The organism is Providencia sp. PROV189, from assembly GCF_028480065.1.
In the GTDB taxonomy this organism is placed as follows: domain Bacteria; phylum Pseudomonadota; class Gammaproteobacteria; order Enterobacterales; family Enterobacteriaceae; genus Providencia; species Providencia stuartii.
Genome location: NZ_JAMPOG010000045.1, coordinates 1 through 42,497 on the forward strand (window position 1 = coordinate 1; position 42,497 = coordinate 42,497).

Annotated in this window: 36 protein-coding genes, 2 pseudogenes and 1 riboswitch; of the genes and pseudogenes, 12 read left to right on the forward strand and 26 right to left on the reverse strand. The window is 42.0% G+C overall.

Annotated elements, in window-relative coordinates:
* From PR833_RS18290 to nudF, 14 genes and pseudogenes are all read right to left on the reverse strand, one after another.
* Positions 1 to 456 (reverse strand): annotated as a pseudogene (locus PR833_RS18290) (hypothetical protein); the annotation flags it as partial.
* Entirely contained in the window at positions 453 to 818 is a 366-nt protein-coding gene (locus tag PR833_RS18295) for a hypothetical protein (protein WP_272526403.1), read from the reverse strand. The pseudogene PR833_RS18290 and the gene PR833_RS18295, both read right to left, overlap by 4 nt.
* An 82-nt stretch (positions 819 to 900) precedes the next feature.
* Positions 901 to 1,197 carry a PAAR domain-containing protein gene (locus PR833_RS18300; protein ID WP_272526404.1) on the reverse strand — a complete coding sequence of 99 codons (297 nt, stop codon included), beginning with the start codon at positions 1,195 to 1,197 and terminating at the stop codon, positions 901 to 903.
* The gene (locus PR833_RS18305; RefSeq protein ID WP_004925096.1) at positions 1,190 to 2,137 is read right to left on the reverse strand and encodes a hypothetical protein; all 948 of its coding nucleotides are present in this window, start codon (positions 2,135 to 2,137) and stop codon (positions 1,190 to 1,192) included. Before PR833_RS18305 ends, PR833_RS18300 begins: the two co-directional genes overlap by 8 nt.
* A gap of 236 nt (positions 2,138 to 2,373) precedes the next feature.
* The gene (locus tag PR833_RS18310) at positions 2,374 to 2,451 is read right to left on the reverse strand and encodes a hypothetical protein (protein ID WP_376738355.1); all 78 of its coding nucleotides are present in this window, start codon (positions 2,449 to 2,451) and stop codon (positions 2,374 to 2,376) included.
* Positions 2,452 to 2,695: 244 nt separating this feature from the next.
* Entirely contained in the window at positions 2,696 to 3,637 is a 942-nt protein-coding gene (locus PR833_RS18315; RefSeq protein ID WP_072502821.1) for a hypothetical protein, read from the reverse strand.
* 253 nt (positions 3,638 to 3,890) lie between these two features.
* Positions 3,891 to 4,314: pseudogene (locus tag PR833_RS20480) on the reverse strand (transposase); the annotation flags it as partial.
* 65 nt (positions 4,315 to 4,379) lie between these two features.
* On the reverse strand, positions 4,380 to 5,792 hold the full coding sequence (gene ftsP, locus PR833_RS18325; RefSeq protein WP_040132433.1) for a cell division protein FtsP: 1,413 nt from the start codon (positions 5,790 to 5,792) through the stop codon (positions 4,380 to 4,382).
* A gap of 337 nt (positions 5,793 to 6,129) precedes the next feature.
* A complete protein-coding gene (locus PR833_RS18330) occupies positions 6,130 to 6,864 on the reverse strand; it encodes a 1-acylglycerol-3-phosphate O-acyltransferase (protein WP_040132434.1) in 735 nt (244 codons plus the stop codon).
* A gap of 145 nt (positions 6,865 to 7,009) precedes the next feature.
* Positions 7,010 to 9,268: a DNA topoisomerase IV subunit A gene (parC, locus tag PR833_RS18335; protein WP_272526405.1), complete on the reverse strand. Its 2,259-nt coding sequence runs from the start codon at positions 9,266 to 9,268 to the stop codon at positions 7,010 to 7,012.
* Between the two features lie 39 nt (positions 9,269 to 9,307).
* Positions 9,308 to 11,203 (reverse strand): DNA topoisomerase IV subunit B, encoded by a 1,896-nt coding sequence (gene parE / locus PR833_RS18340; protein WP_004925119.1) that lies wholly within the window; start codon positions 11,201 to 11,203, stop codon positions 9,308 to 9,310.
* Between the two features lie 96 nt (positions 11,204 to 11,299).
* Positions 11,300 to 11,881, reverse strand: a complete 582-nt coding sequence (yqiA, locus tag PR833_RS18345) for an esterase YqiA (protein WP_040132435.1) — start codon at positions 11,879 to 11,881, stop codon at positions 11,300 to 11,302.
* A complete protein-coding gene (gene cpdA / locus PR833_RS18350; protein ID WP_014657637.1) occupies positions 11,881 to 12,720 on the reverse strand; it encodes a 3',5'-cyclic-AMP phosphodiesterase in 840 nt (279 codons plus the stop codon). The genes yqiA and cpdA overlap by 1 nt, the downstream gene beginning before the upstream one ends.
* A gap of 108 nt (positions 12,721 to 12,828) precedes the next feature.
* On the reverse strand, positions 12,829 to 13,467 hold the full coding sequence (gene nudF / locus PR833_RS18355) for an ADP-ribose diphosphatase (RefSeq protein ID WP_004925129.1): 639 nt from the start codon (positions 13,465 to 13,467) through the stop codon (positions 12,829 to 12,831).
* A 343-nt stretch (positions 13,468 to 13,810) separates the two neighbouring features.
* Between nudF and tolC the strand changes: the two genes are divergently transcribed.
* From tolC to PR833_RS18375, 4 genes are all read left to right on the forward strand, one after another.
* On the forward strand, positions 13,811 to 15,187 hold the full coding sequence (gene tolC / locus PR833_RS18360) for an outer membrane channel protein TolC (RefSeq protein ID WP_004925132.1): 1,377 nt from the start codon (positions 13,811 to 13,813) through the stop codon (positions 15,185 to 15,187).
* Positions 15,188 to 15,506: 319 nt separating this feature from the next.
* Complete coding sequence (locus tag PR833_RS18365; protein ID WP_127891330.1) at positions 15,507 to 15,710, forward strand: hypothetical protein; 204 nt, start codon at positions 15,507 to 15,509, stop codon at positions 15,708 to 15,710.
* 489 nt (positions 15,711 to 16,199) lie between these two features.
* Positions 16,200 to 16,898 carry a DUF1190 family protein gene (locus tag PR833_RS18370; RefSeq protein ID WP_004925139.1) on the forward strand — a complete coding sequence of 233 codons (699 nt, stop codon included), beginning with the start codon at positions 16,200 to 16,202 and terminating at the stop codon, positions 16,896 to 16,898.
* 6 nt (positions 16,899 to 16,904) lie between these two features.
* Positions 16,905 to 18,065, forward strand: a complete 1,161-nt coding sequence (locus PR833_RS18375) for a glutathionylspermidine synthase family protein (RefSeq protein WP_004925143.1) — start codon at positions 16,905 to 16,907, stop codon at positions 18,063 to 18,065.
* Positions 18,066 to 18,171: 106 nt separating this feature from the next.
* Here the strand turns inward: PR833_RS18375 and ygiD are convergent, their stop codons facing one another.
* Both ygiD and ribB read right to left on the reverse strand, forming a co-directional pair.
* Positions 18,172 to 18,960 carry a 4,5-DOPA dioxygenase extradiol gene (ygiD, locus tag PR833_RS18380; protein WP_036944116.1) on the reverse strand — a complete coding sequence of 263 codons (789 nt, stop codon included), beginning with the start codon at positions 18,958 to 18,960 and terminating at the stop codon, positions 18,172 to 18,174.
* 165 nt (positions 18,961 to 19,125) lie between these two features.
* Complete coding sequence (ribB, locus tag PR833_RS18385) at positions 19,126 to 19,779, reverse strand: 3,4-dihydroxy-2-butanone-4-phosphate synthase (protein ID WP_004925150.1); 654 nt, start codon at positions 19,777 to 19,779, stop codon at positions 19,126 to 19,128.
* A gap of 156 nt (positions 19,780 to 19,935) precedes the next feature.
* Positions 19,936 to 20,086: riboswitch (FMN riboswitch) on the reverse strand.
* Between the two features lie 281 nt (positions 20,087 to 20,367).
* Here ribB and ubiK point away from each other — a divergent pair.
* On the forward strand, positions 20,368 to 20,652 hold the full coding sequence (gene ubiK / locus PR833_RS18390) for a ubiquinone biosynthesis accessory factor UbiK (RefSeq protein WP_272526406.1): 285 nt from the start codon (positions 20,368 to 20,370) through the stop codon (positions 20,650 to 20,652).
* Positions 20,653 to 20,746: 94 nt separating this feature from the next.
* Here ubiK and hldE read toward each other — a convergent pair whose 3' ends face one another.
* The 3 genes from hldE to PR833_RS18405 all read right to left on the reverse strand — a co-directional run bounded on the left by hldE (position 20,747) and on the right by PR833_RS18405 (position 26,082).
* A complete protein-coding gene (gene hldE / locus PR833_RS18395; protein ID WP_004925155.1) occupies positions 20,747 to 22,177 on the reverse strand; it encodes a bifunctional D-glycero-beta-D-manno-heptose-7-phosphate kinase/D-glycero-beta-D-manno-heptose 1-phosphate adenylyltransferase HldE in 1,431 nt (476 codons plus the stop codon).
* A 71-nt stretch (positions 22,178 to 22,248) separates the two neighbouring features.
* On the reverse strand, positions 22,249 to 25,110 hold the full coding sequence (glnE, locus tag PR833_RS18400; protein WP_040132437.1) for a bifunctional [glutamate--ammonia ligase]-adenylyl-L-tyrosine phosphorylase/[glutamate--ammonia-ligase] adenylyltransferase: 2,862 nt from the start codon (positions 25,108 to 25,110) through the stop codon (positions 22,249 to 22,251).
* A 9-nt stretch (positions 25,111 to 25,119) separates the two neighbouring features.
* A complete protein-coding gene (locus PR833_RS18405; protein WP_004925160.1) occupies positions 25,120 to 26,082 on the reverse strand; it encodes a CYTH domain-containing protein in 963 nt (320 codons plus the stop codon).
* A gap of 391 nt (positions 26,083 to 26,473) precedes the next feature.
* Between PR833_RS18405 and PR833_RS18410 the strand changes: the two genes are divergently transcribed.
* Both PR833_RS18410 and PR833_RS18415 read left to right on the forward strand, forming a co-directional pair.
* Entirely contained in the window at positions 26,474 to 27,091 is a 618-nt protein-coding gene (locus tag PR833_RS18410; RefSeq protein ID WP_014657632.1) for a TIGR04211 family SH3 domain-containing protein, read from the forward strand.
* A gap of 9 nt (positions 27,092 to 27,100) precedes the next feature.
* The gene (locus PR833_RS18415) at positions 27,101 to 28,345 is read left to right on the forward strand and encodes a multifunctional CCA addition/repair protein (RefSeq protein WP_014657631.1); all 1,245 of its coding nucleotides are present in this window, start codon (positions 27,101 to 27,103) and stop codon (positions 28,343 to 28,345) included.
* 44 nt (positions 28,346 to 28,389) lie between these two features.
* Here PR833_RS18415 and folB read toward each other — a convergent pair whose 3' ends face one another.
* On the reverse strand, positions 28,390 to 28,749 hold the full coding sequence (folB, locus tag PR833_RS18420; protein ID WP_004925173.1) for a bifunctional dihydroneopterin aldolase/7,8-dihydroneopterin epimerase: 360 nt from the start codon (positions 28,747 to 28,749) through the stop codon (positions 28,390 to 28,392).
* A gap of 114 nt (positions 28,750 to 28,863) precedes the next feature.
* Here folB and plsY point away from each other — a divergent pair, with 114 nt between their 5' ends.
* Positions 28,864 to 29,520: a glycerol-3-phosphate 1-O-acyltransferase PlsY gene (gene plsY / locus PR833_RS18425; RefSeq protein WP_014657630.1), complete on the forward strand. Its 657-nt coding sequence runs from the start codon at positions 28,864 to 28,866 to the stop codon at positions 29,518 to 29,520.
* A gap of 199 nt (positions 29,521 to 29,719) precedes the next feature.
* Positions 29,720 to 31,252, forward strand: a complete 1,533-nt coding sequence (locus PR833_RS18430) for a methyl-accepting chemotaxis protein (protein WP_053109745.1) — start codon at positions 29,720 to 29,722, stop codon at positions 31,250 to 31,252.
* 106 nt (positions 31,253 to 31,358) lie between these two features.
* Here the strand turns inward: PR833_RS18430 and tsaD are convergent, their stop codons facing one another.
* Positions 31,359 to 32,387 (reverse strand): tRNA (adenosine(37)-N6)-threonylcarbamoyltransferase complex transferase subunit TsaD, encoded by a 1,029-nt coding sequence (tsaD, locus tag PR833_RS18435; protein ID WP_004925183.1) that lies wholly within the window; start codon positions 32,385 to 32,387, stop codon positions 31,359 to 31,361.
* A gap of 326 nt (positions 32,388 to 32,713) precedes the next feature.
* Here tsaD and rpsU point away from each other — a divergent pair, with 326 nt between their 5' ends.
* From rpsU to rpoD, 3 genes are all read left to right on the forward strand, one after another.
* Positions 32,714 to 32,929 (forward strand): 30S ribosomal protein S21, encoded by a 216-nt coding sequence (gene rpsU, locus PR833_RS18440; protein WP_001144069.1) that lies wholly within the window; start codon positions 32,714 to 32,716, stop codon positions 32,927 to 32,929.
* 115 nt (positions 32,930 to 33,044) lie between these two features.
* Positions 33,045 to 34,790 carry a DNA primase gene (dnaG, locus tag PR833_RS18445; protein ID WP_104873245.1) on the forward strand — a complete coding sequence of 582 codons (1,746 nt, stop codon included), beginning with the start codon at positions 33,045 to 33,047 and terminating at the stop codon, positions 34,788 to 34,790.
* A gap of 117 nt (positions 34,791 to 34,907) precedes the next feature.
* The gene (rpoD, locus tag PR833_RS18450) at positions 34,908 to 36,815 is read left to right on the forward strand and encodes an RNA polymerase sigma factor RpoD (RefSeq protein ID WP_120752680.1); all 1,908 of its coding nucleotides are present in this window, start codon (positions 34,908 to 34,910) and stop codon (positions 36,813 to 36,815) included.
* 56 nt (positions 36,816 to 36,871) lie between these two features.
* On the opposite strand, the gene PR833_RS18455 is transcribed toward rpoD, so the two are convergent.
* From PR833_RS18455 to PR833_RS18475, 5 genes are all read right to left on the reverse strand, one after another.
* On the reverse strand, positions 36,872 to 38,335 hold the full coding sequence (locus PR833_RS18455; protein ID WP_272526407.1) for an MFS transporter: 1,464 nt from the start codon (positions 38,333 to 38,335) through the stop codon (positions 36,872 to 36,874).
* A gap of 254 nt (positions 38,336 to 38,589) precedes the next feature.
* Entirely contained in the window at positions 38,590 to 38,862 is a 273-nt protein-coding gene (locus tag PR833_RS18460; RefSeq protein WP_004925202.1) for a YkgJ family cysteine cluster protein, read from the reverse strand.
* A complete protein-coding gene (locus tag PR833_RS18465) occupies positions 38,859 to 40,430 on the reverse strand; it encodes an ATP--cob(I)alamin adenosyltransferase (protein WP_014657627.1) in 1,572 nt (523 codons plus the stop codon). Before PR833_RS18465 ends, PR833_RS18460 begins: the two co-directional genes overlap by 4 nt.
* 55 nt (positions 40,431 to 40,485) lie before the next feature.
* Positions 40,486 to 41,562, reverse strand: coding sequence for a hypothetical protein (locus PR833_RS18470; protein ID WP_004925206.1), 1,077 nt, complete (start codon positions 41,560 to 41,562; stop codon positions 40,486 to 40,488).
* A gap of 37 nt (positions 41,563 to 41,599) precedes the next feature.
* Positions 41,600 to 42,460, reverse strand: a complete 861-nt coding sequence (locus PR833_RS18475; RefSeq protein ID WP_072502814.1) for a helix-turn-helix transcriptional regulator — start codon at positions 42,458 to 42,460, stop codon at positions 41,600 to 41,602.
* Positions 42,461 to 42,497: the final 37 nt, after the last annotated feature.

Sequence of the window (42,497 nt, forward strand, 5' to 3'; positions counted from 1 at the left end):
GTACATAGGGAGTGATTCTGCCATTTTACCCGATTGAATACTTTCAATAACTTTATCGTAGCAAAAGTGCCCTATTCGAAAATCATTACAAGCAAAATCCATGAGTAAAATTTCACCTTGCTTGGCAAGATCTAAGAAATGTTCTCTGTTCTTATCGACATCATTATAATTCAAAATAAAGAGTAAATTATAATGGTAGTAAAGTTTTTCTAGTTCATATGGTGAATTGTTATCTTTTTTGTATATTTGCCGCATGTATATTGTATCTGTAGCTGTTAACAAATAACTCAATAAAATTTGATAGTCAATATAACGCTCTGAGTTATTTAACCCCTGTAATTTATTTAAACTATCTAACCTTGAGTTAGATATAAACTCATTAATTTTATCGACATCATTCGTTGAATCTTTCATTATTTTTTCTATATACTGAATAACTTTTTGGGTTCGATTCATTTTTTTAAATCCTCTGCGACGGACATAGTATCATATTTATTATTAGATGCAGGATTGAAACTATTATCTAACCCCACTGTTACTTTATAACCAGCTATTTGATTTTTTACTAGGCTACTATTTATTTCCTTCAGTAAAGTAGCTTCTTTAATAGTTAAAGAATAACTATTTTTATCATTAAAAAAAGAGTTTATAGAGGTATCAAGATGTAGCTTCATATTACCTATGTAATCTTTCCGAATTTCACTTAACTTCCCTCCGTTTGGTGTTAAATTTGGACCAAACTTATCCTTCATCGTCGTTTTGATTTCAAACGAGACCCCACTCAGGTGACGGTGACTCAATTTTGCAAATGAAATCATCTTTATAATCATTCATTATTTAAAACTAACATACTGACTAACAACTGTATTCACTCATTCTTTATTGTTTTAACCCCTATGATTAAAGCACCCCGCTCAAGATACTTTTTTTACTGCTTGCTTGATCCACTGCGGCAAGCACACACGCATAAGCCACTTTGTGACCTTCAAGTACGACGCGAATTCCGTTGATTTTCATTAAACCGTCGCCCTCGACGATAGCACCTGTTGTTTTACACGAAGGGCAATAAACCGAGTCGCCCACACAGGCGACTCCTTGAATTTGTTTGGCAAGGGAAGACCCCGTAAGCACTGTACCACCTGTGTTGGTGGTATCATTTTTTAAAATAATTTTACGACCGTTAACTGTGCTACGCATTCAGAGCTTTCTCCTCGTCACGTTTAATCAGTATGGCTTCAATTTGTGCCTCAAAATCTTTTGGTAATTTATTGCGAGAAAGTAAGAGCAAAGGTTTTGGCTGCTTATAATCACTGTCCATTACCGCTTCACGCCCTTCACGCATAAAAGTATTCACAAAGCTGACAAAGATATTGGCTTCATTAGCTGTATTAAAGTTAAGGTTTGACATGGCTGATGTATAAGGCAAAAACATCTCTTCCTGCAACTCACCATTTTCAGTATTAATGCTATATAACCGGACTGCAAGCATAATTGGGGCATGACCATACTCAATATATTCATAGCGGTCTGCTGAAACTTTCCCTTTTAAATAGCTATAGACATATTTTTTCTCTCGATCAAAAATCAGGACTGGTAGCGGCTTTAAAAAGATTATATAACCCACAATACTGGTAAAAATACCAAAAATTAACGTGAAAATTATAAGAGTAACGTCCTTACCTCCAACTTTATCGACATGCCCTCCCCATAAATAGTAATCGACAAAGAAAACCCCAAAGCTTTTATTGCCTTCACCATAAAATGGTCTAAGCTCCTTAATTTTTTTAGTCAATGTTATATTTTTTTCTTTATAAAGATTATACTTTTTCTCATACATTGAGATGGTGCTAACAAAACTATTGTAGTTATCTATATTTGACTTTATTAGTACACTCAAAATTACTATAAAAAAAACTAAAATAACCAGAAAAAAGCTCATTGCCCCAACATCACGTTTTCCTCGATTAATATTCGCAATGGCAAATTGTTTAGCATTAATTTCATCAATAAAGGTTAACTCTTCAAGCTCAACATTATTTTGGTAACGTTCGTGATTAGATACAAAGCGTTGTTTCTTGGCACGATCAAAATTGGATTTTAATGTCATGTGTTTTTTGACAAAGGCAACTATTCCCATTATATCTTTTCCTCATTAATAAAACCCAGAGTGCAATTAGCCTCATCTAACGCTTTTTCACTGTCGATATACCGCATCGGTGGTAGAGGTGACTCAATTCTGCAAATGAAATCATCCTTATAATCATTCGATTCTTTAAAGCTAACATACTGACTAATAATAGTATTCACTCATTCTTTATTGTTTTAACCTCTATGATTAAAACACCCCGCTCAAGATACTTTTTTACTACTTGCTTAATCCACTGCGACAAGCACACACCCACAAACCACCTTGTGTCCTTCTAATGCTACTGAGACCCCATTAATTTTCATCAAGTTGACTTGCTCGACCAATAGATTCAAAGTGCAAATAATTTTTCTTTAATTGATTAAACAAGGCCTTTCGCTTAATTTCATTGTGCTCTAAGACAGCTTGATATTCCTCTTCAAAATAGTGAACTGTATCAAGATAAAAGGCTTACAGCTTATTATCACAAATAATTTGTTTTCTTTCTGCCGTCTGCTTCATAATATTACCTGTATCTAAAGATGGTAAACCATCGGTGATTTACCGTGATTAAAATAGTTTATGAATCACTTGCAGCTCTGTATTAATCGTGATCAAGTCTTCAATCATCTGATCATAAATAGCAGGCCTATTTTGCTTCCAACCCACCATATCAGGGCGATGTTCAATTGCCATCGGGGTTTTAAGTAATGGGTGATCGATGATAGGAGTAGTTAAGCCATGTTTGGCGCGGAAATTTTTGACGGCTTGATATTCAAACGGCCACGCTAATAATATTTCCATATCTATTTCATAGCCTGTCGCACTTTGTTCATTTTCATCCCAGTCAAATAAAGCGGACCATTCGACATGACGATCACACAGTGCAATAAGCCATTGGGCGACAACATCGTGATTTTCATTATATAACGCTTCTTGGCAAAAACGTTGATAAAACGGATCGATAGGAATACCTGCACTCTCCCAATCTATGGTTTGATTTTTTTCGCTTGCCAACATTTCAACGGCAAATACGCCTAGCTTCTGTGGGCGAGTATACATAGGGAGTGATTTTGCCATTTTACCCGATTGAATATTCTCAATAATTCTATCGTAGCAAAGGTGCCCAATTCTAAAGTCATCACAAGCAAAATCCATCAGTAAAATTTCGCCTTGTTCAGAAAAATCTAAAGATAAATTTTTATCCTTAAATAGGTTATAATAACTAGCTAAAAAAGAAACATTTCTATGCCAAAAGAATTTCTCAAAAGCATAAGATTTTTCATTCACATTTGAGTAGATTTCTTTCGTATAAAGCAACCCAGTAATTCCCATTGCAGAATCAAGAGCTACAAGATAATTTATATACTTATCAACAGGCTTTCTTGTAATATCTATTTCTATATCTTTATAAAACCGACTATCTATCTTTTTTTTCAAATCTATAGTACTAACTTCTATGTCTTTCAATTCAGTTTCTATATATTTATTGATTAGCTCCATTCTATTCATTATTTTATTCTTTCCATAAGAAACCTGTTATCAAATCGAGAAGTTTTACTAACAGAAAACATCTCATCTATTCCAACTGTTATTTTGATACTCTTTACATTATCAATATTAGCACGTAAATATTCAAAGACGATCAACGACCGTCTAATCGCCGTGGTTAAAATAGCTTATGAATCACTTGCAGCTCTGGATTGATCGTCATGAGGTCTTCAATTATTTGGTTATAGATAGCTAGCATATTTTGTTTCCAACCCACCATATCCGGTGGTTGCTGTTGCCATAGTTTGAGTTCAGAATAACTTTGCCAGTCACTGCGCTAATCGCGGCAGGTGAGAGACTAAAAGCATACAGTTCTTCAATTCTCGGCTAATACCCGAGTAACTCATACTCAGAGCAAAAAACGTATTATTTTATGCTCGACCTCATTCGATAATGTCGCTTGGTGCTTTTTCACCCGTTACGGTTCGAAAGAACCATTACGATCAGGTCTCGTTGCCAGTTCAACGTTACCCGTTGATATTTTGATGGTTTTCTTAGTGATACCATTTCGGCGATTGGCATTGATATCATTCGCCAAATAAGAGTCTCAATGGGGTCAGGATACCGCCTTTGCCGATCAATACCTGCCCCTCTTGAAGTAATTTTAAGGTTTTATCAAAATCGAAAGGTTGTGTCATCAGCCCTTCCTTTTTGAGGTCGTTTACTAGGATGACACAGAATTTCTAACACTCCCGATTTAACATTAATTTTCAGGTGCCACGACCAGTTGCCCCACTGAGCCTAAATCCGCTTTTTCTAAATTGTTGCTGTAGAATAAAAATGGAAAGTGCTCATAGGATGGCTGCATCATTTGTACCAATAGTTCTGTTTTACCATCAACCCAAACTGTATCTTTCCAGCCGAAATCCTCCGGTGGTGTCGGTTGTCCATTACGGTTAATCACTTTAAAACGAACCCCTTCAATATGAAAAGGTTGAGGAACATTACTGGTTACGGCCCAGCGCTCCCACCCACCTTGTTGGCTTGATAGATCAATACGACGAGTATCTTTTGTCGTATTATTGATGCCATAAGGTTCATTAAGGTGAATATCACGATTACGAATAGATGAAGTGATCTGAGTTTTATCTTCAACTAACTGAGTAGGAACATCATCAGTCACCAAAGACATTAACCCTGTTGCTTTGATAGTCAACACATTGGTCGATATGAGTGTTGTTGAAGGTTCAAATAAACTCTTCACTCTATCCATAAAGCTCGCTGATTCACCCGCTGTAATGGTAAGCTCTTCTGTTTTTGCCATATCAATCAAGACTTCTCGACGTTCACCCGGTGCCAACGACAGTTCAGGCACTTTGACTGGTGATGTCAATAATCCTTGATCGGAGGCTATCATCACAAAAGGACGCCCATCGCTAATTTTCATGACATAGCGCCTCGAATTAGAGGCATTTAATAAGCGTAAACGGATCCAGCCACGGGAAACTTCAATATAAGGGTCTTGAACACCGTTAATTAATAACGTATCCCCAAGAAAACCGTCCTCATTGGCTTGGTATTCAGGAACCCCAAAATTATCTAAGCGCTTATCTTGGATAATAATAGGAAAATCATCGACGCCATAATGTTTTGGTAGTCGCAGATTCTTCGTTGAATCATCTTCAATGATCCACATCCCTAATAGACCATTATAAATTTGAGGCCCCATTTTGCCTTCTGTATTCGCGTGATACCAAAGGGTCGCTGCGGGTTGACGAATAGGGATCACAGGAGACCAATCGGCTCCTGAAGAGATTAACCTTGCCGCTCCACCTATTTGAGTACCAGGAACTTGCAGGCCACTAACTGTCATGGAAACAGACTCAGGTAAGCGATTACTATAAATCAGCTTAATATCATCGCCATTTTTTACTTTTACCGTTGGACCTGGATAAGAACCATTAACCCCCCATATATCCGCAGAGTATTTCCCATCAAACGACCAATGTATTTTTTGTAATGTCAAAAATAACGGCTGTCCTGATTTGGATTCTAATAATGGAGGAACAGGGAGCGGGTTTTTGCCATTACCGCTCGCAAAAGCATAGTTTGATGTATTGACCAAACACAAAGCCAGCCCTGCAATAAGCAGAAACTGACGCCGACTGAATGACATAAATTCTCCACTAAACTAAAAATAGCAGCGCTAATTATTGTTAGATATTCGCAATATAAGCCAATTTAATCGTTAATTTTAGGTTCGCGCTAGCATAACCCATCATTGGGCCATAATCTTAAACTTGATACAAATGGGTTGTAATGATATCGCGAAAATAGATGAAACTCTAAAAATATCTATAACGATAAATAAAATTTAATAGTCAAAAATGACAAGATAAAATGTAATTAGACGTGTAAACAGGATCATGTGATTCATTAAATAAAAACGCCCTTTTCTGATGAGATAACCTATTCAGAAAAGGGCGTCATGTTAAGTCATCGTGCCGAACAACTTATTTATTTTGCTTGTCTATTTCAGCAATCTCTTCATCGAGCTGCTTAATTTTAGCTTCCATCAAATCATGGCAATATTCAGCGAGCTCCCTGACTTGCTCCTTGGAATAGTTTTTTGTCTCTATTGGCTCTAACATTTCAACGATCACATGACCATTATTCCAACGGTTGAGTTTGATCCTTCCTTGAGTGGTAGAAACACAAACCGGTACAATTGGTACACCCGCAGCAATCGCCGCATGAAATGCCCCTGTTTTAAAAGGTAGCAACCCACGACCACGGCTACGAGTTCCCTCTGGAAACATCCAAATCGAAATTTGATGTTTTTTGATTTGTTCAGCCACTTGCGAAATTGTGTTATGCGCTTTTGAACGATTCGAACGGTCGATCAAAATATTCCCCGTGATCCAGTACAGAAAACCAAAAAACGGGATCAACACTAAACTTTTTTTCCCTACTGTCACCGTTCTTGGTTGAACACCATTCGACATTGTGACCATGTCATAGTTATTTTGGTGATTACCAATATAAATGCTCGGGCCATATTTTTTCGCTTTTTCTGGAACGCGGTTAATAATTTTTATGCCAAATAATGTTGATAACCGCCCAAACATATGGCCAAAAACCATCACATGTTTTGGATTACGAGGGCTAAATAAACAATAAATTCCCCCAAATACACACACCAATATTGTATAAATAATCACAATAATGGCCCTAATCAGCGCTAGCATAGAGACCTCTGTCTAAATAATCAGAACTTGATTATCCTCACCATACTTCAAGTGCAGCATTGTCAGCACGATTGATTCCGCTATCGGCTGGCTGACCTTTACGTATTTAGAGCATAATCAATCCCATAATAAAATTGCACTATTATTATTTGTCTGCATCCGCAGTTTCAACTTCAATTCGCTCAATATTATGCAAGCCACGAGGTAGTGATGTACCACGACGCCCTCTTTCTGCACGATATTTTTGCAACTCTTCCGATTTCAATCTCAGTTTCCGTTTACCGAAATAGAGCGTAATTGAAGCCTGTGCTGGCAGCACTAATAACCAAACAAGAAGGTCTTCACCACTTGCCGCTTGAGCACCGGTAATATTGATGATCTTATTACCTTTCCCTTTCGACAATTGAGGCAAATCAGCAACAGGGAACATTAGCATACGACCAGCCTTAGTAATGGCTAACAGTACATCTTCTTGCTCATTATTGATCTCAATTGGTGTGAGGATCTTGGCGTTATCCGGCAGATTAATCAGAGCCTTACCTGTTTTGTTCTTGGTGACAAGATCATTAAAGGTACAAATAAAACCATAACCCGCATCCGATGCCATTAAATATTTTTGCTCATCTTGGGCCATCAGAACATGTTCGACGGTCGCCCCCGGCGGTAGTGATAAACGCCCGGTTAATGGCTCCCCTTGACTGCGTGCGGAAGGTAGCTCTAATGGGTCAACCGAATAACTACGCCCTGTCGTATCTAGGAAAACAACAGGCTGATTGGTTTTACCTCGAGCGGCACCTTTGAAACTATCTCCAGCCTTATAATTCAGGTTAGAAGGCTCAATATCATGCCCTTTCGCACTGCGTACCCAGCCCATTTCTGACAATACAACGGTAATCGGCTCTGAAGGTAGAATTTCATGTTCGCTCAATGCTTTTGCTTCTTCACGTTCACGCAGTGGCGAGCGACGCTCATCCCCATAAGCTTTGGCGTCAGCCTGAATTTCTTTTTTAATCAGCGTATTTAGCTTACGCTCGGAGCCTAAAATACTTTGTAATTCATCACGCTCTTTAATTAATTCATCTTGCTCGCCTCGAATTTTCATCTCCTCGAGTTTAGCCAAATGACGTAATTTTAATTCTAAGATAGCTTCTGCTTGCGTATCAGAGAGATTAAAGCGCGACATTAAGACAGGTTTTGGCTCATCTTCCGTACGGATGATCTCAATAACTTCATCAATGTTAAGATAAGCAATTAATAAACCGTCTAAAATATGTAAGCGTCTAAGAACCTTTTCTAAACGATGATTAAGGCGATTACGTACCGTTTGGCGGCGGTAAACAATCCATTCATTGAGTATATCTACCAACCCTTTAACTGCTGGACGATTATCAAGACCTATCATGTTGAGGTTAACGCGATAGCTTTTCTCGAGATCTGTCGTCGCAAACAGGTGATTCATCACTTGTTCGAGGTCAACACGATTACTACGCGGCACAATGACTAGGCGTGTAGGATTTTCGTGATCGGACTCATCACGTAAATCATCCACCATCGGTAATTTCTTCGCGCGCATCTGGCTTGCAATCTGCTCAAGCACTTTCGCCCCAGAAACTTGATGAGGCAGAGCAGTAATAACCACATTGCCATCCTCTTTTTCCCAAACAGCACGCATACGAACCGAGCCGCGACCATTTTGATAGATCTTACGAATATCCTCTCGGGAAGAGATAATTTCTGCTTCGGTTGGGAAATCTGGAGCAGGAACATACGACATAATGTCATCCAGCGACAGCGTTGGCTTATCCAGTAGAGCAACCAAGGCTTGAGCCACTTCCCGTGCATTATGAGGTGGGATATCTGTCGCCATCCCAACGGCGATCCCCGTTGTACCATTGAGCAAAATATTCGGTAAACGCGCTGGCAACATTTTTGGCTCATTCAAAGTGCCATCAAAGTTAGGGATCCAGTCCACTGTGCCATGCGCAAGCTCGCTCAATAATACTTCTGCGTATTTTGATAGCCGTGATTCGGTATAACGCATCGCGGCGAAAGATTTAGGATCATCAGGCGCCCCCCAGTTTCCTTGACCATCAACCAATGGATAGCGGTAAGAAAACGGTTGAGCCATTAGCACCATCGCTTCATAACAGGCACTATCACCATGAGGGTGATATTTACCTAGTACGTCACCGACCGTCCTCGCTGATTTTTTATATTTCGCCGTATTATTAAGTCCTAACTCGGACATTGCATAAACGATACGGCGCTGGACGGGCTTTAGCCCATCGCCAATAAAAGGTAACGCCCTATCCATGATCACATACATCGAATAGTTCAGATAGGCGTTCTCAGTAAAGGCGTGGAGGGGTAAACGCTCTACGCCGTCATGAGTAATTTCACTCATTCAATACTTTCCTTACTCTTTTTGATAGCGTGATGAATGTTAGACTTCAATTTCAGCCATATCGCCTTTTTCTTGTAACCAGTTACGACGATCTTCTGAACGTTTTTTTGCTAACAGCATATCCATGACGGCCACTGTTTCTTTGTAGTTCTCATCATCAATGGTTAATTGAACAAGACGGCGAGTGTTGGGATCTAATGTCGTTTCACGCAATTGAATTGGGTTCATTTCCCCCAACCCTTTAAAGCGCTGTACATTGGGTTTGCCTCTCTTACGACTCAGCCTATCAAGCACGGCATTCTTTTCGCTTTCATCCAATGCATAAAACGTCTCTTTCCCTAAATCGATACGATACAGTGGCGGCATTGCCATGTATACATGCCCTTCTTTGACAAGCTTAGGGAAATGACGCACAAACAATGCACATAACAGCGTCGCAATATGTAACCCATCAGAGTCAGCATCCGCAAGAATACACACTTTCCCGTAACGCAATTGGCTTAAATCCTCACTATCAGGATCCATACCGATGGCAACAGAAATATCATGAACTTCTTGCGACGCCAGCACTTCATCGGAAGAGACTTCCCATGTGTTTAGGATCTTCCCACGTAAAGGCATAATAGCTTGATATTCACGGTCGCGGGCTTGCTTTGCTGAACCTCCCGCAGAATCCCCTTCCACCAAGAACAGCTCTGTCATACTTAAATCTTGGGAGCTACAATCTGCTAACTTACCGGGTAAAGCGGGGCCACTGGTTAACTTCTTACGCACCACCTTTTTAGCCGCACGCATACGCCGCTGAGCGCTAGCAATTGCCATTTCCGCTAACTGTTCGGCAACTTGAACGTTTTGGTTTAACCATAGGCTAAAGGCATCTTTTACGACGCCAGCAACAAATGCCGCACATTGGCGAGAAGAGAGACGCTCTTTCGTTTGCCCAGCAAATTGCGGATCTTGCATCTTAACCGAAAGCACATACGCACAGCGCTCCCAGATATCATCAGCAGACAGTTTTACGCCACGAGGTAAGATATTACGGAACTCACAGAACTCCCTCATTGCATCAAGTAACCCTTGGCGCAACCCATTCACATGGGTTCCCCCTTGTGCGGTTGGGATCAAGTTAACATAGCTCTCCGTGAGCAGTTCTCCGCCTTCTGGTAGCCATAAAAGCGCCCATTCAGCCGCTTCGCTCTCCCCCGAAAACTCTCCAGTAAATGGTTGATCCGGTAACAGCTCTAATCCATTAACGGCTTCCATTAAATAGTCTGTTAGCCCATCCGTATAGCACCAGCTTTGCTCTGTATTGTTGAGCTGATCCTTAAACGTGATTTTCACGCCAGGGCATAAAACCGCTTTTGCTTTTAAATTATGAGCTAAACGAGAAACGGAAAAACGCGGATTATCGAAATAGCTTTCATCCGGCCAAAAATGCACGCTAGTGCCAGTATTGCGCTTAGCGCACGTACCGATAACATGCAATTCTTCGACTTTATCGCCATTTTCAAAGGCAATTTGATAAATTTGACCATCACGGCGCACTGTGACTTCAATACGCTTAGACAAAGCATTAACAACGGAAATACCTACACCGTGCAAGCCACCTGAGAATTGATAGTTTTTATTGGAAAATTTACCACCAGCGTGTAACTGCCCTAAAATCAGTTCCACAGCGGAGACTTTCATTTCAGGATGGATATCAACGGGCATACCTCGCCCATCGTCAATCACTTCAAGTGACTGATCAGGATATAAAATTACTTCAATATGCCCTGCATGCCCTGCCAGTGCTTCGTCAACACTGTTATCAATTACTTCTTGTGCTAAATGGTTCGGTCGGCTGGTGTCTGTATACATCCCAGGGCGACGGCGAACAGGTTCCAAACCACTGAGGACTTCAATGGCCTCTGCGTTATAACTAGATTGAGTCATGTTGTCATTCTGCGGTAATAGGTGATTAATTGAACAACTCAAAGCGTTCAATCAGTGATTTACTGTTGATAATAACAGTGTACAGATGTTTTGGCATTATTTCTCTGCCAATCTCAGAAAATGGATGATTTGCGGAAAGTGATTCTCAAAACCAACAAAGGCATGATTACCTTGTGGTTCAACAGTTTGTTTGCATTTTGCAAGATAGGAAACCGCTTGGCGATAATCGAGCACTTCATCCCCCATTTGTTGTAACAACCAGATCAAATCGGGATGATCAACTTGTGGCAGATGCAATGCTTTCAGTTCATGCATATGCTTAGGCTCAAGAAAATACTTTTCATGCGTATAAGGATTGATATTTTCGCCAAGATAATCCTGCAAAAGATCAAAAGGACGCACTGCGGGATTCACCACAACGGCTGGGATCTGAAAACGCTGTGAAAACCAAATCGAAAAATAGCCGCCTAATGATGAGCCAACGAGCCCCATCGGCGCGTCTTTATGCTGTAGCACGATCTCTTCTAACATAGAAGCGGCTTGCTTTGGATAGTTAGGCAATTGCGGCACAATCATGTTGATGTGCGGGTAGCGCTCATTCACCCACTGTTTTAAGCCATTGGCTTTCGCCGACTGTGGCGAACTATTAAAGCCATGGATATAAAGAAGCGTCGACATTAGTAGCCGTCCGAATCAAAGTCAGGACTGAATTCTTTGGTATTTAAACGACACACTTGCGTACTAATATGCCTTTCCCCTTTCTCATTGATGGAGAGTTCGAGATAGCGCCAGCCTGGAGCGACGGTATCTAGTGCAAAGTTGGTACAATGAGGCTTAAACTGCACGCATGTCGAAGGCGTCGCTAATAAACGAATACCATGCCAGTATTCATCCATTTCTTGATGAATATGCCCACAAAGCATCACTTTAACTTGTGGATACCCTTTTAGGTAATCCGCAAGAATATGGGAGTTACGCAAGCTGTGCTGATCAAGCCAAGTACAGCCCGAAGGTAAAGGATGATGATGAAGCATCACTAAAGTGGTACGCTGAGGGCGCTTATCCAAACAGCTTTTCATCCACTCAAGTTGCTGCTCTGACAATTCGCCATGTGGAACGTCTTGCAATTGGCTATCCAGCATCAAAATTTGCCATTCATCACCAATCAAAATTTCTTTTGCGCTTGAAATCCCCGCTAACTTTAAAGAGCTGACCATTGCAGGTTGGTAATCATGATTACCTGGGAGCCAAACACAGGGAGCCGGTAGACGCTCAATCCCTTTTGCAAAATGTTGGTAAGCTTCTGGTGATTGATCTTGGACTAAATCACCGGTTGCAACGATCAGATCGATAGGCAGATTTTGTTCTAAAATAGCATCAAGGACGGCATGATAGCTCTTGTGCGTGTTAATCCCCAATAGGGTATTCGCTGTATCAGCAAAGAGATGCGTATCAGTAACTTGTAAAATCCTGACTACCTTCGCATTACGAGCAGTCACTTCGAGCTGGCTGTCCAAAAGTTTTCCTTGTTCCAATAAAAAATGTCACCGTTATTTTGCTATTCTACCGCTAACAGTAGGTTAATATCTGCTAAATAGCACACACTTCATTAGATTAATTGTTATTTAAGACAGTTTCACCCATTTTTGTTGCAATTTTTTGTAATTAAGCTGTAGCCACTGGAGCACAATGACCGTTGCCGCATTATCAATAATCCCCTCCTCAACCCATTGATAAGCCTGCTCACGGCTAACCACATGGACACGGATATCTTCATTTTCTGATTTTAAACCATGGATACCAGAAGCATGGGAACTGTCAACCTCACCAACATACACATACATACGTTCAGAGGTGCCCCCAGGACTCGATAAATAGCTTAATGCTTTTTCAGTGCGGCCAATGACCAATCCGGCTTCTTCGTCAGCTTCACGACGTACTACTTGCTCTGCAGTTTCATCGGTTTCTATCATTCCTGCAACCGCTTCAAGTAACCATGGCGTTTGACTGGTTTCTATGGCAGGCAACCTAATCTGCTCAATAAGCACAACCTTATCGGCTTCAGGATCATAGGGTAAGATAACGCCGGCGTGCCCGCGTTCAAAGACCTCACGAGTAATTTCTTCGCTCCAACCCCCCTCAAATAATCGATGGCGAAAGCGGTATTCAATCATTTGAAAAAAACCATTAAATAATTTACGCTTAGATATAATTTCAACATCATTTTTATTATATTTAATTGGCTGCTCTACATTTTTTGTCATAACAATCTCCTAAGCTGATGTTTTCCATATTAAGGAAAAATTATGGAATAAAACAGTTTTTAGGGCTTTTTCCCTTTATATGAGTTAATGTTTAAACAAATTGAGACAAAATGGCACAAAACGCTACCGTTAACCTATGCGATACTCTGTTACAATAAGCGTCAATATGAACTGAAATATATAGGCAACAACAAGGTCTGTTTTTGACAAGTATTTCTAGTGATGATGATTTATTTACATATAGGTTCCAGTTTGTCCTATTTATCTCGGCTCTCTCCTCACTTATGCCAGTGGGGCACAGGTAACAGGCTGAACTTATTTGCTGTTTAATCAAGGAATCCAAATGAAGAAACTGCTTCCCCTTTTTATTGCATTAAGTTTTGTGGGTCTCAGTACGAATAGCTACGCAGAAGATCTACTTCAGGTTTACCAAAAATCCAAAGAAAGTAACCCTGATCTAAGAAAATCATTAGCGGAACGTAACCAAGCTTTTGAAAAGATTAATGAATCCCGTAGCCCATTATTACCACAATTAGGTTTAGGGGCCGGTATAACATATGGCAGTGGTTATCGCGATACGAGAAATACTGAAAGCAACGGTCTCAATGCTTCTTTGAAATTGACCCAAGTCGTTTTTGATATGTCAAAATGGCGTCAACTCAGCGTCCAAGAAAAAACCGCGGGTATCACGGATGTTTCGTATCAAACCAGCCAACAGCAACTGATTTTGGATACTGCAACAGCTTACTTTAACGTATTAAAAGCGATTGACGCGCTATCCTATATCGAAGCAAATAAAGAAGCCGTTTACCGTCAACTCGATCAAACGACCCAACGCTTTAACGTGGGCTTAGTGGCTATCACTGACGTACAAAACGCCCGTGCAAACTACGATAGCGTGTTAGCACAAGAAGTTTCAGGCCGTAATGACTTAGAAAATGCGGTTGAAAAACTGCGTCAGGTCAGCGGTGTTTACTACAATCAACTGGCTTCACTGAATATCGATCGTTTTAAAACCGTGACTCCTGATCAGGTTGATGCAATTTTAAAAGAAGCGGAAGAGCGTAACCTAAGCTTACTGAGCGCTCGTTTAGCACAAGATGTTTCACGTGAAAACATTCGTTTAGCGGAAACTGGGCATATGCCAACCATCAACCTTGATGCGGCTACCAGCGTTGCCAATACACATAACCATGGCAGCAACTTCAACGGGTTAGATCGCAATAGCTATACTGGTCAAAACAGCATTGGCTTAACCTTAAGCTTACCACTTTATAGTGGCGGTGCGGTGAGTTCACAAGTTGAACAAGCACAATATGGTTTCCAAGGTGCCAGTGAGCAACTTGAGAGTGTTTATCGTAACGTAATTCAGTTGGTACGTTCTTCATATAACAACGTGTCATCTTCTATCAGTAGCATCAATGCGTACAAACAAGTCGTTGTCTCTGCGCAAAGTTCATTAGATGCGATGGAAGCTGGTTACCAAGTGGGAACTCGTACGATTGTTGACGTGTTAACCGCAACTACCGCGCTGTATCAGGCAAAACAAAACCTGTCTAATGCACGTTATGATTACATGATTAACCAATTAAACATTGAGTTTGCTCGTGGCACACTCAATGAAGAAGATATTGCTCGCCTTAATGCAAGCCTAGGCAAAGAGGTTTCAACCTCACCTAGCAGCATTATTCGCAATATTGAAACACCACAAATTAGGTAATAACATCTTCTTTAAAGGGGTCGATAAGTCGGCCCCTTTTTATTCGCGCCAACCTCCCTCCTTTTTTAACTTTCCTTTCTTAAACACGTTGATGATCACCACGGCCTAAATTGCACGCTGTCATCAGTGAAACATTTGTGTTTTCTCCTCCATCAATAAATTAATAAAATCTATTAATATAAAATAAATTCAATAGTTTACAATGAAATCTAGCATAAATTATGGAGTTTGCGTCAGTGAATGCAAAGCCATTTTTCTCAATAATTAGGGAGTGATATAAAACGGGCTCCTTAATTGATAGATAACAGATGGAAATATTATGAAGAGATTTATTCTTCTTGCATTATGCACGACGCTTATACTGCCAACTATGGGTGCACAAGCATCCCCACGCTCTCATCATACTGAGGCAAAAATTTCAGCATCACCAGTTAAAGCACATAAAAATAAAAAGCCAACACCACCGCCAAAAAAGAAAAAAGCCCCAAGAAAACATAAATCTAAAATTCCACCAAGACCATAATTGGGACTAATGTGCATGGGTGTGTTTATGAATTTAAACCACCCATTATTTAGTAAGCAAAGTATCTTTAACTGATAAAGCCCTTTTATTTAGTGAATAATCACCATAAAACAGGGTTTTTGATTTTATAAAAAGCCTAAAACATCATGTAGTAATAGTAGAAATTCGTATAAATATCGTTTTTGCTATCTAAAAGAGTGCAACCAGACTTTATTGATTATTTCTTTGTGCAAAATCAGCCAACTCTGATGAGAAACATTAAGTAATAAATCAAAAAACCAACAAAATATAATTTATTGAAATAAAACAAAAATAGTTATACTTTTTCTAAAATAACTTCTCTTGCGTATTAATTCTGACGAGGAATTTGCAAAATTTATTATTTAATCGCATTTCATTGGCATTTCTGCTTTAATTTTCAACGTATTTCCCCTATCCTAGAGTCAACAAAACTAACCTCTTACTCACTCTTAATTCAGGGTAATTACCATGACCATGAAGCGTACCAAGCATATTAATCAAGACGCATTTCGTAAGTCTTGGCGTTCATATCGCTTAGCACCCGTTGCTATTGCCGTTAGTGCTGTATTTATGCTCTCCGCTTGTGAAGAAAGCGATGAGACTGTTTCTCTGTATACCAATGCGCAGGATTGTAGCCAAGCTAATCCTTCTCAAGCTGAACAATGTACTTTAGCCTACAACAATGCATTACAAGAAGCGGCAAAAACAGCCCCTAAATATGCAACGAAAGAAGATTGTATCGCCGAATTTGGCGAAGCAATGTGTACTCAAGCACCTGCACAGGCTAGTTTCTCAAGTACCGCAGGTAATGGTGAACAAACAGCTCAAGCACAAAGTAGCTCTGGTAGCATGTGGATGCCATTGATGATGGGTTACATGATGGGTCGAATGATGGGCGGTAGTGCACCTTCACAACCACTTTTTAGCTCTAAAAACCCAGCTAGCCCAGCTAATGGCAAATTTGTCGATGCTACAGGTAAAAGCTATGGTCCCGCTGTTGCAGGTGGACGTTCAATCAGCGTACCAAAAACAGCAATGGCACCTAAGCCACCAACCACTTCCACCATCACTCGTGGTGGCTTTGGCGACACGGTGAATAAGCAAGCGATGGCACAGAAATCTTCCTCGTCTAAATCTTCTTCATCTTCCCGTTCAATGGGTGGTTGATAAGTAATGAAACGAGTACCAATTATTGAGCGCCCTGATTGGCGCGAAAAAGCAGCTGAATTTGGCTTCGGTTTTCATACCATGTATGGCGAGCCATACTGGTCTGAAGACGCTTACTATCAATTCTCAATGGCGCAAATTGAAGAAATTGAAGATGCCACTGCTGAATTACACCAAATGTGTTTAAAAGTGGTTGAACGGGTTGTTGAAAGTGATGAGTTACTTGCGCGCTTTCAAATCCCAAAACACTGTTGGGAGTTTGTACGCCAATCGTGGAAGACGAGCCAACCTTCGCTCTATTCACGCCTTGATCTGGCCTACGATGGAGTTAACCCTCCTAAGCTACTAGAGAATAATGCTGATACACCGACATCGCTCTATGAGTCAGCCTTTTTCCAGTGGATTTGGTTGGAAGATCAGATCAATGCAGGGAAACTACCAGAAAACGCCGATCAATTTAACAGTATTCAAGAGCAGTTGATCGAACGTTTCACTCAGCTTAAAGATCAACATGGTTTCCGTCTGCTGCATATGGCGTGCTGCCGTGATACCGATGAAGATCGTGGCACTGTTCAGTACCTACAAGATTGTGCTCATGAAGCAGGTGTCGCAACTGAATTCCTTTATATGGATGAAATTGGCTTAGGTGAAAGAGGTGAATTCACAGATACACAGGATCAGATCATTAGTAATCTGTTTAAACTGTATCCGTGGGAATTTATGCTCAGAGAAATTTTTTCTACCAAATTGGAAGATGCCGGTGTACGTTGGTTAGAGCCAGCTTGGAAGAGCATTATTTCGAATAAAGCACTGCTACCAATGTTATGGGAAATGTTCCCAAATCATCCTAATTTGTTGCCAGCTTACTTTGCTGATGGCGAAAAACCAGAGCTTGAAAGTTATGTGATCAAACCACTATTTTCTCGCGAAGGGGCGAATATTCGTGTGATTGAAAAAGGCCAAGAGATTGCCTCAGCAGATGGCCCATATGGCGAAGAAGGCATGATCATCCAGCAGTTCCATCCGCTACCTCAATTTGAAGGTAACTATACATTAGTAGGAAGTTGGTTAGTGAATGATCAACCTGCGGGTATCTGTATTCGCGAAGACAAAGAGCTTATCACTCAAGACCTCTCTCGCTTCTATCCTCATGTCATTATTGACTGATAGACAAACGGCATGTTAACCATGCCGTTTTCTTCCACTAAAAACACAAGGCAGTAAATTTACCTTCAACGCGGGAAAGTCATTTTTGTTTACCTTTCCTAGCCTGTTATTCACCTACTTGCACCGATAGCATGCTCAAAGAGCCTGATACAATCCCTTCTGTCGGGGTAGATATTGCTTCTTTACCATCCCAGCTACCAATCACATACAACAAAGGTAAAAAATGCTCCGGTGAAGGGTTAGAACGCCTCCCATCTTCCCGTATAAGAGCCGCTGTCAAAGGGTGAGGTAACTGCTTGCTTGTTAGGTGCTCAATCACAAATTGCTCAAACGAACGCGCCCAAGGGTACGCCTCAACATTCGCATTTTGCCAATTCATTTCCCTCAGATTATGCACCACATTCCCACTAGCCATAATCATCACTCCCTGCTCTCTTAATGAGGCCAGCTTACGCCCCACTTCTAAGTGCCAAGCCGCAGGTTTTGTTCCATCAATACTCAATTGAACGACTGGAATATCTGCTTGAGGATACATACGAACGAGGATCTCCCATGCACCGTGATCTAGCCCCCATTCACTTTTATCTAAATAGACTGGTAATGGCGCTAATAAATCGGCGACTTGCTGAGCTAGTTCAGGGGAGCCTGATGCTGGATATTGCATTTGATACAAAGGTTCAGGAAAGCCGCCAAAATCATGAATGGTTCTTGGCTGAGCCATCGCGGTGACCGCGGTTCCTCGAGTATACCAATGTGCCGAGATCATCAAGATAGCTTTGGGTTTAGGCAGCGACTGCCCAAGAGCTGCCCATGCCTGAGTATATTGGTTATCTGATATCGCATTCATTGGGCTGCCATGGCCAATAAAAACCGCTGGCATTTTGTTCGCTGACATGAGTTTCATGCTCCATCTTACACATTATTATCTCAGCATACGCAGTTTAATAATAAATCACAGTAGATGGTGCTGAGCATCTTCGTCAAATAAATTGAATAAGCCACAAAGGTGTGCAACTTTGTGGCTTAAAATTCGATGCTAAATGTCTAACTCTCTGTTTGCTTAGCTCGCTTTCTTTTCCATCTGCAAACGGTATGCAACCAGATCTTCAATTGTTAAAACGGTCATACCATGTTCTTTAGCAAAAGCAACGACGTCCGGTGCGCGAGCCATTGTGCCATCATCGTTAGTCAATTCGCACAACACTCCCGCGGGTTTAAACCCAGCTAGTGTCGCTAAATCAATGCTCGCCTCTGTATGACCACGACGAGTCAGAACCCCGCCATCACGACCACGCAGCGGGAACACATGTCCTGGATGATGTAGATCTGCCGGCGTTGCATTATCAGCAATGGCAGCACGGATTGTTGTGATGCGGTCTGCTGCTGAAACGCCCGTCGTTACCCCTTTAGCTGCCTCAATCGTTACCGTAAAAGCAGTATTGTTTTGGCTGGTATTATTTTGCACCATCATAGGCAATTCAAGCTGTTTACGGCGTTCTTCCGTAATGCACAGGCACACAATCCCGCTACTATAGCGGATCGTCATGGCCATTTGTTCTGGCGTCATTGTTTCTGCGGCAAAAACAAGGTCGCCTTCATTTTCACGATCTTCATCATCGAGCACAAGCACACCTTGGCCTTGGCGCAATGCTGCAATGGCACGTTCAACACGTTCGATTGGATTACCGAATTCGGAAAGTAGCGTCTGATTCATGGTAAAAACCTCTTAAGTAATAATTTATTAGTTACCAGAATCAGGGCAGTCTTAGGAGTATGAGAACTGAATAAACAAAACAGCCACGAGTGTGCGCTCTGCCAATTCAGATATGAAAAGCAATACAGTGCTTCGATAGCACAATGATGCTAATACCGTTATTCTCTCCCATCCGGACTATAACCGTCGGCTCCAGATTCACACTGGATCTGCTGACCTTTACCCTAACAAATGATAAAGCGCTCGCGGGCTTCATGCCTAGGCATGTTACCGCCGGTGGGGACTTCCACCCCGCCCTGAGATAAGCGCATTCAATATAACGCCAATAATTACAACGTGCAACGGGCAAACCCAAAATTAACGGCTAACTCACATTTTCTGTCAAAAAAAATCAATAAAAAACGAAGCGTTATTCATTCAAGTCACACATTAGATACGCTTAAGTGAGGATGAGCAATTGAGGAAGACAGGCCTATCTTGCACACCTTTATCTCAACTTGCTGCACAAGGTGCATATGGGCTTTATTACAAAGCATTCTAGTATTACACTATCGGCAAATTGATCTTTTAAAACTTAAGGACCCGCGAATGCTCGATCCGAAAAAAATTGAACAAGTAGCCCGCCAAATTCAAGGTGCTTTACCAAAAGGCGTCCGTGATTTGGGTGAAGATTTTGATAAGAAACTACGTTCACTGCTTCAGTCACAACTCAGTAAACTTGACCTTGTAAGCCGCGAAGAGTTTGATATTCAAACCCAAGTGTTATTGCGTACACGCGAAAAGTTAGCGCAAATGGAACAACGAGTGAAAGCATTAGAAGAGCGTTTTGGTGAATCAAAAGTGCTTGAAGAGAAGCCATCTGAACAAGAATAATTTCTTGCTCCCCTAGGCAGTAGCGCTATACGACGAATTTTGATAAGACCTGTGCCACATCTATCACAGGCCTTATCAACGGTATGTTTGTAGCTTATTTGCTGGTTTTCATAATATTTTTAATGATATTCGTCGTTGAAATACCATCTTCAAAGTTCAGTACTTTAACCTCACCACCCGCAGCCCAAACTTCCTCGCTCCCAGCTATCTCTTCAGGGCGATAATCTCCCCCTTTCACCAGAACATCAGGTAGCACTTCACTAATTAAACGTTGTGGCGTGTCTTCTTCAAAAGGAACGACCCAATCGACAGATTCTAACGCTCCTAGCACAATCATACGCTGCTCCAGCGGATTGACGGGGCGAGTTTCGCCTTTAAGGCGGCGCGTCGAAGCATCACTATTTACGGCGACGATTAGCCTATCCCCTAGCTTACGAGCATTAGCAAGGTACGAAACATGGCCTGCATGCAGAATATCAAAACAACCATTTGTCATCACCACACGTTCGCCACGCAACCTTGCGTTTGCCACAGCCTGTTTTAGCTGCTTTTCATCCATCACACCAAAACCGTTATCGGCACGGCCGCGGATCGCATTCTCTAACTCGATAGGGGAAACGGTTGAAGTCCCCAATTTTCCAACGACCACACCTGCCGCAGCGTTAGCTAACGCACATGCCTCATGCAGAGGGCGACCTGAAGCAATAGAGGCCGCCAATACGCCAATGACCGTATCCCCCGCCCCTGTTACATCATAAACTTCTTGCGCTTCTGTCGGTAAATGTAGCGGTGGCTCATCACGGCGGATCAGGCTCATCCCTTGCTCAGAGCGTGTGATCAATAACGCTGTTAAATCGAGGGATTTCAATAAATTCATCCCCTTCTCTTCAACATCTTGGTTATCACGGCAACGACCGACAATGGCTTCAAACTCAGACATATTTGGTGTCAGCAACGTCGCCCCTCGGTAGCGTTCAAAATCACTCCCTTTCGGATCAATCAGAACAGGCACGCCGGCTTTGTTTGCCAAGGCAATCATTTTTTGTACTTGCGATAATGCCCCTTTAGCATAATCTGACAATACCAATGCACCAATATGTGGCAAGGCTTGTTCAATACGTTCTAGCAAAGGTTGAACATCAATATTTTCAAAGCCTTCTTCAAAATCAAGGCGGATCAGTTGTTGATTACGTGACAACACCCGTAATTTCGTAATCGTGGGATGAGTTGGGATTGCCACAAAGTCACAACGTACTTTTACAGCATTCAAACTTTCAGTGAGTGCTTTTGCCGCATCGTCAATACCCGTCAAGCCAACAAGGCGAGAGTTGGCGCCTAATGAAGCAATATTCATGGCTACGTTAGCAGCACCACCAGGACGCTCTTCAACCATATTGACTTTAACCACCGGCACCGGTGCTTCTGGTGAGATACGACTCGCTGGGCCATGCCAATAGCGGTCTAACATGACATCACCAACAACAAGTACACCTGCTTGTTTATAATCAGGGAGTGTTACTTTCATCCCAAAACTCCAGTTTTCAAAAGGAAGCTGTAATTAATTAACGCGATATTATCACAAAGCAATAGGCCGCGTTAATGATGCGATTCGACCGCCCCTAGCCATTTTTTCCAACTCGCTAAAACCTGTTCACGCTCAACGACAAACTGGCTGATATCCACTCTACTTGGCAATGATTGCAAAGCAAGATGATGTAATTCATCACGCATAGTCACATACGCCTGAGTTAAAGCATTGGCTTCATTTTCAGGCATCAACGCATGTTGAGCCATAAGTTCAAAGATACGGACATTATCAGACCAACGAGTTAACGATGGGTTTTCAGGTGCGTAGCGTAAAACAAGGTATTGTGCGATAAATTCAATATCGGTAATGCCACCTGGATCAGCTTTCAAATCAAATAGGTTACTTTGATGGCTCCCTAAGTGTTGATGCATTTTCAACCGCATATCACGTACTTGCTGACGTAATGTTTCTGCATCTTGTGGAGTACATAAGGTTTCATGGCGAATACGATTAAACTCTTGTTGTAATCTAGCATCGCCAAATACCATTCTAGCTCGGATCAATGCCTGATGTTCCCATGTCCATGCTTCATTTTTTTGATAATCATCAAAGGCTTCAATGGTACTGACTAACATACCAGACTCCCCTGATGGCCTTAAACGGGCATCCACTTCATACAGTACCCCAGAGGCTGTACGGGTACTAAATAGATGAATAATGCGCTGTGCAACACGTAAATAAAATTGCCTTGCGTCTATTGAACGCTCACCATTCGTGACAACCCCGATAGGGCAATCGAATAGAAACACCAAATCCAAATCGGAACTGTAGCCAAGCTCCCAGCCGCCTAATTTCCCATATCCCAATACCGCAAAACCATATTGTTTTTCATCTAATTGAGCAAGATGTGCTGGCTCACCGTAGCGTTTCACCATTTTTTGCCATGCTTGATGAACAACGGCATCAATGATCGCTTCAGCCAAATAGGTTAAATGATCACTGACTTTCATCACTGGCAAGACGCCCGTAATATCTTCCGCAGCAATACGCAATAATTGTGCTTGCTTAAATTGCCTTAATGCCTCTAGCTGTTGCTCTTCATCTTCTTCAGGCACTCGCATTAAATATTGACGTAATTCATCACGATATGCGGTTAAAGGTAGAGGTTGGTAAAGGGACTTCGGATCGAGTAGCTCATCAAGCAATAATGGGTGGCGGGCAAGCTGCTCCGCAATCATTGGGGATGCGGCACATAAGCGAATAACATGAGTCAATACTTCATCAAATTCAAGCATCAACTCTAAATAGGTTGTTCGGCTAACTATGCTTAATAAAAGTGGTGTTAGACGTTCGACAACTTGCCCTGCATCCGCCCGCTCTCCCACTTTTGCCAATAATTTAGGCATTAATTCATCAAGAACATCTCGCCCACGCGGCCCTATCGTGCGTTTATTGAGGTCGTGACGAAACATCAAAATGCCATGAATGATTTTCTGGGCAACTTCCTCGTCCTGAGAAGGCAAGTAAGGGGCTAACTCCTCTTTAGTAAGCTCCCCTTGCCACAAGGTGATATAGATCTCATCGAAGCTATCTTGACGCTCTTCTTCATCATCCTGACCAATTTGTTCAGTAAAAATATGATGAACCATCGCCATTTTCTGCATGAGTTCTTGATAAAAAGCCTGCCAGTGTTCAAAGCCCATCCCCCAAGCTAAACGGGCTTGATTGAGAGCATCATCCGGTAGAGTCTGGGTTTGCTGGTCATCAATACTTTGCAATAAATTTTCCACCCGCCGTAAAAAGAGATAATTCTCTTGTAGCAGTTCGACTTGCTCGGCAGGAAGCAGTTCAAGCTCTCGAATACCTTTCATGGCTAGCAGTAATGATTGTGATTGCAGTGCCGGTTCGCGGCCGCCACGGATCAACTGAAAAACTTGAGTGATAAATTCAATTTCTCGAATGCCACCAGCCCCAAGTTTAATATTATCGACCAGCCCCCGACGGCGAACCTCTCGCTCAATCATATTTTTCATATTACGTAGCGATTGAATCACACTAAAATCGATATAACGGCGATAGACGAAGGGACGTAGTAACTGACGCAATGTATCTGCATAATGTAGGCTATCTGGCCCCATAATACGTGCTTTAACCATTGCATAACGTTCCCAATCTCGCCCTTGCTCTTGATAATAATCCTCTAAAGCAGAGAAACTGAACACCAAAGGCCCACTGTCACCAAATGGGCGTAAACGCATATCGACACGATAGACAAAGCCCTCAACCGTGACTTGATCGAGGACGCGGATCAACTTTTGTCCTAGACGGGTAAAAAATTGCGCGTTATCTAGCTCTTTGCGTCCACCGCGTGTTACGCCATTTTCGGGATAGGCAAAAATCAAATCGATATCAGAGGAAAAATTAAGCTCTCCACCACCCAGTTTCCCCATCCCAAGAACCAGTAATGGCTGTGGGTTACCTTCGCTATCACAAGGCGTTCCCCACGATTGACTATATTGCTGATATAACCAATCTCTTGCGGCAACGATCACAGTTTCCGCTAAATGACTCAGTTGCTGTAAAGTTTCTTTTTCCGAACTGATCTTTAAGGCTTGCATCCAAGCGGCTCTGACTAGCATTTGATGGCGAAATGTCCGCAATACTCGCATCAAATGATCTTCATCTACCACCGATTCCAAATCCTTTCCAAGCCACTGCTCATAATGTTGCCATTCGCTAGGGCTAGGTCGTTGCTCACGGATCTGCTGCAAAAAACGTGAATGCGCTAAAACCTGCTTTAACACAAAGTCACTAAAACTTAGTACGATGGCTTCTTCATCACTCAGAGGCAGTAATTCACTTCCATGATCGGCCAAACGTGCGATAACCCGCTCTCGTTGACTGTGTAGCAACTCAGGAAAAGGATGCATATCAACACCTTAATGAATATCAGTATATTTCAAGGCAATTAACCACTGCGTGAAGGCCAATTTACATTTTAACCAGCGGCTGCTGTAGCAAAAGGTTTCTGCACTCAGTTTATCATCGGCAAGATCCGCGCGAAGCTGCTCTAAAGGAATATCCTGCACAAACTGGGGGGCAGAGTTGCGATAATGCACCAAAAACGCTTGGACAAAGCGTAAAAAGACATCAAGCCCTTCACGGGCACCCGCCTCATCGGCTAGCCAATAGGCTTCATGCTGTTGGCTTAGCTGCTGCATATGCATCAATGCTTGTTCTATGGGCTGTTGCTCATAATCAAACACCGTTTCTGGCTGTTGCAATGGCGCGCGCTCTGTTTGCATCAATGAATAGCCTCTCGCAGCTTTACTGGTGGAAGAGAGGCGCAAACCATCAATGTCGGCTAGCTTTTTCGCTAAATTCAGTACATCTGCAACGAAACCTTTTTTAAGTTCTAATTCAAATTCTTGAATAGGAAGATCTCGGGAGCCAGCAGAAATTTCCCCCTGATCGAAAACAATTTCGATTTCACTGTCTTCAAATGTCACTAGCCATTTTTCACGGGTAAAATTAGTACTAAAAAGGATCTGTAATTGTGACTGTAATTGCTGGACATCGGTGCCTTCTGGCCAAATTTCGACGGGAAAAGCGGGTAAATTGAGCTCTGGTGCATCAATATCAACATTATATTCAGGACGTTGATGCAATCCGCCAATCACTTGTCCTGCCGTTTTAATGGTCATTTCATAACGACCATCACAACCGCGAATACGCAATCCCATATCCCATTGGCGCAGTTGGCGTGTTTCAGTGTCGAAATAGATATTAGTCAGTTTCTTTGGTTCAGTATGTTGGTGGGAAAGTGTCGATAAAAATTGGCGTACTGGCTCAATTGCCGTGGTTTGAGCAGCCAATTTCAGTTCAACTTCTAGGTGGCTCATACATTTCCTTAATTGATAATTTCTCTGCAATTATATTACCCCAATCAGCGCCGAGTGAGAAAACAAAGCGCAAAGAAACCAAAAATTCTATGCTCTCAATTTATTTCAGGTGTTTATGTCAAGAAATGCAAGGAATTATACGCTATATAGTGAGTTAGGATAGTTCCCATTCTGGTTTTACATTTGCACACGCACACTTAACTCTTTAGTATTTGTACTCGTCGTACTTCAAGTTGTCGCAACACGCTGAGTTTTTGTTGACTAAGTCATCCGCGCGAATGGCATCGCTATCTATTTCGCTCACTCACCGTCTAGCCGCAACTCGAATGATCTAGAGTATGTCTACACATATGCCGCATTCATTCACCATAAATAATAGAAAGTAAATACTATGCGAAAAATACCATTATTACTCCTTTCAATCATGGGGCTAAGCCTATCAGTCAGCACCGTTGCCGCTGAAAAACGTTATATTTCTGATGACTTATCAACTTATGTGCATAGTGGGCCAGGAACAAAATATCGGATTGTTGGCACACTCAATGCGGGTGAAAGTGTTGAGCTTATCTCAACGGATGGTAATTTCGCTCAAGTCAAAGACGAACGTGGGCGTACAGTATGGCTTCCAGAAAACCAACTCAGTGACACACCGAGTATGAAAATACGTATTCCTGAGTTAGAAGCCGAAAATCAAAAATTACGTCAGCAACTCGAAAATATTGATAATACCTGGAATACACGCACGGCGGATATGCAACAGCGTGTTGCCGATAACGATAAAATCGTCAACCAATTGAAAGCCGAAAATGAAAAATTGAAAAATGAGCTTATTAAGTCTGGCAAGAAATTAGAAATTGCGGAAGTCAACCTTGATGACCGTCGTCGTGAACTCATATTACAATGGTTTATGTATGGTGGTGGTGTTGCGGGGGCTGGGCTTATTTTTGGTCTGATCCTACCGCATATTATTCCGCGCCGTAAAAAACGTAATGATCGTTGGATGAGCTAAAAATTAATGATGAAAGTATATCTGGTCGGTGGAGCGGTACGAGATGAACTGCTTGGCCTTCCGGTCTCAGATAGAGACTATGTGGTGGTAGGGTCAACACCTGAAACGATGTTGGCCCAAGGTTTCCAGCAAGTGGGGAAAGACTTCCCGGTATTTCTTCACCCTCAAACCCATGAAGAGTACGCTCTAGCAAGAACTGAGCGCAAAACAGGCGCAGGGTATACTGGATTCAGTTGCTATTCCGCCCCAGACGTGACCATTGAAGATGATCTTCTACGCCGTGATCTCACTATCAATGCCATCGCTAAAGATGACCAAGGACAGTTGACCGATCCCTATAATGGGGTCGATGACTTAAAGGCGAGAGTCTTACGTCATGTGTCTGAGGCATTTGCTGAGGATCCACTACGCGTTTTACGCGTAGCGCGTTTTGCCGCTCGTTACGCTGAACAAGGTTTTCATATTGCCCCCGAAACCCTATCGTTAATGCAAACCATGACGGCATCTGGTGAACTTACTCATCTAACCGCTGAACGTGTTTGGGCAGAAACCGAAAAAGCCTTGAAGTCCAAATCACCGCAGGTCTACTTTGAGGTACTCCGTCAATGTGGGGCCCTTGCCGTGCTATTTCCCGAAATCGATAATTTGTTTGGCGTGCCAGCTCCTGCCAAATGGCACCCAGAAATTGATACGGGGATACACACCCTAATGGTGTTACGTATGGCCGCCCAACTTTCCACTGATGTTGATATTCGCTTCTCTGCACTGTGCCACGATGTCGGTAAGGCACTCACTCCCAAAACTATCTGGCCTAGCCATCCTCATCATGGCGAAGCTGGTGTTGCCCTAATCGATAACTTGTGTGATCGCTTAAAAATTCCTAATAGCGCGAGGGAGCTTGCACGCCTAACCGCTCGTTTCCATGATAAAATTCATGTCATAAATCGATTAACAGCCCAAGAGCTGGTTCAATTATTTGATGGATTAGACAGTTGGCGTAAACCTGAGCGAATAGCCCAATTGGGGGTGATTAGTGAAGCTGATGCGCGTGGTCGCGCTGGCTTTGAACAGCAAGCGTATCCACAAGCGGAGTTTTTTCGCCAAGCTTTTCATGTTGCCCAAACGGTTAGCGTTAAGCCTATTGTTGAGCAAGGGTTTCAAGGTCCCAAAATCCGAGAAGAGCTGACTCGCCAACGCATTGAACAGATTGAACAGTGGCGGCAACAGCAAACACTGTTACCTATTAATGCCTAACCGATAGTTGGCGGCGATACACCGCCCTATCTTTCTTTTCAGTTTTAAGCGGGTCTAGTGCCTCTTTCAATAATAACGCCCACACTTTTCGCCCGCACAACTGCGCCTGGCTTAGCAACTTTAATGCGTACCCAAGGGCAACAAAAATGACCTAATAGAAGTTGAGCGACTTCTTCCGCGACACGTTCTACTAAGCCAAATTTGTTTTTACTGACATGATCCATAATGGCTTGGCTAATTTGCGCGTAATCGAGACAATCGGTGACATTATCGCTCCTTGATGCTCGTTTGTTATCCCATCCCATTTCGATATCGAGCACGAGTTTCTGCTCAATTTTTTGTTCCCAGTCATATACACCAATGGTGGTGATGACTGATAATTGTTCAATAAATACGATATCCATCACGTCATTTTCTCGTTTATGTGCTGAATTGATACCACTTCATGGAAAATATGCGTATTATCCAATGAGTGAAATAAATTGTGTATATATACCCCAACTGTTTTGGAGTTTGCTATGAGTGCAACCGCGCTTGGCATGATAATCTTTGCCTACCTTTGTGGCTCAGTTTCAAGTGCTATACTGATCTGCCGATTGGCAAGATTGCCCGACCCTCGTCAACACGGCTCAGGTAACCCTGGAGCAACCAACGTCTTGCGCGTCGGCGGTAAATTAGCCGCAGCCGCAGTGCTCATTTGTGACGTCCTAAAGGGGATGATCCCGGTTTGGTTGGCTTATTATCTAAAAGTTCCTCCATTCTATCTTGGCTTTGTCGCGATTGCAGCTTGTCTGGGACATATTTACCCCGTTTTCTTCCGTTTTAAAGGCGGGAAAGGTGTCGCAACGGCATTTGGCTCTATCGCCGCTATCGGCTGGGATCTTTCTGGCTTAATTGCGGGCACTTGGTTACTCACGGTACTTCTTAGCGGTTACTCTTCATTAGGTGCCATTATCGGCGCACTACTTGCCCCATTCTATGTTTGGTGGTTTAAGCCCGAGTTCACCTTCCCTGTGGCGATGCTCTCCTGCCTCGTCTTAGTGCGCCATCATGGTAATATTCAACGTTTATGGCGCGGGCAAGAAAGCCGTATTTGGCAAAAGCTCAAAAATAAGAAACAAAAAACCCCGAAAGAAATCGCTCAAGAAGCAAAAGAGCAGGAACAAGAAGATTAATATTAAGAGGCTGTCATAACAGCCTTTTTTATGCTTTCAACATAATTGACCTGCTCCTATCCAAACTCTGTACCAAACTTAAGTGATATTGCGGGTAAAAATCAGATAAACATCAAATTATTATAAATAATGCCTAATGATAATTTGAAATAAGTCGAAATATACCATTGAGAAACTCAACAATTATAATGGTGTATTTATGACGAGCATTCCCTTTATTACACAAAACGAATATCAATTAGAAGACGATACCACACTGATGACCACGAGTGATTTAGATGGCAATATCACTCACGCAAACGATGACTTTATTAAAGTAAGTGGTTATTCACTCTTGGAACTGATGAACCAACCTCATAACATCATTCGCCACCCTGATATGCCTAAAGTAGCCTTTGCGGACATGTGGAGTACCTTAAAAAAGGGGGAGCCATGGACTGGTATTGTAAAAAATCGCCGTAAAAACGGTGATCACTATTGGGTTAGAGCCAATATTTGCCCAATGATGAGAGAAGGTGTTATCACGGGTTATATGTCGATTCGAACAAAAGCCTCACGAGAAGAAATCGCCAGTGCTGAGCCGCTCTATCGGGCATTAAACCAAGGGCGCCCCCCTCATAAATTACATAAAGGCCTCGTGTTAGCAAAGCACTGGTTTGGACAATACCCTGCGCTGTCGATACGTTGGCGTATTCGATTACTGATGATCCTGTTATTTACGGGTTGGATAAGCGTTGCTGCACTCTCGGGCCTACAAGGCTTGTCTTTTCTTCACGCAACCGTTCTCACCTTAATCACCTTATCCGCTAGCAACGTTTTACTTGAACGTATGGTGGCGAAGCCTATCGAAAATGTTGCTAGACAAGCCCTTGATGTGGCAAGAGGCGAGCGCCACAGTATCAGCCATCTTCATCGTGTTGATGAAATTGGGATGATATTACGATCTATTGGTCAACTCGGATTAGTGTGCCGGTGGTTAACCAACGACGTGTCTTACCAAATCAGTAATGTGCACAACGAGAGTGAACTATTAGTTAACGATTGTGATGAACTAGAACAGCATACCCAAAAAACAGTGGGCTATGTGCAACAAACGGTAGCGGCGATGAATCAAATGTCAGTGTCCGTACAAATGAACGCAGATAATACAATACAGGCGGATAAACTCTCTAGTCAGACAAGTGAAACCGCAATTCATGCCGCGGAAGCCATGAAAAATGTTGTCCAAACCATGGATGAAATTGTTCACAGTACGAATAAAATCAACGCTATTACCGATGTGATTAAAACGATCGCTTTTCAAACCAATATATTGGCCCTTAATGCCGCTGTTGAAGCAGCTCGAGCAGGAGAGCAAGGAAAAGGTTTTGCGGTTGTTGCAGATGAAGTGCGTAGCCTTGCCAGCCGAAGTGCGAGCGCCGTAAACGATATTCGTGACCTTATTGATGACTGTGAAAACAAAGTACATTCAGGCAAATTGCACGTACACACCACGGGAGATACATTGCAAGAAGTGGTCAAGCAAGTACAGGATGTCACCCAACTGATCAGCCATATCAGCAACGCAACTTCCGAACAAGCAGCCGGACTCACTGAAATCACACAGGCCGTCTTTGAACTCGAATCCATCGCCCAGAAAAATACCGTGTTAGTCGAACAAAGTGCTAATGCCTCTGAGGTCGTCAAAAAACATGCGATAAGATTGGATGATGCGATAACTATTTTGCACTAATCACCGTTTCTGGATCTAAAAAAGAAAACGAGATATCGGGAGACAATAAATTAGCGGCGACTCAATTGACAATAAATGGGCCGCCGCGCTAATCACACTTTCGATACTATTCGCGAGTTTCGACTAATGGTGGAAGCTCCGCTAATGGCCAACGCGGGCGCACTGTAACGCCTAAGCCTGTTGTCGCGCCGCCTTTTAAGCGGATCAGCCCCGCTAATGCAATCATCGCACCATTATCAGTACAGAACTCTGGGCGTGCATAAAACACCTCCCCCCCACGCTGCTTTAGCACCTCTTCCATTTTAGCGCGTAGTGTACGATTGGCACTCACTCCCCCCGCCATAACTAGGCGTTTAAAACCGGTTTGTTCAAGTGCACGCTTGCATTTTATGGCTAATGTATCCACTACGGCATCTTCGAAAGCGCGTGCAATATCTGCGCGAGTTTGCTCATCATCCGCATTTTCCCGAATGGTATTAGCGGCAAAGGTTTTCAGCCCTGAAAAGCTAAAATCAAGCCCTGGTCGGTCGGTCATTGGTCGAGGGAAAACAAAACGACCTTCTGTGCCTTGTTGTGCCATACGCGATAACACTGGCCCCCCCGGATAATCTAACCCGAGTAGTTTTGCTGTTTTATCAAATGCTTCACCCGCGGCATCATCAATAGACTCACCGAGTAATTCATATTCACCAATACCAGTCACACTAATTAGCTGGGTATGCCCCCCTGACACTAATAAAGCAACGAATGGAAACTCAGGGCTTTTTTCCTCCAGCATCGGTGCTAGTAAGTGCCCTTCCATATGATGAACAGCAACAGCAGGAACGCCCCATGCAAAGGCTAGCGAACGTCCCACGGTGGCACCAACCATTAAAGCGCCTACAAGCCCCGGCCCCGCTGTATAAGCGACCGCATCAATATCGGCACTCGTAAGATTGGCTTGTTTAAGCGCGGCCTGAATGAGTGGAACCGTTTTGCGAATATGATCGCGAGAGGCCAATTCAGGAACCACGCCACCGTAGTCAGCATGAACTTTTATTTGGCTATATAATTGATTAGCTAATAGACCGGCCTTATCATCGTAGATTGCGATCCCGGTTTCATCGCAGGATGTTTCGATACCTAAAACGCGCATTGCACTACCCTTGTTTGTTGCATGAGCCAAAGTCTATCATTAAATTCAGGCTATCGTATAATTTATGATGCCAAAAGGCTGACTTTTCCTGTTGTATAGTCTATAATCAGTGCCCTGTAATAAATTTCGTGTGGCTAATTTTCATTATTACCTAAACTCGCTGTTTTTTTCATCAAAAAAACAACGAAATGGTAATCTTGTGTGTTTCAATTTTATACGGCACTTTACAAACCCGTACTCATTGAAGTAAAATTCCGCACCATTTTAAATGACGGCTGGTGGAATAAAGCCAGCAACAACCCGATTTCTATTGAGGTGAGAGGCACATGCCGGTAATTAAAGTACGTGAAAACGAGCCATTCGACGTTGCATTACGTCGTTTCAAACGTTCCTGCGAAAAAGCAGGAGTCTTAGCTGAAGTTCGTCGTCGTGAATTCTATGAAAAACCAACGACTGAGCGTAAACGCGCTAAAGCATCTGCTGTTAAGCGTCACGCTAAGAAACTGGCTCGCGAAAACGCACGCCGTACTCGCCTGTACTAATTGGTCGCGGTAACCACCGCAATCATCACAGGCAGTATTAGTAAGCAGTTAAAGGCCGTGCTTTCCTGAGGGAAGCGCGGCTTATTATCGTTCATCAACAGGCGAAAAGAGGCTTATGGCTGGACGAATCCCGCGTTCATTTATCAATGATTTGTTAGCGAGAACCGACATCATCGATTTAGTCGATGCAAAAGTCCCGTTAAAGAAACAGGGTAAAAATCATCACGCGTGCTGTCCGTTCCATAACGAAAAAACACCATCTTTCACGGTGAACAGTGAAAGGCAGTTTTATTACTGCTTTGGCTGTGGTGCACATGGTAATGCGATCGATTTCTTGATGAATTACGACAAACTCGATTTTGTTGAAGCCATCGAAGAATTATCCGCCTTACATGGCCTTGATGTTCCTTATGAAACGGGAACTGGCACAAGCCAAATTGAACTTCATCAACGGCAAAATCTGTATCAGTTGATGGAGAAAATAAACCATTTTTACCACGCTGCCTTAAATCATCCATCGGCAAGTAAAGCCAAAGATTATTTAAGCCAACGTGGTTTATCGGCTGACGTTATTGAGCATTTCTCGATAGGTTTTGCCCCTGTCGGATGGGACAACCTGCTCAAAAAATTTGCCGTAAACCCAGAAAGTCGCAAACAGCTTGATGATGCAGGTATGTTAGTGACGAATGATAGTGGCCGTACCTATGACCGTTTCAGGGAACGGGTAATGTTCCCCATTCGAGATCGTCGTGGGCGTGTTATCGCTTTTGGTGGGCGTGTTTTAGGTGACGCATTACCGAAATACCTAAACTCACCGGAAACCGATATTTTCCATAAAGGCCGGCAGCTATTTGGCCTCTATGAAGCAACGCAACACAACGGTGAACTTGATAAATTACTGGTTGTTGAAGGCTATATGGACGTTGTTGCATTGGCACAATACGGTATCCGTTATGCGGTTGCCTCACTTGGAACCTCAACAACCTCTGAACATATTCAGTTGCTCTATCGTTCAACAGATACGGTTATTTGCTGTTATGACGGCGACCGTGCTGGGAGAGAGGCAGCTTGGCGAGCCCTTGAAAATGCATTGCCCTATTTGACCGACGGTCGTCAATTACGGTTTATGTTTTTACCTGATGGCGAAGACCCTGATTCTTTAGTTCGCAAAGAAGGTAAAGAAGCATTTGAATTACGAATGAATGACGCACAAACATTATCGTCATTTCTATTTGATTCACTCGTGCCACAAGTTGACTTAAAAACACAGGAAGGACGAGCAAAATTTAGTAAGCTCGCCATCCCTTTGATAAAACAAATACCTGGTGAAACATTGCGCCTATATATGGCTCAAGAGCTAGGAAATTTTATTGGTATACCGGATATTTCTCAGGTTCTTGCTATGATTGATAGAGAGAATGCAGAACCGGTAAATTACCAAGCACCGAAATTAAAACCAACCACAATGCGTATTTTAATCGCGTTGTTGGTACAGAATCCGAGTTTTTCGGAATTCGTTCCCTCGCTAGAGGGGATAGCCCATATCCAAATGCCGGGGCTTTCTCTATTTCAGGAATTGGTTGATGTTTGCCGTTCCACCCCTGGTATGACGACTGGGCAGTTGCTTGAGCTGTATCGTGACAATAAATTCGCGAGTCAACTTGAAAAACTGGCAACTTGGAACGATATAGAAATAGAGGAGATAGCGGAAAAGACATTTAAAGATGCTTTAAACCATCTATTTAATAGCGCGCTTGACGAGCGTTTTGACTACTTGATAGCCAAAGAACGAACTGAAGGGCTGACCCCAGAAGAGCGCGCAGAAGTCCGCCTAATCACGCTTTCACGTGTGAAGACATAACTGAATACCAAACGGCTTAAGTGCCGATTTACTAAAGGCAAATGCCTGTAAAATGCTACGATTTTAAAGGGGCGTAGCGTAATAATAAAAATCCCCTTTGAATGTTCTTGTTGGCCGATTGTTTCGCCGACCGACACCAATCTAAATACTCAGAAGTGTGGATACCGTCTTATGGAGCAAAACCCGCAGTCGCAGCTTAAGCTACTCGTAACCAAGGGTAAAGAGCAAGGTTACTTAACCTATGCTGAGGTCAACGACCATCTGCCGGAAGATATCGTCGATTCAGATCAGATTGAAGATATCATCCAGATGATTAATGACATGGGCATCCAGGTCATGGAAGAAGCACCTGACGCCGATGATTTGATACTGGCTGAAACCACATCCGACACGGATGAAGATGCGGCAGAAGCTGCAGCGCAAGTTCTATCCAGTGTTGAAAGTGAAATTGGTCGTACTACAGACCCTGTGCGCATGTATATGCGTGAAATGGGAACAGTCGAACTCTTAACCCGTGAGGGTGAGATCGACATCGCAAAACGTATTGAAGATGGCATAAACCAAGTTCAATGCTCTGTTGCAGAGTACCCTGAAGCCATCACTTATCTCCTTGAACAGTATGATCACGTCGAGGCAGGCGAAAGCCGTTTATCCGACCTGATCACCGGTTTCGTCGACCCTAACGCTGAGGAAGATCTCGCACCAACTGCAACACACGTTGGCTCTGAACTTCCACAAGAAGAGTTAGATAAAGACGACGATGAAGACGAAGATGATGAAGACGGCGATGACAGCGATAGCGATGATGATAACAGCATCGATCCTGAACTAGCCCGTGAAAAATTCAGCGAATTGCGCGCGCAATACGAAAAAACACGTCAGCACATTAAGCAATTTGGTCGTAACAATGCACAAACCGCACAAGCGATTGAAGAGCTTTCTGAAGTCTTCAAACAGTTCCGCTTAGTGCCAAAACAATTTGACTATCTGGTCAATAACATGCGTGAAATGATGGATCGCGTTCGCCTTCAAGAGCGTACCATCATGAAACTGTGTGTTGAACAGTGCAAAATGCCTAAGAAGAACTTCATCACGCTATTTAGCGGTAATGAAACCAGTGAAACTTGGCTAACAGCCGCCAAAGCGATGAACAAGCCTTGGTGTGAAAAGCTGGTTGAAGTTGAAGAAGAGATTTTGCGTTGTCTGCAAAGATTACGTCAAATTGAAGAAGAAACAGGCCTGACTATTGAGCAGGTGAAAGATATCAACCGTCGCATGTCTATTGGTGAAGCCAAAGCTCGCCGTGCGAAAAAAGAGATGGTTGAAGCGAACTTGCGTCTGGTTATTTCGATCGCGAAAAAATATACCAACCGTGGTTTGCAGTTCCTTGACTTGATCCAAGAAGGGAATATCGGTCTGATGAAAGCGGTTGATAAGTTTGAATATCGCCGTGGTTATAAATTCTCGACCTATGCAACTTGGTGGATCCGTCAGGCAATTACGCGTTCTATCGCGGATCAGGCTCGTACCATCCGTATTCCTGTTCACATGATTGAAACCATCAATAAATTGAACCGTATCTCTCGTCAGATGCTACAGGAAATGGGCCGTGAACCTTCACCAGAAGAGTTAGCGGAACGCATGATGATGCCGGAAGATAAGATCCGTAAGGTACTGAAAATAGCTAAAGAGCCTATCTCTATGGAGACGCCAATTGGTGATGATGAAGATTCACATCTCGGCGATTTCATTGAAGATAATACTTTAGAACTGCCATTAGACTCAGCAACTTCAGAAAGTCTACGTTCGGCAACTCATGAAGTATTAGCTGGCTTGACTGCACGTGAAGCAAAAGTACTGCGTATGCGTTTTGGTATCGATATGAACACTGACCACACGCTAGAAGAAGTAGGTAAACAGTTCGATGTTACCCGTGAGCGTATCCGTCAGATCGAAGCAAAAGCACTGCGTAAATTGCGTCATCCAAGTCGCTCAGAAGTTCTACGTAGCTTCCTTGACGAATAATTCAGTCTTTAAACACCTGCTTCGGCAGGTGTTTTTTTATTCGCCTAATTAGTACATTAAATGTTCACTTTTCGACGTTTAACAATCAACCATAGCGTGAAAACCACAACACCCGCCCCACCTATCATCGCCACATTAAACCCTGATGTCATTGCTGCTCGAACAGCTTGAGCAACATAAGGCAAAGTAACTGATGAAGTATTATTAATAAGTAAACTGACTTCTTGAGCAGGTACGGTTGCCATTAACATTTCATCATGCTGTAATTGATTGAGTGCTTGATGCGTCATTAATGTCCCTAATAGTGCGATCCCCAATGTCATGCCTGTTTGCCGTAACGCATTCATCACCGCGGAGGCAACCCCTGAATAGGCTTTATCAACACTCCCCATAATCAAAGCTCCTATCGCCGGTGTCGCCATTCCCATCCCAGCCCCCAGCACAAATAAAAGCAAAGCAATAACCGTATAAGCCGTATCTGCATTCACCAAACCAAGCGCAGTAGATGTTAGTGCAATAAGCACAAACCCTAAAATCATTAAATTTCTGACACTCGTCAATCGAGTCAAGTGACCGAAAGAGAAAGAAAATAGTGCCATGGCAACAAATTCAGGAGCCATACGCAATCCAGCCTCAAAGGCTCCCCAACCCTGCCCTTTTTGTAGAAATAAGGCGATAAAAAATACATTGCTGTAGGTCGCAAAACCAAGCGTAAAAGAGGCCACGTTGTATTGAAAAAAGTATTGATTAGTTTTAAACAAAAAGATGGGAAATAAAGGCTTTGCGACTTTCATTTCGACTATCACAAAACTGATCAAAGCGAGAAAACCTACAGTTAATCCCCCTATCGTCATAACGCTTCCCCACCCTTGCGCTCCTGCTTCAATTAAGCCATATGTCACACCCGCAAGCGCAACAATACTCAAGCATTGGCCTAATGGATCAAAGGCGGCTTTCTCAGGATCTGCACTTTCATCAATACCTATCCAACCCAACAACAAAGTGACTATTCCAAGAGGAAGATTAATTAAAAAGATCGTTGGCCAATCAAACAGTTCAACTAATAACCCACCTAAAATAGGACCAATTATCAATGATAATGCACTCACAGCAGACCAGATCCCAATTATCTTCACTCGCTCAATATCATTCAAAAATGCTTGGGTAATAATAGATAAAGCACCGGGGATCAGTGCTGCTGCCGCAATGCCTTGGGTCACTCTTCCCCAAATCAGCATATTTGTTGTCGTCGCTATCGCGCAAAGGGCAGAGCCAAATGTAAAAATGGCGATCCCTGCTAGCCACACTTTTTTACGCCCATAGCGATCACTAATCGGCCCCACAGACAAAATCAATGCAGATAAACAAAGCGCATAAGCATCAATGATCCACTGGAGCATTCCCATATCAGCATTGAGATCCCGTTGAATTGCAGGTAATGCAACATTGACGATGCTGATATCTAATGTCGCCATAAACGTGCCTAAACAAACGGCAGAGATCAAAAAAAGACGTTTCATTATTCTCACCTTCCCATCAAATGATGCCTTTATCATAATTATCGACCGACCGACGGTCAATAATAAATGAGATTGAATATCATTTAATGTTAGGGATCAATAAGATCACGCCTGTGGGTTTAATGAAAAGGGATCATTAACTAAGTTATAGGGGGATGTTGATAAACCAAGCCTACTTTATCAATTCATAAAATAAGACCATCACTAAAAGATTTAGTAATGGTCTTAGTAAACGAATATAGCATAAGTCAAAATTATTCACTACCCAGTATTATTTCACAGGCAATTCTGTTCACTTCAACAAATTCATGCCATGTATATTGATCGTGATAATGAAGCAAATACTGTTTATCGACACGACAGATATCTGGGCGCTCTTCGTAAATAGTGCATAACATGCTAGTTTCATTATAATGTTTACAGATGCCATCGCCTCTATCAAGAAATTGAGTTTCATTAGCGCGATCAACATGGCGGCAGCATGCCCCACATTTATCACAAGGAAATAGCTCGGTTTCTAAAATCATAATGAATCCAGCCAATCACTGAATGAATCATCACTATCTACATCATAGGGTAATGCAATATTGCTCCGTTTAATTTCCTGATTAAGAATAATTTTTCGCTCATATTCTGTATTTGTCGCCTGCAATGCATGGGTAAACGTCTGCATTTCAGCAACATTAAAATTAAATTCAAGCTGAGCAAGTTCTGTTAGGTATTTATCTAAAGCAGCATTAACATCTCGGTAGTACTTTAATGTTAGCTCATACTTATTGCGGAATTTATTTAAAAAACGCCAAATCTTTTGCATTAAATTACTGTGCTCTAAATAATAGCACATCGCCAATGTCAATAAACCAGAGACTAAAGCCCCAATGAATAGCGCAACATCATTACCGAATGGGAATGATAATATTCCATTCAAGTATGTTGTTATCATTGAACCGAGTACAACAGAAATACTGGTCGATATAATTTTAATGGCTGATTTTAGTAAATCCCCTAATGCTAAATTTTCTGGATTAAAAAAGAGCAGCTTCACAGCAGAAAATAGGCTATTTGCAGACTCTCGGATTAACTTCCCTATCATTTTTGTCGATGTTAGGAAAATATTCAACATGGTGGTTGTAACACTGGCTAATAACCCACCAAACAACCCATTATTAAACTCAGTCCAAAAATCTTTAAAACGAGCTTTTAATCTTTCCCAAATATTCGTAACAACACCTTTCAAATCCTCCAAGAAAAGTTTAAATTTAAAGTTTGTTTTATGCTGTTCAATCAATTTAGGAATCGAATCTTTTAATTCAAACCAAAGCTCTGCAAATACAATCCCTAGCATTTGCCTTGCTCCCATTCTCAACCCAGTGTTAATAGCCGCTGATGCCGTATTCACAAAAAACTTACTGCTACTGTAGTACTTGCTACTAATTTCTGCATCATACTGTTTTCTGGCCTTTTCATCGACAGCCTTCATGGCATCAAAATTGGCTTTCTGCTTATTCTTAAGTGTCTTGAGTTTTTTTAACTCAATATCGGTTAGTTGCCCTTTACTTTCTAATGCACTAATTTCTGCTTTAAGCAGTGTTTGCTGTGACTTTAGATTCGAAATAAAGTCTGCCATTTTTTTGGCTTTTTTCGACTTATTTAATGTTTCATTCGTAAAGGTCAAATTTGAGTCACGGTTAGCTAAATCCGCACCGTCAATTTCAGCAAGAACACGTGCAGGGTCATTATGCACTTCATAAGCCGCAATAATATGATCAAGATTAGTCACATCATGTTGGCTAAACGTTTCTCCTGTATAGGAGTCCGTTAACTCACCCGCTAACTTTTTTTGTTTGCCTTTGCGGTTTGTCTCTTTGTAATTCTCGTGGCTGTGGTATGCATGTGAATCATATTCACCACGATCCTGATAACGATTTTTTTCTTCCTCGGTTGCCCAAATATCATTTCTGACATTATGCACCGTATCAACATCCCCCCCTTTTTTATCTTTTAATAATAAAAAATCCAAACCAAAGGAAGTGACTAAACTTTGAACAATCGTATCGTTCACTTCTTTTTGCCAATTATAATTTGTCTGTTGCATATGTCTTACCTATAAGTAGCAGTGAAAGTACTGCTACTTATGATTTATGATGCCATCAAGATAACGTAAAACGCTTAGTTTCATCTAATCGCTTATCTAAACATTCCTGATTTAATATTTTCAGACCATGGCTATCTGTTTCAATCTCGATAACCTCATCAACAATAATAGCCTCATTATTTTGATTTAATTTCGGCTTAAATAATGGTGTCGTAATTAGGTTAGTCATAATAGCTGCAAGTTTATAACCATTATTAATAGTGAGCTTTAACTCATCCGTAATGCCATGGGTGTTAGCCTGACCTAATGCTTTATTACGTTGAATCATTTTGTCGGCTTCTATGAGTGCTAATAGATATGGTTTAAACACGGTAAATTGTGCTTCTAAAACATGATAAATAGCGACAACGTACTCTTTGGTTTTGGTTAAATTTTCATAAGCCAAAGTCATTTTTGCAACGGCACCATTAACTTCAGAGCGAATTTTTTGGGCATTATCTAATGCTTTTTCAGCGTGAGAATTATAAGCCCAACCAGCAATCGCTAAGATAGGAGCAACAACAGCACCACCTAACACCATTGCTCCACCTGCCATCCCCCAACCACCAGCAGCTAGAGAACCGCCACCGATAGCCGCCATTGTCGCATTATAAGCAGCCGCACCTGAAAGCGCTGCAATTGGTGTTCCTGTAGATGCAGCCGCGAATGCCATAACACCACCATAGACAGCAAACCCCGCAGCAGCACTTGATGCACCGGCTCCCACTAAGGTTCCAAGATACTCTGTCGCTGAAATAGCGAGGTTTTCAATTTTATTGATTTCATGACGTGGAATCGAAATTGAAATATCCTGTCCTGATTCATTAAGCTGCTTTAATATTGATTGTGCGATAGTGTTAAATTTATTGAAACTTTTACCGATTTTTAACTCAAGCGTACCTAACTTTTCTAATTCCGTTGTCGTGCTAACATTTATTGACTCTAGCACTTCTTTTTTTTCATCATAACGACGTTTAGAGCTCTCTAAAATATCGTCAGCTTCTGATTTTGTTTGGTATCCATCATAAGCTTTCTTTCCACCAAACGCGGCGGCCGCAATAGCTGCACCAGCAATAATAAATGGTATTGCCATACAATCCTCTCAGTTTTAATAAAATGAAAATAACTAGTTACAATTGATTAATATAATCCCGTAGGTTTTGTTCAAACTTTATCTTTAACCATTCTGGCTCTAAAACTTTAATATTTGGGATCCAATATTGAATTAAAGGTAAAATTTGCTTTTCACTCATCGCAGAGCATGAAATAGTTAGAGAATCACTACTTTCATCAACAATACACTGATTAGGTAAAACATCTCTTCTTTTGAAGTAATCAGCTATCGACTTTGAAACCAATACTCGAGCATGAAAATAATTATGGCTAGTCCATGGGTCTTTACTCTCCATTAACATATTGACAATATTATTATCAGGTAAAAAAGTTTTTTTGCTGACATCTAACCATTCAATCCTATTTAGTGAAAATGATTTAAGCTTCCCCTCTTCAATGGCATTCAAGTACCAAATCGTATTGTGACAGATGAGCTTATATGGATATATTGTCCGATTTTTGCTTTTATACAAAATATGACATTCTCTTTTATTATCAATTGCATACCTAATTCTTTCATAATGTGTTTTTAAGTAGCTCTTGATCTTATGCTCAATGCCATTAAATTTAATGAGAACACTTCTGTTCTGAATAGTCTCAGGAATACTCTTCAAAAAAGACTGACTAAAATCAGGCAAATACTTATCTATACCAAAAAAAGAAATCATTTTATAATATTCGACAACTGTCGAAAAACCATACTTTGAATTCCCTTTATGCTCTAAAATTAAGTTTAGCGAATTCAAATCTCGATAAATCGTCCGCTCGCTGACTTTAAAACGAGAGGCTAATTCATACTTATCTACTTCACCATAAAGATATGCTTCGAGAATAATTGTTGCTAATCTGACTCCTTGATTTTTTTTATAGTCATCCATTTTATCACCAACTATTGTCCACTCCCCCTAAAATAAG

Bases quoted from the DNA above. Each gene is read 5' to 3' on its own strand.
- parC (WP_272526405.1), bottom strand. From the start codon at position 9,268: ATGAGTGAAATTACTCATGACGGCGTAGAGCGTTTACCCCTCCACGCC.
- tolC (WP_004925132.1), top strand. From the start codon at position 13,811: ATGAAGAAACTGCTTCCCCTTTTTATTGCATTAAGTTTTGTGGGTCTC.
- rpsU (WP_001144069.1), top strand. From the start codon at position 32,714: ATGCCGGTAATTAAAGTACGTGAAAACGAGCCATTCGACGTTGCATTA.
- PR833_RS18315 (WP_072502821.1), bottom strand. From the start codon at position 3,637: ATGAATAGAATGGAGCTAATCAATAAATATATAGAAACTGAATTGAAA.
- PR833_RS18410 (WP_014657632.1), top strand. From the start codon at position 26,474: ATGCGAAAAATACCATTATTACTCCTTTCAATCATGGGGCTAAGCCTA.
- folB (WP_004925173.1), bottom strand. From the start codon at position 28,749: ATGGATATCGTATTTATTGAACAATTATCAGTCATCACCACCATTGGT.
- PR833_RS18305 (WP_004925096.1), bottom strand. From the start codon at position 2,137: ATGGGAATAGTTGCCTTTGTCAAAAAACACATGACATTAAAATCCAAT.
- dnaG (WP_104873245.1), top strand. From the start codon at position 33,045: ATGGCTGGACGAATCCCGCGTTCATTTATCAATGATTTGTTAGCGAGA.
- ftsP (WP_040132433.1), bottom strand. From the start codon at position 5,792: ATGTCATTCAGTCGGCGTCAGTTTCTGCTTATTGCAGGGCTGGCTTTG.
- PR833_RS18330 (WP_040132434.1), bottom strand. From the start codon at position 6,864: ATGCTAGCGCTGATTAGGGCCATTATTGTGATTATTTATACAATATTG.
- nudF (WP_004925129.1), bottom strand. From the start codon at position 13,467: ATGACAAAAAATGTAGAGCAGCCAATTAAATATAATAAAAATGATGTT.
- ribB (WP_004925150.1), bottom strand. From the start codon at position 19,779: ATGAATCAGACGCTACTTTCCGAATTCGGTAATCCAATCGAACGTGTT.
- PR833_RS18415 (WP_014657631.1), top strand. From the start codon at position 27,101: ATGAAAGTATATCTGGTCGGTGGAGCGGTACGAGATGAACTGCTTGGC.
- yqiA (WP_040132435.1), bottom strand. From the start codon at position 11,881: ATGTCGACGCTTCTTTATATCCATGGCTTTAATAGTTCGCCACAGTCG.
- PR833_RS18295 (WP_272526403.1), bottom strand. From the start codon at position 818: ATGATTTCATTTGCAAAATTGAGTCACCGTCACCTGAGTGGGGTCTCG.
- PR833_RS18405 (WP_004925160.1), bottom strand. From the start codon at position 26,082: ATGAGCCACCTAGAAGTTGAACTGAAATTGGCTGCTCAAACCACGGCA.
- ubiK (WP_272526406.1), top strand. From the start codon at position 20,368: ATGCTCGATCCGAAAAAAATTGAACAAGTAGCCCGCCAAATTCAAGGT.
- PR833_RS18375 (WP_004925143.1), top strand. From the start codon at position 16,905: ATGAAACGAGTACCAATTATTGAGCGCCCTGATTGGCGCGAAAAAGCA.
- PR833_RS18465 (WP_014657627.1), bottom strand. From the start codon at position 40,430: ATGCAACAGACAAATTATAATTGGCAAAAAGAAGTGAACGATACGATT.
- PR833_RS18430 (WP_053109745.1), top strand. From the start codon at position 29,720: ATGACGAGCATTCCCTTTATTACACAAAACGAATATCAATTAGAAGAC.
- PR833_RS18460 (WP_004925202.1), bottom strand. From the start codon at position 38,862: ATGATTTTAGAAACCGAGCTATTTCCTTGTGATAAATGTGGGGCATGC.
- glnE (WP_040132437.1), bottom strand. From the start codon at position 25,110: ATGCATCCTTTTCCTGAGTTGCTACACAGTCAACGAGAGCGGGTTATC.
- parE (WP_004925119.1), bottom strand. From the start codon at position 11,203: ATGACTCAATCTAGTTATAACGCAGAGGCCATTGAAGTCCTCAGTGGT.
- PR833_RS18365 (WP_127891330.1), top strand. From the start codon at position 15,507: ATGAAGAGATTTATTCTTCTTGCATTATGCACGACGCTTATACTGCCA.
- PR833_RS18300 (WP_272526404.1), bottom strand. From the start codon at position 1,197: ATGCGTAGCACAGTTAACGGTCGTAAAATTATTTTAAAAAATGATACC.
- ygiD (WP_036944116.1), bottom strand. From the start codon at position 18,960: ATGTCAGCGAACAAAATGCCAGCGGTTTTTATTGGCCATGGCAGCCCA.
- PR833_RS18370 (WP_004925139.1), top strand. From the start codon at position 16,200: ATGACCATGAAGCGTACCAAGCATATTAATCAAGACGCATTTCGTAAG.
- tsaD (WP_004925183.1), bottom strand. From the start codon at position 32,387: ATGCGCGTTTTAGGTATCGAAACATCCTGCGATGAAACCGGGATCGCA.
- PR833_RS18475 (WP_072502814.1), bottom strand. From the start codon at position 42,460: ATGGATGACTATAAAAAAAATCAAGGAGTCAGATTAGCAACAATTATT.
- PR833_RS18455 (WP_272526407.1), bottom strand. From the start codon at position 38,335: ATGAAACGTCTTTTTTTGATCTCTGCCGTTTGTTTAGGCACGTTTATG.
- PR833_RS18470 (WP_004925206.1), bottom strand. From the start codon at position 41,562: ATGGCAATACCATTTATTATTGCTGGTGCAGCTATTGCGGCCGCCGCG.
- plsY (WP_014657630.1), top strand. From the start codon at position 28,864: ATGAGTGCAACCGCGCTTGGCATGATAATCTTTGCCTACCTTTGTGGC.
- PR833_RS18310 (WP_376738355.1), bottom strand. From the start codon at position 2,451: ATGAAAATTAATGGGGTCTCAGTAGCATTAGAAGGACACAAGGTGGTT.
- hldE (WP_004925155.1), bottom strand. From the start codon at position 22,177: ATGAAAGTAACACTCCCTGATTATAAACAAGCAGGTGTACTTGTTGTT.